The following is a 57671-nucleotide window of genomic DNA, read 5'->3' on the forward strand; positions in this document are numbered from 1 at the left end:
TGAACATACCGTTGTTCGGGTTGGGATATAAGCTGGCGTTTGAAATACCTGCATTCTCAGTTACACCCGCGCAAGGATCCACAAAGATGTTTTGTGAGGCGCTGTCCTGACACTGAGTGTTGGGGTCTGTGTAGGTATAGGTGAGTGTTACTGAGCCGTTAAGCGTTGACGGGTCAAACGTGTTACCTGTAACACCCTGGCCACTGAATGTACCGCCTGCGGGTGTGCCTGTGAGTGTAAGCGAAGCATCGTCGGCACAAATGGTGGCTTGCAGCGTTCCCATTGTAACTACCGGAGCAGCCGGATCGGAGAGAATGGCGGTTACTGAATCCACACAGCCATTGGTGTCTGTCACTACGCAGGTGTATGAACCCGAGGGAATAAAAGTGAGATCCTGTGTAGTGGCCGAATTACTCCACTGGTAAGTATAGCCCGGCGTACCGTCGGTTACGGTTACATCAATGCTTCCGTTAATACCTGCACACAGTGTGGGATTGGTACTTGAAGCGGAAATGGTAAGCGGGTTGGGCTGTGTAACTACTACGTTAAGCGTATCACTGCAACCGAGCGAATCAGTTACAATAACGCCATACGAACCTGCTCCAAGACCGGTTTCAGTAGCAGCAGTGCCGCCGGTTGACCAGATGTAGCTGTACGGTGCAGTGCCGCCGGTGCTTGTCACCGTGGCTGTTCCGTTTATATCGCCAAAGCACGAAGGTGTGGTTTGCGAAGCCACCGTGAGCATCAGTGTGTCGGGTTCAGTAATGGTTACTGAATCAATTACCGTACAGCCCAGCGAGTCAGTCACAGTTACTGCGTACACCCCGGCAGCAAGTCCGGTTTCAGTAGCCGCGTTTCCGCCGCTCGACCATGCGTAGGTGCTTGTGCCGCTTCCACCGCTGGCCGCCGCCGTTGCAGAACCGTTGGTGAGGCTGTTGCAGGTTACGTTAGCCGATGAGGTGATGTTTACAAACAATTGAGGAGGCGAAGTTAACGTGAAGCCCTGGAATACTGTACATCCGTTTGCATCCGTTACGTTAACCAGATAGAATCCGGCACCAAGCCCTGTCAGTGCGGCTGTTGTATCGCCGGTGTTCCAGAGGTAAGAAATAGGAGCCACGCCGCCCGAAACACTTACAGATACCGAACCTGTTGAGTCGCCAAAGCAGCTTTCATCCACCTGCGTATTGGCGGAAGCCGTTATCTGTGTGCCGGTTCCGTCGATGGCAAAGGTGTATGCGGCTTCGTTGCAATCGTTCGAGGCGATGTTCACCACAGCAGTGTGCAGGCCGTTGAACGAAGGATTAAACGTAATGCTGAACGTTGAGCTTCCTGATCCGGCAATTGAAGTAGCCGGCGAAGATGTTACGGTAAAGTCAGCTGCATTTGTTCCGGTAATGGTTACACCTGAAATGCTAAGCGGGCTATTGCCTGTATTTTGAATTGTAAATGTGCTTGAAATTACACCCGCGCAAACCGACTGTGTGCCAAAGCTGGTAGAATCGGCCGCTGATGTGGTGGTGCTGCCGTTTGCAATGTTTACACTGTTGCCCTGCACGTTTATTTCGCGCGGTGTGCCAAACTCATCGGCACCAATGTCGGGCGAACAGAGATCACGTGTATTGCAGTCAATATCGCTCGTTACCGAAGCAATTACCACACCCTGATCTTCAAGCAGCGGATTGCTTCCGGCTACAAGGTGTAAATCGGTAGTGGATACAAAGGTGGGCAGTACGCTGGCACTGTTCAGGTCGCGGCCGGTTTCTGTTTGCCAGTTGCTCAGTGCAGTGTGTGTGGTGCCAGCCGCAAGACCGTTTGTACGACCGATTACGGCGCTGGTGCCGCTCACGAAAATATCGTTGTTGCTGCTTACCAGGTTGGCGTAGTTGCCTGTGGTTGAAGTATAGGCCAGACCAATGCCGGTGTTGCCGTTGAAACCGTTGCTTCCGGCGCAAACTAAAATGTTGTTGCGGATATCAACCGGCGGTGTGCTGCCATTAATGCCAATGGCCATGTTGGGCTGCGATGCGCCGGTTAAGGTAGCGCCGCTCACCACTACTGTGTTGTTAAATACATTAAACTGACCGGTACCGCCACCGTAGTAAATACCGCAGGCAAAGTCGCCGGCAGTACCGTTGGCAAACACGCGGTTAATCATGTTGTTGGTTACAGTGGTTGTTCCGGTTGATGTGGCCGACACAAGAATCCCCACAGCCGAGAACGTATTGGTTTGTACCACACCATTAATATTGTTGCCCGAAATAATGGCATTAATGGTTTCGGCACCAACTGTTACTGAGTTGGCCGCTGCATTGTTGCCCACTGCAATGGCAATCTGGTCGGTAGAGGTAGCGTTGTTCAGGTTGCCGATGTTGTTGCCCTGAATCGACGGGCCATCTTCAAACAACGACATGATACCTATGCGGCCGATAATAAATGTACCGTTTGAATCGAGTTCGTTCAAATGGTAAATATTACTGCTGCTGCGTGTGGTGGCTGAAGAGCCGGCATTGAAAATACCAACCTGTGCGCGCAGCACCTCGTTGTTTACAATCTGGTTGTTGTTGTTGCCGTTTGCACCAGCGCCGCTGCCAATTGCCGGACCGCTGATGTTGATGGCTACACCCGTGGTAAGGCTTCCGTTGCCCTGAATAATGCTGTTCATTAAACGGTTGTTGGTAGCTGCATCGCCACCGGCGGAAGTGTTAAGCGACACAACTGCGCTTGCCGTTGAGGTGTTGGTGTTTTCAATAATCAGGTTGCGGCTGGCCTGTACGCGCGGACAAAGGCTGTTGATGGTAGTGCCGTTGGTTCCGTCAATAGTTACATTGTCAGCACCATTCAAAATAATCATTGCGGTGGCGCTTGAGCCGGAGAATGTTGACGTAACGCCTGTGGCCGGTTTAATGGTAAGTGTGTTTACCGCACTTGAAAACGCATTGGCGTTGATGGTTATCGGATACGTTTCTGTGGTGTAGGCAGCGTCGATGAGACTAAACAACACCGGGCCGCCGATACAACTGTTGTTGTACGCGTTTACCGCAGCGGTGAGTGTGGGATAGTTACCGGTAGTGCCAACAGTATAGGTACCGCTTAATGTGAACGAAATTGGATAAGATGAAGGTGTGGTGGGAGGTGTGGTAACCGTGTTTACGTTTGTGGCTACCAGGCCTGCTGATGGATTTGCTCCAATGTTGGGTGTAGGTGCAACCACATCCTGCGCAATAATGAAGTACGAAACCACATCGCCTTGTGTGAGACCACCCATCTGAAATGCATTGATCGGAAACGACCATGTGCCGTTTTGTGCTGTGCCGGTTACCAATGTGCCCGGATTTGATACATAAGCATTTGCGTTTTTGCGGAAGTAAATGCGCGGACGCAATGTTCCTGCTACGGGCACACCGCTGAGGTCGAGAATAGTGGCGGTAACTGTGCGCGCACTGCTGTCGCATATATAACCGAGCGGAGTGAAAGTAATTTGCGGACCGAGAATATCAAGCGGAACACCATCAAATTCATCGGCACCGATATCGGGCAGAAATGCACCACCGTTTACCGAAGCTACCGGACCCGGACGGGTTTGGTTGTCGAAGTCGGTGGTGAAACTGGCAATGGTTTGTCCGTTTGACTCGATGAGTGTGGGAGTGATGCCCATGTTGAGGTGAAGATCACCGCCCGGAGCATTAATGTAGTTTACGGTAATACCCGAAAAGCTGTTGACATCAGAAAGCGAAGCAGCCTGCCAGCCGGCAAAGGTTTGTGCGCCTGTCCACCAGCCAATGGTTGCCGCGTTTGCATTGAGCACGTTGTTGTTGGAGGCATTGGCCGGCCATCCGGTTGCCGATGATGCTGCTGCACCAAAGTTGTTGGCAATGGCAAAATGCTGGCCGGTGCCGCCTGTGCGGGTGTTGGTGATAAGGTTATTGCGAATGTCAACAGTTACCACGCGTGCAATTGTAGAGAAATCAGTACGCGCAATGCCAAAACTAGGTTGCGCACCTGCTGCTGCTGTGCCTTCGATGTTGACGGTGTTGAAATAGATGCGGTCAAGCGGATCGGGTGTGGAACCATGGTTACACATGATACCGATAATGGCCGAGTTGGTGGTTTGACCATTGCCCAGCGAAATCATGTTGTTTACGATATTCACCTGCGTAGTGCCCGAACGGATTACAATACCGGCAATAATGCTGGGTGCTGTAACCGTGGTGGATGTACCGGCATTTGAAAGGTTGAAAATGCGGTTGTTTGAAACGGTGGGGTTTGTGGCATTACCAATTGCTATACCTACCACAAAGCTTCCGTTTGTTCCCGTATTGATATTTGAGATGTTGGAAATAATGTTTCCGGAAATTACCGAGTTGGTAGTTACCCCCAACTGAATGCCCTGCGCACCGGTATTGCCGTTTGCGATTGATGTATTCGCCGCATTGCTAACCAGGTTGGAAATAGAGTTATTGGTGATGGTATATGTGGATCCGTTACCTGAAGCTGCAGCAGTAGTAATACCGCGAACAAAACCACCGGTTCCTGTACCGTAAGAAGCAAGGTTGCGGATGATGTTGTTGTTTAATGTAGCTGTAGCCGATGTGCTTGGCATGGCAATACCTGTAACCAGCGAGTTGCCTGTGGTTAATCCCAGCGTGCCGCCACGGATGTTATCGGCAGTGGTGTTGCCAATAATGTTGTTACTGATGTTGATTGAAGTAGCAATTGCCGAAACGTTGATGCCGGTTACACTACCCGCAACCGTAGCCGTAACACCCGAACAGGTAATAGCGCCGAATGTGTTGTTTTGAATAACAACCGTGCCTGATGTTTGTGAGTTTATGCCCACTACCAGGCCGCCGGTTGTGGTAGAAGTAGCAACAATTGAACCCGTGCCGGTTGGTGAACCGAATACGTTAGCAACAGCTGTGCCCACGTTGGCTGATGTAGTACCAAGCAGGTTAATCCCGCAAAGGATACCGTTTGTAGTGGTGGCACCACTCGATGTGTTAAGCGAAATGGCTGTAACTGTATTTCCCTGTACTGATGATGCAGGTGTACTGCCCGCATTAAGTTCAATAGCAATAAAGCGAGTGGCAATTGTACCGGCCATTGTATAAACACCTGTATTTGTAGGTGCTGCATAACCTATTGTATTGCCCGTAACAATATGATTTGATCCCGAACCAAGCGCAAGTGCTTTATGGGTGTTGGCTGTGGTATAGGTGCGCAATGCGGTTTGATAAAAACGGTTGTTGGTTACCGTCCAGTCTGTATTGCCTGCAACGGCAAGAATACCACCCGATGCCGCAGTAGCACTGAAGAAGTTGCTGATACGGCAGTTGTTTACCGTAATCTGGCTGTTCTCCTGTCCGCTCACTGCCGTACCTTGCGAATAAATGTGGTTTACCGGAAAGAAGCCCGCACTTTCCTCAAATGTTACCGCATCAAAAAGCAGCGAGTCATTACCAAGTGAAGTGCCGGTGAAAATAAGAACGGTGCCTGAGGTAATAGTAGAGTTGGCACCACGCAGCGTAAGGTTCTGCAGTGAAATTATACGCGCATCATTTACGTACTGCACCGTTGAAGCACTGGTAGCATTGCTGTTGTCTATGATCAGCGAGTTGCCTCCGGTGTTCAAGCCATTCACCACTACGCGGTCGGCTCCGTCGAAATTAATGAGCGGCCCGACAATATTACCCGCAATTGTGCGTGCTCCACCACCGGCTGGCAGCACGGTAAGGCTGTTCCACGCACCGCTGTTGAGCACTGCTGTAGCCGGCTCTGTGGTACTACCTACAATACTTACTAGAATGTTGGCTCCGGTTTGTGAGGCCGCATTAATGGCTGAAAATGCACCGCCCAGTGTAGGGTAGGTGCCGTTTCCGGTCACAGCACCCGTTACATTTACATTCTGCGCATACAATGAACCCGTAAAGAGAACAAATGCACTTGCAAGTTGCAGGGTAATTTTTTTCATGTGTATATGGTTAAATGAGTTTTGTAGTGTAAAAATCGACAAATTCCGGCAATACAGAAGCAGCCTAAACGGTTTTAATGTCCGAAAAGTTGTTTTTACAGAGATTTGCCGAACAAAACGGTGATAAAAAAACTGCTGCGTAAATTGATTACGCAGCAGTTTTTTTTAATTGATAATGAACCGCGACAGCTGTTCGCCGCTTGGGCTGCTGAGCCTTAGTACATACATTCCGGCTCCTTCGGTGGTAAGGTCAACCAAACGTACTGTAGTTCCGCTGAAACTGTTGAGCTGTTCATTCCATACCAGCTGCCCGTTAATATTATATACAGAAAGTGTATAGTTATCGCGCATTGACGCATGAAACTGAACTGAGAAAATTCCTTCCGACGGATTCGGTACAAGCAACAGCGATGTGGTTTCGGTAAGGTTATTTTGTGTTCCGGTTGTAATCGTCAAATCAGTAGCCACTAATGTATCATTGATTAGATTTACCGAAATCTGGTTTTCCTGATTGTCGATTACACGAACACGGCTCAGCGTAATTGGAACAAGCATCGTATTTCCTGTTGCCAGTAATGCTGAAGTTGTGCTGAACGGAATTGTACACAGCAGGCCGCTTCCGCTGATGTTGTTTTGTGTAATGCGAGTTACGGCCACATCAAGCTGGCCATATCCGCTCCGCAAAACTTTCACACCCATAATGTTGAAGTTAGGTGTGCCCAGCATTGATCCGGTGAGCGAAAGTGCCAGTGAATTTTCATCCACATAAGTGGGGTCAAAATTGATGGTGAATGCAATTCCATAAACATTGTTTGCCTGAATCGCTGATGTGCCAAGCCGTATCTGCATTGCGCCTGCTGTGCTGGGTTGCATGGTATCCTGCACAAGCTGAATGCGCAGATCGGGAACGTTCACTGAATAAACCGGTGCTGCAAGTCTGTTGTTGTGAACGTATCCGTAATTCAGAATTACAGCATTGGTATCGTTCAGTGTGATAAAGCTGTTGCCATCGCAGTCAACATGCTTGTGATTGACACCGCTGGGTGTTGATGTGGCCCAATTCGGCGAAGGTTGTCCGTACCAAAGCTGAGAAGCAGAAGGCCGCACGGTTCCGATACTGCCGTTGGCCACGCCAATGGTAAGAATATCAAAGTTGTCGGCAGTGCCGTCGTCATTGGCATCGCCCGGCCACACATAATCGCACGAATCATCAAGAATAATAATTTCAGTATCCGTACATCCTGTAGCATCGGTAAGCGTAACTGTAAACGGTCCCGACGGAAGGTTAATGAAAGGCGGATTATACGTTGTTGGTGGCGGTCCGCTGTTGGCCACCAGTGTATAAGGCGGAGTTCCGCCTGCGGAGTTTACATTGATTACTCCCGAGGCTCCGTTACAGGTTGACGGAATGGTACTTGTTACTGTAACTGTTGGTGTTGGCGCAACTGTAACTGTAACAACAGCAGTTGTTGTGTAATTCAATGTTGCATCCACACAGGTAAGTGTGTATGTGGTGGTAGCTGTTGGCGATGCAATAACATTTGGCCCTGTAGCCGACGAAAGGCTGGCTGCCGGTGCCCATGTATAGTTGATGGTTGATGCATTGCAGGTTCCGGTTGTTGTACCGATCAGGTTGATGCTTCCGCTGCCGCAGATCAATGCTGAACCGGGTGAAATGCTTGCCACAAATGCACTCGGCGGCGGCGGACTACCCGGAACAACAAAGGATATCGGTTGTGTCCACGGACCGGTACTGCCTCCGGGACCGGTAGAATGCTCGCGGGCACGGAGGTAGTAAGTACCACCGGGGCATAAATTGGCAAATGCAATTTCAACAGGGAAATAGGGTTCAACTAAACAATAATCAGGAACACTCAGCGAATCGCGGTAAAACGGATAGGTATTCCAGAGCGGACTGTTGTTTGCCGGGGTGATACTGGTAAAACCATTGCTTAATTGTGATACTTCAACCTCCATGTAGTAAGGTCCGCATCCGCACGTAGCCGGGTCGGATGAGCCGTTTACCAAAATTTGTGTAGTGTTGCTGGTTACCGTAACATTGAGTAACGGCAAGGCATGGCAAGCTTTTGCTTCACGCGCTCCAATAAAAAGGAACAGCAAAATTGCTAAGAGGAGGGGTAATTGTTTTTTCATGACGGGGTATTGTGTTTGCAATTGCAATTTACACCCATTATTAATCTGCACAAAAAAACTGCGGCCAAAAATCAACTGATTTCTGGCCGCAGTACTAATTTCAAAACATCAAAATCAGGTAGATGAAATAATGTAGTTTGCAATTTTTGTTAGCAGATGCACGCGGTCAATACCTGTTACATTATGCAAATGCCCGGGATACATAAAGTAATCGAGCTGCTTTTTCTTATCCACACAGGCTTTGGTAAACAGCAGGCTGTGCTGCCAAACCACCACATCATCACTGGTGCCGTGTATCATGAGGAGCTTGCCGGTGAGCTTGTCCGCATTTTCCACGAGGTTTGATTTTTTGTAGCCTTCGGGATTTTGTTGCGGCGTATCCATGTATCGCTCGGTGTACATGATTTCGTAGTAGCTCCAGTCAATTACCGGACCGCCGGCCACACCGGTTTTAAACAAACCCGCCTTGCGCGTCATAAGCGATGTGGTCATAAAGCCGCCGTAACTCCAGCCATATACAGCAAGGCGGTTGGCGTTTATATACGATTTCGTTTTGAGGTATTCCACCCCTTTTTCCTGATCGTCTATTTCGGCCGAGCCAAGATTTCGGAATGTAGCCTGCTCAAAGTCTTTCCCCCTGTTTTCAGAGCCGCGTCCGTCAACCGTAAATACCACAAAGCCCTGTTGCGCCATGTAGTAAAGAAACATGTCGGTGCCGCCCAGCCACGAGTTTGTGACCAGCTGTACGTTGGGGCCGTTATACACATACACCAGTGAAGGATATGATTTTGTAGAATCGAAGTTGGCGGGCATAATCATGCGGCACCAGAGCGGAGTTTTGTTGTCTGCTGCATTTATTGTAAACAGGCGGATCTGGCAGGCTGAATAGGCTGCAAGCGGATTGGCTGCTCGCAGCAATGTTTTTACAGCACCGCTTTTTACGTCATTCACCGACTGCACACGCGGCGTGTTTACCGATGAAAAATTGTCAATGTAATGTGTGCCGGCCTTGTTGAATACCGCATTGTGTACACCGTCTTCTTTGCTGAGCAGCGTTACTTTTCCGGTAGCCAGTTCGGTTTTATAAATGTGGCGTACAATGCTGCCAAACGGAGCTGCCTGAAAAAACAGGGTTGTGTTTTTGACATCAAAACCATACACATCAGTTACGATGTAAAGCGGTTCGGGTGTAATGCCTGTGGCCGGAGTAAGGTTGCGGATCATTTTGCCATCGGTGCCGTAGAGATAAATTGAGTTTGCACCGTCGCGTTCGCTTTGCCAGATGAACTGGTTGGGGTTACCCGGCACAAATTGCATGGCGTGCAGGGGCTGTACATATTTTGTATCCTTCTCTTCAAAAAGTGTGGTTTCAAAGGCGCCTGTTTCGGCATTGTAGCGATTCAGTTTCATGTGGTTCTGATCGCGGTTGAGCACGGCAATGTAGATGCTTTTGTTGTCGGGGCTCCAGGCAATGTTGGTGAGATATTGTTCTTTGGGTTCGCCGGTTTGGATGAAAATGGTTTTACCGGTACTCAAGTTATACACACCAAGTGTAACATGGTGGCTTGCTGCGCCGGCCATGGGGTATTTAATCATGGTTGCGGTGGCCGGCTGGTTGGCGATATTCATTATCGGGTAATCGGTAACCATGGTTTGATCCATGCGGTAAAACGCCAGCAGATTGCCTGAGGGCGACCAGAATATGCCTTTTTCAATGCCAAATTCCTCGCGGTGTACGGTGCTGCCGTTTACAATGTTTTTTTCGCTGTCGCTGGTTACGGCTGTGGCGCCGTCGCTGCCGCTTTTAATTACATACAAGTTGTTTGCAAGTGTGTAGGCAATATGTCCGCCGGCAGGTGATTCTTCGCTGTAGCCGGCATCTTCGGGGATAGCCGGAGTGAGTTGGGGTTTAGCCTTACCCGAGCCGAGATCATAGGTAACAAGATAACGTGTCACATGAAACGTAAATGTTTTGGGCGAGGTCCATGTGATCAACGGAAATCTTTTCATACCGCCAAGTGCTGTAACCTGCAGCGACTGTATTTTCTGGTTCAGTTCGCTGAGTGTGAGTACGGCTTTTGGTAAAGATTTGCCGGAGGCGGCATCAATAAAAAGCGTTTCTTCGCCGTTGTTAACTTTCACAAAAGCCACGCTGTTGTCGGCATTCCAGGCTAGTTGTTGCAGGCGCTCGGGTGCAAGCGTAGTGCGCTGGCGCAGCACGGCATCTTCCACAGTAAGCATTTGTTGCTGTGCCGAAATTGAAAGCGGAGCCAGCAGTAAAGCAAAAATCAGGTGTTTCATGGTGTTGTAAGGGTATGTTAGAGGGCAATAATTCCTTCTATGGCCGAAGCCTGCTGATAAACCATCAGTACATCGTCCACACTGAGCATCACCTCGCGGGCGGTAATGCTGGTGTATTTTCCGTTCGAAGAAGGCTGACGTTTAATCTCGGCATCGTCGCCGAAAAGACTTTCTACCTGCGCAATTTTTTGGTTGTCGGAAGGCACAATGAATTTATACATGTACAGCGAAGGCCATTGAAATTCGCTGAGTTGTTTGCGCAGTGCTTCGTAGTCGGGTTGTTTGTCCATCACAATAAATCATTCATTTTACGGCGGTCGCGTTTGGTGGGGCGGCCTTTGGCAGTGTGGAATACCGGCGGGCCAAGCTCCTTGAGATCGGTGAGTTTCTGGTATTCTTCTGCCGGTGTTAAGTCTTCCATGTATTGCTCCACCAGTTTTGCGCCCACTCTTGCCGGCGGAAATGCAAGCACTTTCACTGTTTTGGTAATTACACTGTATCGGAAGCTGATTACATCGCCGGGCTTTAGTTCTTTAGCCGGTTTCAGTATATCGCCGTTCAGCTTAACCTTGCCGCCTTTACATGCGTCGGCCGCGAGTGTCCGGGTTTTGTATAGCCGCACACTCCAAAGCCATTTGTCCGCACGTTTTGATTCGTTCATGGAAATTTTCAACGGTAAAGATAAGTTTCTCCCGCACATCTTGTAAATTCAGCCTCCCAAACAATACTGATGATTACCTATAACCCGAAAAACTGGATTCAGCTCATCTTCGCATTTCACCGGAGCGATACATTCCGCATACTCATTCCCTCCATGCTGGGAATTGGTCTTTACAGTGCCATTGTAGCGTATGTGGAAATCGAAATACTCGATATGCGTTTCAAAAGCTCGGTAACCATGCACTCGCTTATGGGTTTTGTGCTTTCGCTGCTGCTGGTGTTTCGTACCAATACAGCCTACGACCGCTGGTGGGAAGGCCGCAGGCTCTGGGGCACATTTGTCAATCACTCGCGCAGCATGAGTATCAAGATTCACTCCTTTCTGCCTGCACATGCACAGGATGAACGTGAGCGTTTCAGAGTGCTTCTCAGTAATTACTTTTTCGCCTGCCGCGACCATCTCCGCCAGCTTAAAACCAACGACGAGTGGGAAACTCATCCGGACATTGATAATGCGGCTTTTCTCTCAAAATCGCATGTACCCAATGCGCTGCTGCTCGAATTGACACGACTGGTAAACAGCTTCGAAGTAAACGGACTCATTGATAAAACCCGTTTGCTCATGCTTAACGAAGAACTTCGCTCACTTGCCGAAGCCATGGGGGCCTGCGAACGAATACGCAATACGCCGATACCGTATTCGTACAGCATGTTCCTCAAGAAAATAATTTTCTTTTACACGCTTACCATGCCTTTCGGTTTTGTAACCGACTTTAAATATGTAATGATTCCGATTATTGTATTCATTTTCTACGTATTCACCAGCATTGAGCTTCTGGCCGAAGAAATTGAAGACCCGTTCGGAACCGATGTAAATGATTTACCTACCGATGAACTGGCCGGTAAAATAAGCCAGGCTGTTTCTGAAATTCTGAAATCATGAACGAAATACAAATCGGCACAACAGTAGAACACGATAATTTCGGCCGCGGCAAAGTGGTTGATGTGACAGACCTGTTCTGGACAATCGACTTTGGCAAGCGAGGCACAATGGATATTTCAAAGCGCCAGTACGAATTGCTGCGCGTGGTTACTGAAGAAGAACAACAGGAAATGGCAAACACATTTACCATGCACGATCTTGAATATACCCTGCGCAGCCTGCTCGAAAACTGGGGCGATTCGCAGTCGGAGTTTGTTGAACTCGGCAACCGGTGGGAAGGCGGAAAACTCATCCTCCAGCCGGCCGACAACAGCCTTAAGCCCAAAGAAATTCCCATCGAAACATTCTTCCACAAAATTGTAATGCTCCGCGACCGCCTGCGTACCATGGAGCAGAAGATAAATGCCCACAGCAAACTCACCGACAGTGAAAAGGTGGAGATGCAGCAGTACATCACAAAAATTTACGGCAGCCTCACCACATTCAATGTGCTTTTCAAAAGCAGTCTCGATCAGTTTGTGGGCGAAAAGGGCGCCAAAGAATAATGCCTGCACGTAAGCCGAAAGATCTGTTGCATACTGCCATGCTCAATGATTTCCGCGTCATTCCGGGTGTGGGAAAAAGTATTGCGCAGGATTTTATTGACATGGGCTTTACTTCACGCAGCCAGCTTGCCGGAAAAAATCCGGAAAAGCTGTATGCCGATTTTTGCAGGATGCGCGGCATGCACATTGACCGTTGTATGCTTTACGTGTTTCGCTGCGCGTTATATTTTGTAAGTACGCCGCTGCATGAAACTGAAAAGCTGAACTGGTGGTACTGGAAAGACAAAGCATAAAATGAACACAACCGCAAACGACAAGTCACAGGAAGAATGTCTTTTTTGCTTTGCCGATAAAGTCTCGCAGGATGTGGTGTGCAGCGTATGTCTGTTTCCGTTGCAGGGTGGTGAGACGGAGCAAAAACGTTTCTTCGAGCAGCATGCTGCCCTGCGCAAAAGTATTTTGGTATCGGCATGGTGGATCAATCTGGCGCAGCAGTTTGTGCTGGGTGCGGCGCTTGGTTGTGTGGCCAATATTTCGTTAACACGTGGCTGGCACTCGCTCACTGCACTGTTGCTCTACGGTTTGGCCGGGAGCTTTAATCTGGTCATGTATTTTCTGCCCAATCGTTTCACACAAGTATCGGCTGCCGTGGCCGGTACGGTGGGCGTGTTGTTTATTGCTGCTGCCTTCTGGCTGCATAAACTCAACTTATGGTCACTGGCATTTTCGACTGCATACGTGGTGGTGATGGCCGTTACATTTTACCGCTACACAAGTACGGCTGTTTTACTGAGAATGCACTGGGTGAGGGGAGGAAACGCGGATTATTAACTAATTTATGTCGATGGCATCACGATCTGCACCAGCTGTATCCTCACGCGATACCCGAAAATATGGCACCTTAAAGGTTAAGGTAACTGATTTAAGTACGTGTTACATTTGCGGACTTCATCCTTTTTCCCAAACTGAGGTTTATTGTCCGATTTGTAAATTTCCTCAGCGTGGTTTGCCTTCCGAACAATATCAGTTTGTGGTAAATCGACGTAAATTAAGAAAGCGCGTAAAAGAGGCTGCAGATGAAATAATTTTAGCCCGCAGGCTTTTGTTATCAGCTTCTGGCGAATATTTTTTAGCTATTATTTTTGATATAAACGACGCTGAAGGTGAAAATGAGAGAATTTTGCGTTTAGCCATTTCCGGGATATTTTTAGGGATGTGGTTTTATTCTAAAACAAATTTGAAACAAGCTTTAACCTATTCAATAGCAGCTGTTGTGACTATAGAGTTGGGAGTGGCATTTATAGGAGCCGAAGTTAAAGCAGGAAATATTGTGTTGTTGATTATTGCTTTAATTCTCCTGATTGTTGCATATCGATCAGTACTCAAATCCATAACGCTTTTGAAAAACATAGATCCTGTTATGGCTATGTCAGTTCAAAATGATATTCATGAATAGCTGGATTGGGGTTGTTATAAAATTCCTGTCGGAACCAAGGCTGATCGCAACTGCAACTTATAATCAATTTCACCCCTTAAAAATCCGCTTGTCAAAAGGGAACTTCATCTGATCAATGATTTTCACCTTCGCATAGTCGGCGTGAAACGGATTGAGTAAAAGATTGAAATCGCCGGGCGTTACTGCTGAGGGAACCTGAAGTACACACGATTTACTTTTGCTTACAAACTGATCGCCGAATTTCTGTGTAGCTGAAATGTGAGGAAATGTGTTCCAGTTTTCAGGAAGCTCAGTTTCAGTAAGCTTAATCAACTTCAGGTTATCCGGTATGTAGATAGTAAGCATAAAGTAATCGTCGGGCAATGTGGCAAGACTGAAATGCACAGCTACTTCGGCCATAGCAAGCGAGCGGTTTGAAGCGGTGTACACCAGTTCCGTACCGGGAGAATTCCAACGCGCTCCTTTTGCCGCTGCGCCTTTACCCGAAAGCGAAAGTCCGTATTTCTCACGTGTAAGCCGATATACTTCCATACACGCTTACACAAATACACCGTGATCAATACGTACAAGCTCGCCAATAACCATTTCCTTGCCGTATGAATCTTTGAGAAGTTCCATCGGCTCAAGGCCTCCTAAGGCAAAACTGGGTGTATTTAACCAGCCTCTGAATTTTTCCAGATCACCAAATACATCAAGGCCCACTTTGGTTACCTCCGCCATTTCAATAATTTTTTCCGATTGAAGCGGCCCGAAACTTTTTGATGCCTGTTTGTACCGCTGAAGCGATTTGGTGGACAAATCAAGCAGTGATGCCCAGTCGTTTTCTGTAAATGGCGTATAGTGCTGTATAAGACTGAAAAGTGAATACGGAATACCCAAGCGGATAACCACCACGATGAGCATTTTATCTTCGAGGAAATCTTCGTAGGTGCGTGTTTTACGCAACTTAGCAGCTACAGGCACCGGTAAGTTTTCGGGCGAACTGTGCTGCAAGAGCAGGGCGATTTCTTTATCGAGCTTTTGCTCAATCGTAACTTTGGTGAGAGACATGTGTACCTCCTTCGACAACTGTCCCCAAATTTACGACATTTTTCCCGATAAGTTTCACATCCCCCCAAAATTACTTCACCAGCGCAAACTTTTCGGTAGCCATTTCCTCTACCGCTTTGCCTATGGCGAGACACGCTGTGGCGGCAGGAGAAGGGGCATTGAGCACGTGAATGGCGTTGCCTTTGTACTCAATTTTAAAATCATCAATCATATTGCCTTCGGGCGAAAGCGCCATGGCGCGTACGCCGCTGCGGCTTGCCACAATATCGTCTGATTCGAGTGTGGGAATTAATGTTTGCAGGCGTTTGAGGAAGTAGGCTTTTGAAAAAGCGCCCCGGTATTCATCCAGACCGAATTTCCAGTGTTTGGCGAAGAATTTCCAGGTGCCGCCAAAACCAAAGGCCTGAGCGGTATCGCGCATGCTGAAGGAAGTGCGTCCGTAGCCTTCGCGTTTAAACACAAATACGGCGTTAGGACCGCATTCCACGCCACCATGAATCATGCGGGTAAAATGTACGCCGAGGAAGGGGAACTGCGGATTGGGCACCGGGTACACGAGGTGACGTACTTTGCTCATGCCTTTCTCGGTAAGGTCGTAATAATCGCCACGGAAACCTACAATGGCGGCATCGCTTCGGGTGCCTTCTTTTTTGGCAATACGGTCGCTTTGCAAACCGGCGCAGCTTACCAGATAACGTGCGTTTATGGTACCCCGGTTGGTGATAATGTCGGTACTGTTGTTGTGATGGATGAAATCTTTTGCTTCGGTACTGAGGAATACTTTGCTGCCGGGAAATTTCTGTTCAAGCAGTTCGCCCAGTTTACGGGTTACGCCCGGAAAATCAATAATACCCGTGCAGCCCACCCGGATGCCGGCAATAGCTTTTACATAGGGCTCAATTTCGCGTACCTGATCGCCGGTAATGATTTCGATGTCTTCCACACCGTTTGCCTGTCCGTTGGCAAACACTTTGTGCATGTGGGCAAGCTCGCTTTCCTTTACGGCAGCAATTACTTTCCCGCAAATATCATGAGCGATATTATGTTCTTTGGCAAACGCCACAAGCTCACGGCGGCCGTCCACACAGTTTTTGGCTTTGTAGGAGCCCGGCTTGTAATAAATACCTGAGTGAATAACTCCCGAATTACGGCCGGTCTGGTGTGGAGCCAGACGATCTTCTTTTTCAAGAACGGCTACTTTCAGGTTCGGATGACGCACATTTATTTTATACGCCACGGCAAGGCCCACACAGCCTCCGCCAATAACTACCACATCAAACGATTGCTTTTCGGTGCTCACGGTTTCGCTATTTGTGCGCAAAGATACACGGGTTTTAGTATGGCCGTTCTTAAATTTTCCGGGCAAATTCCGGCCCTGACAAAACGCTGACAAGCACCGGCGCCAAACACTTACCTTTGCGGCCATGAATCTTCAGAACGATCTCTTACTGCGTGCGGCCCGTGGCGAAAAAACAGAACGCACACCCGTGTGGCTCATGCGTCAGGCCGGCCGCGTATTGCCCGAATACCGTGAAGTACGCGCCAAAATGGGCGGCTTTAAGGAATTGGTAAAATCGCCCGAGTTTGCCTGCGAGGTAACCGTGCAGCCGGTAGATATTCTCGGGGTGGATGCCGCAATTATCTTTTCTGATATTCTGGTCATTCCCGAGGCAATGGGTCTTGATTACGAAATGGTGGAAAGCCGTGGCCCGCTGTTCCCCAAAACAATACGCTCTGCTGCCGATGTGGAAGCGCTCCGCGTGGCAAACGGGGTTGATGATCTTTCCTACGTGTGCGATGCCATACGGCTTACTAAAGCCGCGCTCGGTAACCGCGTGCCGCTTATCGGTTTTGCGGGTGCGCCGTGGACCATTCTGGCTTACATGGTAGAAGGCAGCGGCTCAAAAACATTCTCAAAAGCCAAACGCTTCCTTTACACCGAGCCGCAAACGGCACATGCCCTGCTCGAAAAAATTACGCAAAGCACCATTCATTACCTCAAAGCTCAGGTAGCTGCCGGGGCCGATCTGGTTCAGATTTTTGATTCCTGGGCCGGTATTCTTTCACCGGTGCAGTACCGCGAGTTTGCGCTGCCCTACATAGCCCGCATTTGCGATGAACTGCATACGCTGGTGCCCGTAACCGTGTTTGCCAAAGATGCACACTTCATTCGCCGCGATCTCGGGCTGCTTGCTTCCTGCCGTACGGTAGGGCTCGACTGGACCATGGATGCTGCCGAATCGCGTGAACTCATCGGGCCAGACAAAACGCTGCAAGGCAACGCCGATCCGTGTTTGCTTTATTCCGATTTTGCCACCATCAAAGCCGAAGCACATAAAATGCTTCGTGCATTTGGTCCGCAACGCCACATTGCCAACCTCGGGCACGGACTTTATCCGGATCTGGAAAAAGACAAAGTGCGTTGCTTTGTGGATGCGGTAAAAGAGTTTCAGGGGTGATTAAATAACATTCACCTGTTTGCTTAACTTCGTGGCTTATGACACCCGACGAACTCAGGCAACTAATTCAAGGCATTGAAACAGACCGGATTGAAAAAACCGAGTCTGAAACCAATACCGATAAGTTCGGGGAAGCAATCTGTGCCTTTGCCAATGATTTTCCCGATCATCAGCAGCCGGGCTATCTTATTCTCGGTGTGACAGATAACAACGAAATTAAAGGGGTGACCAATGCCGAAAAGGTAATGCTCACCATCAGTAACCTGCGTTCGGGAGGGAATCTTTCCTCGCCGCCAGCACTCACTACTGAAAGCATAGATATAGACGGTAGGCAGGTAGTAGTAGTAAAAGTATTCCCGCACATTGCGCCTCCGCTCAAATTCAAAGGGCGGATTTACATTCGCGTAGGCCCGTCAAAAGCTATTGCCGCAGAAAATGAAGAAAGAATGTTGTCCGAAAAAAGGGCACGCGCAGGAAATCGTCCCTTCGATTCGCAGGCTGCACGGGGAAGTACACTTTCAGACCTGAATGTAAATCTATTCAGGGAAACCTATTTACCCACCGCCGTTCCGCCCGACGTAATTGAAGCCAATCACCGCGACATTAAAATACAGATGGCCTCGCTTGGCTTTTACGATACTAAATTCGATTGTCCTACACACGCCGGAATTCTGTTTTTTGGCATCAATCCGCTTTTCTTCCTGCCCGGAGCCTACATACAGTATGTACGCTACGAGAAAGAATTAATTACCAGCAATGTGGTGGAAGAAAAACGATTTTCCGGCGACCTCATTTCCATGCTCCGTGATCTCGACCGGTTTGTGCAACTTATAATCCGCCAAAAGCCAGTTCCCGTTTCAGGCCTGCGCGAAGAAATGAAAGCCGATTACCCCGCATGGGCACTCCGCGAGTTGCTTATGAATGCGGTTATGCACCGGAATTATGATTCCAATGCGCCGATACAGTTTTACCAGTCGGAAGACAGTATTCAGATTCGGAATGTGGGCGGATTGTACGGTGCTGCCCGCGATGCTTTTCCTGAAATTAATGATTACCGCAATCCCACCATTGCCGAAGCACTTAAAAATCTTGGCTATGTAAATAAATTCAGCCGTGGTGTGGCCACTGCACTTGATCTTTTGATCAAAAACGGCAACAAAGTTGAACTCACTATTGATCAGCCCGCTTACATCAACGTGCTTATCCAATCAGCTGCGTTATGAAAATCATTACCTTTTTCAATTGCAGAGGTAAAATCGGGAAAACCACCATGATTTACCACCTCGCACACAAGTTTGCCGAAAAAGGAGTAAGAGTTTTGGCGGTGGATTTAGATCCACAGGCGGGGTTGACGGAGATGTTTTTGCCATCAAGTGATCAAATATCTCATCTTACAAGAAATCTTTACTTTGGGAGTTTGTTAGGTAGTAAAAAGCTGACACTACATGAGAAGTCAGAATATCGGAGTATTCCTATTAGTAATAATATTTACTTAATTCCGAATGATCTTGAGTTTGTTTCTGCTGAAGAGTTTCTAAGTACAGCATGGTTTTCCTTTAATAGTGATCCGAATGATAAATATCCAGAACTTTCTTTATTTGAAGATGTCATAAAGTATGCATGTGAAAAAGATGATATTGATATAGTATTGGTTGATTTAGGGCCGAATTTATCAGCAATTAATAAGACCGTATTGTTTATGGCTGATTGTAATCTTCTTCCTGTATCTTATGATAATCTATCATTGCATTCTATTAGAAAAACTGGTAATAGTTTGAATCAGTGGGAAAGAGAATGGTGTAATAGTTCGAATTATTTGAAGAAAATGAAAGAAATGGATAGATTCCATTCTGGTTACATTATCCTTTTTCCAGGTAGTACAGATATAAATTTATATCCAAACTCAATATATGGTGCTGCTATTTCTAGGGAATATTGGCATGAAGTATTGCAATTGAACATAGATGTTGGAAATGATATTCATGTTGACAAAATGAGTCTTTCTTTACTCAAATTCAATCGCAGTCTCTACCCCATGGCTATAGAAGCGGGTAAACCCATGTTTCACCTCACTCCCGCCGATGGAGCCATAGGTAACCACCTCAACGCCGTTCGCCAGTGCAGCCTCGAATACGACATTCTCGCCGAGCGTATTAACCAAGCCTGCCAGTTAGGTTTGAAACTCTGATTACACCGGCTTCACCACCTCAATCCCGTACATCATCGGCATTTTATCGCCGAAACCTTTGATGCGCCAGAAACCGTCTTCGCTCTGCTCAATATTCTGAAAACAGGGGTAAGGCGAGTAGGTGTATTCCTCAAAGCGTTTCAGCTGAAGTCCTTGTGCCATCAAACTGCCCATAATTTTTGCAAGGCCATGGTTCCAGCCGTAGGTGGTATAGCTGATTTCCGCATTGCGGTCAGCGTAGCTGCCTTCTTCCAGTTCCACAATCGGCTCGTTTTCGGCACTGTTATAGGGATAGGCCAGGTGTGAAAAATCGTTCGAAAACATCCACAACACCGGATGAAAATCCACTATCAGAAACCGTCCGCCGGGCTTAAGCGATTGTGCAATTACTTCGGCCCATTTGTTCAGGTCGGGAAGCCAGCCGATGGTTCCGTACGAGGTAAACACAATATCAAAGGTGTTGTGTATGTGGTTGCGTGTGTCATATACGTTACAGCATACAAAACGCGCATCAGCCTTTTCGGATGCGGCCAGTTCACCGGCCAGCTTAACAGCTTCGTCGGAAAGATCAACGCCTGTGACTTTGGCCCCCAGTCTCGCCCAGGAAATCGTGTCCATTCCAAAATGACATTGCAGGTGAAGCAGCGTCTTCCCGTTTACATCGCCCAGCCAGTCACGCTCAAGCTGATTTAAACTGTTCTTACCGGCTTTAAACGAGTCGATATCATAAAACGCCGACTGCTTGTGTACAGCGGTCTTCAGGTTCCACGCATTCCGGTTCTGTTCTAAATAATCACTATTCATGGGGAAATGTACATATAAAAACAAAGCAGCCATGCTAAAGCATGGCTGCTTGTCAAACACGGTAATTACGCCCCAGTTACTACCGTGTAGATCATAATGTTATCAGTAGATTGAGTTTTCCTCAATATTTAAAATACAAATCTATTTTTCGCACGCATTGCTGATTTCTTTTTTCGGTCAGCCCGGCCCATTTCCCGGTAAACCCTGCTAAATCATAGCCGGTTTCACTTCACAACTTCCCGTAATTCATGTGTCCGTGTAATCAATGTAAAACATTAGGTGTAAAGCATGCCGGTATAACAACGTACGTGAATACGGGTGTGTATCAAAAGAAGAGGTTTGTTTTATAACAAATGAAGTCTGCGCATCAGAATCGGGCGGTATTGTTCGCCAATTGGAATGGAGGTGCTGCCAATTTTAGCTACATTTTCCTCCACACTGTCAATATGTTGCACCGCAGCAATCCACGACCGGTGTATGCGCAGAAACAGCGAAGAGGGCAGTTTTTCTTCCACACTTCGCAGAGTCATGTGTATGGTGTAGCGTTTATCGGCCGTATGAATGGTAATGTAATCGCCCAGAGCCTGCACATAGAGAATATCTTCGAGCCTGATTTTAACAAGTTGATTTTGTGCACGTACAAACACAAAATCACTTTGAATACCTGCAACTGATTTGCGTTGTATGTGCAGCGCCTGAGCTTTTTCAATGGCCTGAATAAACCGCTGCAGGTTTACCGGTTTTACCAGATAATCAACCACATTCAGCTCAAATGCCTCCACGGCATAGTCAGACTTTGCAGTAATCAGTATCACAAGTGGTTTTCGTTCGAGTGAACGTAAAAGGTCAAGCCCCGACATATCGGGCAATTCGATATCGAGAAGCAGCAGGTCGATATTTTCGTTTTTCAGCCTGTTGTAGGCTTGCGTTGCACTTTCGCAAGAGCCGGCAAAGGTGAGGTTATCCACCTGCGCAACCAACTGTTCAAGCGCCATAAGCGCAAGCCGGTTATCATCAACTATTAAACAATTCATGGGTTATGGTATATTTAAGGGATAACCAACTGCAAGTTTCCACATTTATACGGCCCAAACTTTATTTTTTTTGCAAATCAGGTAGAAATAACGGTATTCTGGAACTGTTAAAATTAATTATCGTAATATTGCGATATGGGAAAAACGAAAACAGGGGTTTTTAGTGAAACACAAAACCAGCTGGCCGTTCTGGCCAAAGCCCTTGGGCATCCTGCCCGTATTGCTATTCTGGAAGTACTGATTACCAAAAACACATGTATATGCGGCGATCTTGTGGAAGAGCTGCCGCTGTCGCAATCAACCGTTTCGCAGCATCTAAAGGCGCTAAAAGAAGCCGGTCTCATTCAGGGTGAAATAGAAGGGCCGCGCACGTGTTATTGTATTCATTCCGAAAACTGGCAAAACGCACAGCGTCTGCTCGCCGATTTTTTCCAAATGAGGGAAAATGCAACCGTAAAATGCTGCTGAAATGATTGATTATTCCCCCAAACAACGTCTGCTGGCCGAATGGCTGGGCACTTTTTTTCTGGTTTTTTGCGGCACAGGCGCTATAGTGATTAATGATATTTCGGGCGGAGCCATTACGCACAGCGGTATTGCCATCACCTTCGGGCTGGTGGTGATGGTGCTTATTTATGCGTTCGGAGAAATTTCGGGTGCGCATTTTAATCCGGCAGTTACGGTTGGTTTTGCGCTGGCCGGTCGTTTTGCCTGGAGCCGGGTGCCGCTGTATGTGCTGTGTCAGTTTGGCGGAGCACTTGCGGCCAGCTTTACGCTCAAATGGCTTTTTCCGCAACACGAACTGCTGGGCGTAACGCTGCCGTCGGGCACGGCCGGACAATCGCTGGTGCTGGAGTTATTGCTTACGTTTTTGCTTATGCTGGTTATTCTTCGCGTATCGCAAGGTGCGCGTGAGAAGGGAATCACGGCTGCGCTGGCTGTGGGCGGACTGGTGGCACTTGAAGCCCTTTTTGCCGGGCCGGTTTGCGGCGCGTCTATGAATCCGTTTCGTTCGCTGGCGCCTGCGCTGGCTTCGGGGCATACCGAGCACAGCTGGGTCTATCAGATAGGGCCGTTTGCCGGTGCCGCTGCGGCCACGGGTGTTTCGGCATTTTTTCAATCAAAAAAATCTCAACCTGAGTTATGATACACGTTCTCTTTGTGTGCATCCACAATTCGGCCCGCAGCCAGATGGCCGAAACCTATCTCAATCATTTCGGTGCCGGTAAATACAGGGCGCAGAGCGCAGGCATCGAGCCGGGTAAACTGAATCAGGTAGTGGTAAAGGCCATGCACGACGATGGCTTTGATATTTCGGGCAACGGCACCAAAAGTGTGGAGGAGATGCTGCAAAGCCGTCAGCTTTTTGATTTTGTGGTAACCGTGTGCGACGAAGCCAGCGCCGAACGCTGCCCGGTTTTCCCCGGCCCCGGGAAACGCCTGCACTGGGGCTTTCCCGATCCTTCGTCGTTTGGCGGCGATGAGGCCGAAAAGCTCAAACAAACCATTATTGTGCGCAATGCCATCAGGCAAAAAGTACAGGAGTTTGTGAATCAAAACGCCGCCGTGTAAAACTCGTGCAGCCGGTGTCTGAATGACGGCCGGTTAATTTGGTAACTTCGGCAGGTATGCCTGACTTTCTTGATCAGTACGACCGGCTGGTGTTTTTTGCCATTCACAACTGGCGCAACGGCCTGCTTGATTTCATTATGCCCTGGGCCACCAACCGCTGGGTATGGATTCCGCTGTATGCCCTGCTGGCGTTTTTGCTGTGGAAGCATTACCGCTGGCAAACCATTTCCATTGTACTCATGGCCGGTGCACTCATTGCGCTGAGCGATCAGGGCGCCAATTTTGTGAAACGCACCACCGAACGCCCGCGCCCCTGCCACAACAGCGAGATTGCCGCAAAAATTACCACACCCGCCGGCTGCGGCGGCCCCTACGGCTTTTTCTCCGGCCATGCCGCAAACAGCATGGCGCTGGCCGTGTTTCTCTGGTTCTTTTACAAAGCCACACCGCTCAAAAAATGGATGTGGCTGCTGTTTGTATGGTCGCTCATTGTGATGTGGAGCCGCATATACGTAGGTGTGCATTATCCGCTCGATGTGCTTTGCGGGGCTGTGTTTGGCGGCCTGTGCGCATGGGGCTGCTACCGGCTTTATTTTGTGCTAAGCGAGTGGGTGAAGAAAATTTTGCCGTGATGGCCTCTGAGTAATATTACTGAGAGGTTGCCAATACACAAATTAGTTTTTTGTAGTTTAGTAACAAACGATTACCCCTTCACACATGTCAACAAAAAATCAACAAAAATCACAGCACCTGCTTGCTGTATTTGTATCGTTCACAGGCCTTATTTCGCTGCTGTTTGTTTATGTCTATGACCTTATTCATAAGGTAAATTATGGACATTCAGTTTGGTATTACATTTTTTCTTCGCTACAGAGTATTTACTTCTGGGCGCCGGAAGGATATTCTTACTTATCATTTATACTCGCTCTGATTTTTCAGCTACTAATGATTTTTGGGGCCTTGAAAACACTGAAAACAGGTAAGTATAGCCGTTTGCTGATTTTTTCTGCCTTGCTGGTTTTCTTTGTGAATGCACTATTCCTGCTTCCGTATCTGATTAATGAAATGATGAATATTAGAGGTATTACGGCGCTTTCATTATTAAATATTCTTGTGTTGTTTAGCTATGTGTTATGGAGTTATTATTTATTAAAAGCTGGATTACGCGGAGTGCAATTTAAAATAGTAAGTTATGAGGAAGACGGGCAGCTAAAGACAAAGCCCGAAAAAGCTGATATGGCAATACGTTTGTTTCATCGGATATTGGATATACTGCTTATGTATATTGCGTCGAGAGGTATTGTTACGATGTGCAAACGATTATTAGGTATGTATTACATGGGGGATGTTTTTTCGTACGATCTTTTAGAATTATCGCCAATAGAATTGGCTTTAATCGATATATTTATCGTAATTGCTTTTTATATACTTACCGAAGTGGTTTTTGGTATTACTCCTGCAAAGGCACTCTCCGGCACACTTGTAATTAGCACAAACGGCAACGCACCTTCAAAGGCTCAGCTAATAGGTAAAACATTTGCTCGTTTTATTCCTTTTAACGGACTGTCTTTCTTATTCGGAAAAGATTTTCAGGATAAACTCAGCAATACACTTGTGGTGAAACAGCAAGCGCAGGATGAGTCGCATACATAGTAGTCAACAGCAAACATTAACTTAAAGCTGCTGTAATCAGTGGTAAAGAAAGATTGAGTAATTTCAGCAAAGAAATTATTCCGAATTACGCTTTCACGATGCAAACCCTCCTGCTCATTTTCCTCGGCGGCGGCTTAGGTAGTTTGGCCCGCTACGGCGTATCGGTGCTGGTGCGGCAGTTTTCGGCGGCAGCGTTTCCGCTTGCAACCCTGCTGGCCAATGTGCTGGCCTGTGTGGTAATGGGCGCTGTGCTCTGGTACTTTGCGCAACGTGAGGCCGACGCGCCGGTGAAGTTGTTTTTGCTTACCGGTTTCTGCGGCGGATTCAGCACATTTTCCACCTTCAGCCTCGAAACGCTTGAGCTGTTCAGGCGCGGAAGTACGGCTATGGGTGTGCTCAACATCAGTTTAAGTATTGCACTTTGCATGGCCGTGCTTGCGGTGCAGGTGCGCAAAACATAAGTGTATGAAAAAGCTTTTTCTGGGTGCGGCACTTGCCACCGCAGCCTTTGTGTTCATGGCGCAAAAACCTGCGCAGCAACCCGATTCGTCGTCGTTGCCGCGCGCGCCTAAATTGGTTGTGGGCATTGTAATTGACCAGATGCGTTATGATTATATTTATCGCTACTGGGACAAATTCGGCAACGGCGGTTTTAAGCGGCTGGTGAATGAAGGTTATTTCAACCGCAATACACATTACAATTACATGCCCACCGAAACCGGCCCCGGCCATGCGTCTATTTACACCGGTACATTTCCGGCCGTGCATGGCATTGTGGCCAACCGCATGAACGATCTCAGCACCGGCAATCCTTCCATTTACTGCGTATCCGATTCATCGGTTACGGGTGCCGGCACTTCCTCGACCGAAGGCAAATGCTCGCCGCGCAAAATGCTCACCACCACCATCGGCGATCAGTTGCGCATGAACACCATTGGCAAAAGCAAAGTAATTGGCATTGCACTCAAAGACCGCGCGGCCATTCTGCCCGCAGGCCATTCGGCCGATACGGCCAACGGACTTGCTGCATACTGGTATGAAATGGGTACTGGCAAATTCATCAGCAGTTCGTATTACATGAAAAATCTGCCCGCATGGGTTGATGCATTCAATAAATACGACCTGGCCGCGCAGTACATGAGCAAGCCCTGGACCACACTGCTTGCCGCCAATCAGTACACCGAAAGCCTGCCCGACGATAACCGCTACGAAACCGTGTTTGGTCCGCTGGAAACACGCCCCGTATTTCCGCATCCGGTGGATAAGCTCAAGGGAATGGATGCGTACAAGGCGCTCGGACGCACACCTTACGGCTGCAACCTCACAAAAGATTTTGCGCTGGCCGCCATTAAAGGCGAAAACCTGGGCAAACGAGGCGTTACCGACATGCTGGCCGTAAGCTTTTCATCGCCCGATATTATCGGTCATTATTACGGTCCGCAAAGCATGGAGGTTGAAGACACTTACCTGCGCCTTGATAAAGACCTTGCTGATCTGCTCAACTTCATCGACAACTGGGTGGGCAAAAACAACGCCCTCGTGTTCCTCAGTGCCGATCATGGCGCGGTGGAAGTGCCGCAATACCTTACCGATAATCACATCCCCGGCGGCTATTTCAACGATGAAGTAATTGCCGATTCGCTCAAACGTTTTTACCAGCGCCTGTACGGCGATTCGTCGCTGCTGCTTACTGTAGATAATTACCAGGTGTTTTTAAACCGTAAACAGCTTGCCAAACACAAGCTCGATGCAGCCGAAGTACAGCGCGCCACTGCCGCACGCATCACACAAATGAACGGTATTGTGGGCGCAGTTACAGCCAGCGATCTGCTTTCCACACAGTTCACCAGCGGGGCACGCATGCTGATACAAAATGGCTGGCACCCCAAGCGTTCAGGCGATGTGTGCTACATTCCGGCGCCGGGCTGGCTGGCAGGCTGGGGCAAAACAGGTACTTCGCACGGTTCGCCGTGGAGCTATGATACGCATGTGCCGCTGCTTTGGTGGGGCTGGAAAATTAAGCCCGGCCAGAGCGATGCGCATGTAAACATTGTGGACATTGCGCCCACTGTGTGCCAGCTCATTGGCATACAAATGCCCAACGGCACGGCCGGAAAACCGCTCGAAGGATTGTTGCGATAGTACTTTGGGAATTCTGTTTTCGTAAATGCAAAGTGCAAGACACTAACGCTAACAGTTAGACAGATGAACCTAAATTGATTAATAATTAAATATTGATCTGTTAGCCGGTGTTTTTTTGATTATTTATAACCTGATTTTGATAATTATGGTTATTTATTTGTGTGTTAATGCATGATGGGTTAGGTTTGAATTGCTCATCAATTACACACACCATGACCAACTTCATTCTTTCTATCTGGTTTTTTGTGGGGATGGTATTTGCCTGAACCACTGTACCGGCTATAAGCCTCAGTATGGCCGGTACAACCCTTTTATCTGCATATTCCGGCAGGAACAGATACGTTTACGAATGCTATCTTTGCCACATGAAATCGCAGCCTGCCGAGCGGCACCGCCTCACAACACTTCAACGTCAGATTATGCAATGGCTTTTTCTGGCCGGAGGAGGTTCACTGCCGCTTGATGAGTTGTTTTCCACACTGGCCACACATTCCAACACACCGTACACCAGCCCCGAAGTTACCGCCGACAGGCTTTGCGAAGCGGTAGAGCAGCTCCTGCTTATGGATTACGCCGAAGTGCGCGACGACAGCCGCCCCAAGCTGCGCACCAAACTTTCACTCTACGATTTTGCGCCCATTTTGCAATACATGACAGAGCAGGAGGGTAGCTGGAAATGGCGGCGCGGCGTTTGTCCGGTGGTGGCCCTTTCGGATGCAGGCTACCGCTATGCGGCGGCGAAGTAATTTTTGCCAGCTTCGCGGCGGAAACGTATTTTAGTAACCCTTTTGCCCCAAACGGCATCAGCAGCACGAAAATACTATGAGCACCGATCAGCCCATCCAACCCTCCCGTTTCTATAAATTCCGCGACCTCCGTTCATTCTCGTCCGACGAGTGGATGGTAAATTCGAGCAAGAAATACCGCAAGGTATTCGACCGTGCAGAAACCTCTTACCTGCGTGTGGAATTTTCCTTCTTTAATAAATTGTTTGATGAAGAAGCCTGGTCGTGTACGGTGTGGATCAAATGCTTTGAAATGATGCCTGATGGCACACGCCGCGAAATATGCAACCTCGATACAAAGCGCGAAGTGAAACCCGATGAAAACATTGTGTATGTGCGCGATGGCTGGGGAAATGCTACCGAAGGGAATTACTGGAAAAAAGGCGAATACCTTTGGGAAGCGTGGATTGATGATGTGAAACTTGGCGAAACCACGGTGCATATTAATGATGTGGGACGTGTGACACCGGCTTTCAATCCGTATTTCAATACTGCCGAACTTAAACTCTATCCCGGCGATTTTAACGGCTGGGAAAAACAGGAACGCACTTATCTCAAAACATTCCGCCGCGATACCACGCAGTATGTGTGGGTGGAATACAAACTGCAAAATAAAACCAACCTGCCCTGGCATTACGAACTCATTTTTAATTTCTACGACGATGCCGGCCAGCACAAAGGACAGGTAACCCGCAACGGTTTTGTGCCCGAAAACAAACTCGATACCAGCTATATTTTTGATGTAGGCTGGGGCAATGATGTGGCCGGATCATGGAAAGATGAGAAGTACAGTGTGGAAGTGCTGTTTATGGATACACTGGTGGCTACCGCTATTTTTAACGTGGGAGCAACCGAAGAAGCGGGTTTGCCCGAACTCATTCTCGGTTCCGACAAGCTGGTGAAAGCCGGTGGCGAATCGTCGGCAACGCCCGCCGGAACGACTACTGCACCCGGTGAGAAACCGCTCGACGAATTGCTCAAGGAACTTGACGGTCTCATTGGTCTTACCAATGTGAAGAAGAATATTCACGATCATATCAGTTACCTCAACTTCCTCAAGATCCGTAAGGAGAAAGGCTTTGTGGAGAACACCGGTATTTCGCTGCACAGTGTGTTTACCGGAAATCCAGGCACCGGAAAAACCACCGTGGTAAATATGCTTGGCGCTATTTACAAGCAAATGGGTTTGCTTTCGAAAGGGCATGTGCGCGAAGTGGATCGTGCGGATCTTGTGGGTGAATACATCGGGCAAACGGCCCCGCGTACACGCAAAATGATTGATGAAGCACGCGGTGGTATTCTGTTTATTGATGAAGCCTATTCGCTGGCGCGCGCGGGCGACGATTCGAAAGATTTCGGGAAAGAAGTAATTGAACTTCTGCTCAAGGAAATGAGCGACGGGCCGGGCGATATTGCCATTATGGTGGCCGGTTACCCGAAAGAAATGGATGTGTTTATTGAGTCGAATCCCGGCCTGAAATCGCGCTTTAAGCATTATTATCATTTCGATGATTATTTGCCCGAAGAGCTTACCGAAATTGCCCTTTCGGCGGCCGACAAGCGTGGAATCAAACTCACGCCCGATGCACTCCGCTATCTCGAAGAGCAGTTCATTGAACTTTACCGCAACCGCGACGCAGCGTTCGGCAACGCCCGCACAGCAATTGGAATTATCGACGGGGCGAAAATGAACATGGCCCTGCGTCTGATGAAAGCGCACGATGTAAACGCGCTCAACGATGAGGAGCTTTCTACCATCACACATCCTGATTTACAGCCGCTCTTTGCGGGCAAAACAAGCCGCAATCCTGATCTGGGCATCAACGAAAAACTGCTGCGCGAAAGCCTCGACGAACTCAACCTGCTCACCGGCATGAACAACATCAAGGCCGAGGTAAACGAGCTGGTGAAGCTCACGCGTTTTTACCGCGAGTCGGGCAAAGATGTGCTCAACCGTTTCTCGCTGCACGGCGTGTTTACCGGCAATCCGGGCACCGGAAAAACCACGGTGGCCCGCATTCTTGCCAAAATATACAAAGCACTCGGCCTGCTCGAAAAAGGCCATCTGGTAGAAGTGGACCGGCAGGGCCTTGTGGCCAGCTATGTGGGCCAGACAGCCAACAAAACCCGCGAGCGTGTGGACGAAGCCATTGGCGGTTTGCTGTTTATTGATGAAGCCTACTCGCTTGGTGAAGGTGGTGCGGGCGATTTCGGCAAAGAGGCCATTGAAGTGGTGCTCAAACAAATGGAAGACCGCCGCGGCCAGTTTGCCGTAATTGTGGCCGGTTATCCTGATAATATGCACCGCTTCCTCGAAACAAACCCCGGCCTCAAATCGCGCTTCGACCGCCAGTACATCTTCCACGATTACTCGCCCGAAGAACTCTGGAGTATCGCCCAGATCATGCTCAACCGCGAAAATCTTGCACCTACCGACGAAGCGGCACAACACCTCAATGCCTATCTGCAGGAACTGCACAGCGGCCGCGATAAATATTTCGGCAACGCCCGCACCGTGCGTCAGGTAATTGAAGAAGCCGTGAAAAACCAGCATCTCCGCATGGCTTCACTCACCGCCACCGAGCGCACACCGGATGTGCTGCGCACACTGAATATAGAAGACGTGGCCGAGTTTAAACTGGGCGAAGCCGCTTCGCGGCAGCGTTCGTCGCTCGGCTTCAGGTACGGGAGCTGAGCTGATAATGCGTTTTGAGTGAACGTATTTTCGATTTGTAATGCGTTGAATTATATCAGCTAATTTCTTTTTGAAACTATTCAATAAATAGTGTGAACAATGAAAAAGTCTGATGTTTACGAAATAGCAGTTAAAATTTTCGGGATCTATTTCTTAGTCCGCTTTGTAGAACTGCTGAATGAGTTGATAGGCGTTCTGGTTATTTACAGCAATATCAATGAAGCTAATGAATTATTAGGAGGAAGCAATTCTGGATTGATGGAAGTGGGGACAATATTTATTACGAGTTTTTGTCATTTGTTTATCGGAATATTATTCGCGTGGCTGTTCATTGTCAGAACAAAGTTTGTAGTGAAACTGCTTTGCAGGGTATCTGATTATGAAGAAACAGTAACGTTTTCTTTTGAAAAGCGGATGCTTTTCGAAATTTCACTCGTCATTACAGGATTGCTGCTTATCGTATGGACATTGCCTGATCTTGTGTTTCAGATAGTGAACTATTTTGAAGCAAAAAAAGACAATATTATTCCCCAAAATGGTGAAAGCAGCTTCATTTACGCTTCGCTGATCAAGCTTTTATTTGGATTTGTAGCTGTGGTTTATGCGGGGACTGTTTCAAATGTCATTGCAAATAAAAATACTAAAACTGATTCCGAATAAATTTTGGACTGTTCGGGGATTTAACTAAGAAATCATGCAAGTTGTAGCCTGAAGAAGTATGCCCGGTTTTTGGCATGAAATGAAAGATGAACCAGTAAACCGATAGATTCACACCGGCTAATTCAGGTATCTGAAATTACTTTTTCCCCTTCGTTGTTTTCTCATTCTTCCCTTCCAGACTCGACTGCTTCTGCTTCCGTCCGAACAACACCTTAAACGGATGAAAAAACTGTCCCATAAACGAATCAGGCACATCATTGTCGGGAATACCCAGTACAGGTTTCAGCTTTTTATCTTTCGGTAAATAATACGACCCGAAAAGCTGATCCCAGATGGAAAGCGAAGAAGCATAATTTACACCGTATCGACCGGGAATGTTTTTGGCGTGATGCCAGTAATGGGTTTGAGGCGTTATGAAAATACGGTTGATGAAACCGAAGTCGATATCCACATTACAATGCGAGAAGAAGGTGAGGAAAAGGCCAATCCACATATAATACGCCACATACGATTGCCATTCTAAGCCAAGAAGCGAAAAAGGAATATAGAGTAACGGACTTAACACAAATTTTTCGCCCCAGTGAAAATGACGTGTGGACGCAAAGCCAAGCGTTTCCTGTGCGTGATGGATTTTGTGAAACTTCCACAAAAATTCAACCCGGTGAAGCAGCCAGTGACCAAAGAACTGGGCAAAATCAACCAGAATAAAGAACACAATAAACTCAAGCCATCTGGGTAAAGTAATGTCAACAAACGGGATGCTGCCACCAGCCGATTTTACAAGCGACTCAAAGCCCCAGCTAACCGCCGCAGTGAGTGCATAAAACCCGATACTGTAAAAGATTACATCAATAAACAGCACATAAAACAAATCCAGCAGAAAGTTCTTTCGCCCCACCGGACTGTATGGCTGTTTCTTGGGCAGTAGCAGTTCCAGCGTAAACGTAATGAGGCAGATCATGAGAATAATCCAGAACGGATTCATCAGATCGAATTGCTTCATCGACTGCAGAAAGTAATTCCAGAATACGCTGAAATTATCGACGAACACATCAACAATTGAAGGTGTAGTGTGGGCAGCTTCAGGCATGGAAATAGGATTAATTGCTTAAAGTTAACAAGTGTCCGATAATTTTTGCATTCTGTTTAACGAAATGGTGTGTGGGTGGCTGAGTTCATCGCAGCCACCGCAAACAATGCTTCCCCGGTGGCTGCGATGAACTCAGCCACCGCAAACAATGCTTCCTCCGGTGGCTGAGTTCATCGCAGCCACCGCAAACAAAGCTTCCCCCGGTGGCTGAGTTTATCGCAGCCACCGCAAACAAAGCTTCCCCCGGTGGCTGAGTTTATCGAAGTCACCGCAAACAATGCTTCCCCCGGTGGCTGAGTTCATCGCAGCCACCGCAAACAATGCGTCCCCCGGTGGCTGAGTTCATCGCGGCCACCGCAAACAATGCGTCCCCCGGTGGCTGAGTTTATCGAAGTCACCGGTTTACTTATTCACTCAGTCGTTTCAACAACTCAGCTTCCACGGCTTCCGGCAGCTGTGGCCCGCCTTTGGCGCTGATGAGCTGATAATCGGGGTTTGGACGATAGTGTGTTACATCCGTCTTGCGCTCTTTCACCAGAAAAATGCCGATGATGTCTTCCTTAGGAATTTCACTTCCCTCCGGCGCACGACGATCCACAATAAACACAAACCCGTTGGGTTGGGTTCCGGCTTCGGCAATTACATCGGTATCATTCACCATTACGTCGCGTACGGTTTCGTGCATGGCCAGCAGAAACTCCGGATTTACCGCCACATTTTCCTTCAGCGGCCCTTGCAGCGGGTCAATAAGTTTTCCGGCAAATGCTTTTTGCGAAAGCTGTGCAGGCATGTGTTCGCGGGCAAACGGCGTAAGCAGATACACCGAGGCATTGTTCTGTTCGAGCGTGAAAATGTGCAGTTGCATAGTGCCGCGATATTACAAAAAAGCGGCGGTCTGCATCATGCAAACCGCCGCCGAAATATCAGGGATAAATATTACTTCGTAATTACCACACGTACCGAAGCACTGCTTTCATTGCTGCTCAGCTGCATGGAGTAAATACCGGCACTGAGTTCGCCTGCATTTACAGCTACCGGCGTGCCGGCGGCTACATTATTGAGCTGAGTACTGAACACTTCGCGGCCGTTGATATCGAACAAACGCACCACAAGCACCGCAGCATCGCTGGCAGATACTACATTGAATGTGCCTGCCGACGGGTTGGGGAATACATTGAAGCTGTGTTCAATTACTTCATTCACACCCGAGCAGGGATCAACCGTGATGCTTGAGCTTGCCGAGTTTGAACAGCCTGTATTCGGATCAATGTAGGTGTAGGTAACGCTGTGAGTGCCGTTTCCGGCTGTGGCAGGAGTAAACAGGCTGCCCGAAATGCCGGGGCCAGAGTAAGTGCCACCCACCGGTATTCCGGGAGGACATTGAATTGCGGCATCATCAAAACAAATGGTGGTGGTGGTGAATGCAAACGTTACAGTGGGAATTGCATTAACAGTGAGGTTGATTGTGATGACGCTGTCGCAACCGTTGGCGTTGGGAATCGTATCGGTGTAGGTGCCCGATTGTGTGTACTGGTTACCACCCGGCGAAAGGAAGCTGCCACAGGCCGAAGCCGTGATGGTTGATGTGGTGGTGTTGCCAATGGTGAGGTTGAGTGTAATCACACTGTCGCAACCGGCTGCATTCGGAATGGTATCCATATACATACCTGAGCTTGTATAGATTGCTCCGCTGGGCGCTGTGTAAGAACCGGTGCAGGTTGAAGCCGTTACAGTTGCCGCTGAAGGCTGATTTACGGTAAGGTTGATCGTAATTACACTATCGCAGCCTGCTGCATTCGGAATGGTATCCATATACATGCCTGAAGCTGTGTAACTCATTCCGCCGGGCGAAGTGTAACTGCCGCAAACAACAGGAGAAACAGTTGCTGCCGATGGTTGATTTATTGTAAGGTTAATGGTTATCACACTGTCGCAACCTGCTGCATTCGGAATCGTGTCCATATACATGCCTGAGCTTGTATAAACAGCTCCGCTCGGTGCGGTGTAAGACGCGGCACATACACTGGGCGAAATTGCAGATGTACTGGGCGAATTAACCGTAAGGTTAATCGTGATGATGCTGTCGCAACCGGTTGAGTTTGCAATTGTATCTGTGTAAACGCCGGAAGTGGTGTATGTGTTTCCGTCGGGCGAAAGATAGCTGCCGCAGCTGGCAGGGCTGATAGAACTGGTGGTTACGTTACCTGCAATTACGTTTACAGTATCAGCACCAGACGCACAGGCACCGCTTGCAGTAAGTATATACTGCCCTGAAGTGGTGGTGGAAATAGAAGATGTGGTAGCACCGGTTGACCAAAGCAGGCTGGTGAAGGGCACGTTGAGAGAAAATGTGGCGGGCAGTGAACTGCAGGCCGTTTGATCAGGACCAAGTATGCCCGGTGTCATCGGGTTGTAAAGCTGGGCCACTTCGGCGGCAGTAAGTGCACGACTGTATAAACGAAACTCATCCATCAAACCTCCGGCAGGAGCGCCTATGTTGGCACTATAGCCCATTACTTTGAAAGGACCGGTGCCATTTAAAGTAAATGCACCTTGTGCTACTGTATTCACAAGCACACCGTTAACGTAAGCTTTTATGTTTGCCAAAGCCGGGTCATACACGAAGGTGGTCATGGTTGGTGTGGTAATAGCTGCTCCGTTTGCTAATACATCTGTCAAACCTGTTCCGCGTAATATCCAGTTATTAGGACCTGCAACGCCATTGGTAAAACAACGGAAGGAACTTGCCGACGCATCACCGAAAATATAAAAAAGTGTACTGGATGAACCGAAGTTTGCTGTACGAAAAGAAATAGTCCAGGCCGATGATGAAGTAATGCTGGTTACCCAGCCGGTATTCAGGTAATCTGTGGTTGATGATATACCTGAACCGATCAGTGCACCTTCACAAAGTGTGCCCGAACCACCTTGTGTTACAGTACCTTGAATTGTTGCCGTAGTGGTGCCCACGGGCGGTGCCGAAGCCAGGTTCGGAACATTTGTGCCGGAGCCGTTGAAGTTGTAGTACAGCACTTCGGGAGTAAGTTGTGCCGAAAGCGAAGCCGAAAGCAGGAGTGCAGCTCCGGCCAAGAGTTTGGTAAAGGTTTTTTTCATGGAGTGTGAGTTAAGGCGGGGGCCAATTTCGGTGTAAAGATAGAAAAGTACAGATAGCGTCAGATAAGCATTTATACGCAATAAATAAAAAGGTTGCCCGCTGAGGCAACCTTTTCTGAATGAGCTAATTGGAAACAATTAGTAGCCGAGTTTTTTCTTCAGGTTTTCATCCAGTACCGAAAGGAATTCTTCGGTGTACAGATAGTGCTCACCATGATTCACTTTGTTGCCGTGGATGCACACCGCAAGGTCTTTGGTCATTTTGCCGCTTTCTACGGTTTCCACGCACACTTCTTCGAGTGCTTTTGCAAAACGCATAAGCTCATCATTGCCATCGAGTTTGCCACGGAATTCCAGACCGCGTGTCCATGCATAAATAGATGCAATCGGGTTGGTTGAAGTGGGCTTGCCTGCCTGATGATCGCGGAAGTGACGGGTAACAGTGCCGTGAGCGGCTTCGGCTTCCATAATTTTGCCATCGGGGGTAACAAGTACGGAGGTCATCAGACCAAGTGAGCCAAAGCCCTGCGCCACGCTGTCGGACTGCACGTCGCCATCGTAGTTTTTGCAGGCCCAGACAAATTCGCCATGCCACTTGAGTGCTGAAGCCACCATGTCGTCGATCAGGCGGTGTTCGTACACAATGCCGGCAGCGGCAAATTTATCTTTGTATTCAGCTTCAAAAATTTCGGCGAAGATGTCTTTGAAACGTCCGTCGTATTTTTTGAGGATGGTGTTTTTTGTAGAGAGGTACACCGGCCATTTTTTCATCAGGCCCATGTTCAGACAAGAACGTGCAAAGCCGCGTATTGATTCTTCGGTGTTGTACATGGCCAGCGCCACACCATCGCCTTTAAAGTTGAATACCTCAAAGGTTTGCGGCTCGCCGCCGTCTTCGGGTGTAAAGGTGAGGGTGAGTTTGCCTTTGCCTTTAATTACAGTATCCGTAGCACGGTACTGATCGCCAAATGCGTGACGGCCAACAATGATCGGGGCAGTCCAGTTGGTCACAAGACGGGGTACGTTTGCGCATACAATGGGCTCGCGGAATACGGTGCCGTCGAGAATATTGCGGATAGTGCCGTTGGGCGATTTCCACATTTGTTTGAGACCAAACTCCTTTACACGGGCTTCGTCGGGCGTAATGGTGGCGCACTTGATACCCACGCTGTATTTCTTGATCGCCTCAGCCGCATCAATGGTTACCTGATCGTTGGTCGCATCACGGTGCTCCATACCGAGGTCGTAGTACTTAATGTCAATATCGAGGTAGGGCAGGATGAGTTTATCTTTGATAAACTTCCATATTACACGAGTCATTTCGTCGCCATCGAGTTCCACAACGGGATTGGCTACTTTGATCTTATTCATTGTATTGGTTTAGTGTTGAATGTGAGACGATTCAGGACGCGCAAAAATAATCATTCAGCTTGGCCTGCAAGCAGGAATGTGAAAGAAAGATGTGAATTGGTTGTAGTTTGCGTATTTACCCGAACCGGTGATTACATTTCAAGGTCAAGATCAAATTGCTGACGCAGTTTCTGCAGATCGGGATTGAGTTCGGCCAGGCGGCGGAATTTGTCTTGCGGGGTGTAAAGGCGTTGCTGGCCTTCTTCCTTGCTCAGTACAATATCAAGCGTAAAGTGATAATTATTGAGCTTCTGACGCAGGAAGGTCATCAGTTCGGTTTTGTCGGCTTCGAGATTTTCGAGGGCCGAGGCGTTGAACACGGTGTAGCGTACGCTCATTTCGCCCGTTTTTTCGGGGCGGTTCATGGTTACGGCGGCGTGGTCGTTGAATTTTCTGGCGGCTTTGAGCTGTTCGGCAAAGGCATTCCACGCGGCTTCCAGCTGTTCCTGATTAAACGGAGTAGCCGGTCGTTCCACAACGGGTGCGGTTTCGGTGCTCTGCGTGGTATTGTTTTGCTGTGGATTTGTAAAGCTGCTCAGGCTTCCGCCCGAAGGTTTGAGCGTGGTATTGCGACGAAGCTGGCCGGTAGAAACGGTTGCGGCGGGTGTTTGCTGGGGCGTGGCCGGCTGTTGCTGATTTTGTGGCTGCTGCTGTGTTACCGGCTGCTGCTGTTGCGTTTGCGCGGTATTTTGCGTTTGCGGGCCGGGTTGAGGCGTAACAGACGGCGTGGTATTTTGTGTAGCTGCCGGTAACGAAGCAGTGGCTTCGGCAGCGTCTGTTTCGATCAGCTGGTCATTTTTTTTTTCGGCGGCTCCGTTGAGCGCGCAAAGCTGCATGAGTGTAAACTCGACCAGCAGCCTGGGGTTTCGGGCACTTTTATAGCCCACATCGCAGCCGTTTACCAGCTTAAGTGCGCGCAGCAAAAACATGGTCTGGCAACGCGCGGCCTGATCGCGGTAACGTTCGCGTATGTTCTGGCCGGCTTCAAGCAGTTGCAATGTTTGCGGATCTTTGCACACCAGCAGGTTGCGCAGGTGTTCGGCCAGACCGGCAATAAAATTATGCCCGTCGAAACCGTTGGTAAGAATATCGTTAAAGATCAGCAGCGAGCCGGGAATATTATCGGCAAGCACGAAATCAGTTACGCGGAAGTAATAGTCGTAATCGAGCACATTGAGGTTTTCGATTACGGCCTTGTAGGTAAGGTTGTTGCCTGCAAAACTCACCACCTGGTCGAAAATCGAACAGGCATCGCGCAACGCACCGTCGGCCTTTTGGGCGATAATGTGCAGGGCATCGGGTTCGGCCTGTACGTTTTCGCTGCGCGCGATATAATCCAGATGCCCGGCAATATCATCAACCTGAATGCGGTTGAAGTTGAAAATCTGGCAGCGGGAAAGAATTGTAGGCAGAATTTTGTGCCGCTCGGTGGTAGCCAGAATAAAAATGGCATAACGTGGCGGCTCCTCAAGCGTTTTCAGAAATGCGTTAAACGCCGCTGCCGAGAGCATGTGCACCTCGTCGATGATATATACCTTATACTGCCCCATTTGCGGTGGCACCCGCACCTGATCTACCAGGTTGCGGATATCATCTACTGAGTTGTTGGAAGCAGCATCAAGCTCATATACGTTAAACGATTGCCCGGTATTGAACGAAGTGCATGATTCACACTGGTTGCAGGCTTCCGTTTCGGCGGTAAGGTTGGTGCAGTTGATGGTTTTAGCCAGAATACGGGCACAGGTAGTTTTACCCACACCGCGCGGACCACAAAACAAAAAAGCCTGTGCAAGATGGTTGTTGCGGATGGCGTTTTTGAGTGTGGTGGTTATGGAACTTTGCCCCACCACACTGTTAAACAGTGCAGGACGATATTTCCGGGCGGAGACAACAAAGTTTTCCATCAGGTACAAAGATAATCGCCCGGCAACGATTTCAGTACAACTCCTCCAAACTGCAGCCGGATTTCATTAACAATTGGCCGGTATGTTGTGAATAACCTAAAGAAATGGTACGCGAATTTTACCTGAATTGGTGGACAAAACAGGTTTTTTGTTTTTTCTGATCAATATTATACTATTTTTTGTCTAATTTAGAACTTTCCAAATTATCATCATCACACCAATAATTCACATGAAAAAAACTCTTACTCTGATCGGGGCTGTGGCTGTGTCACTTTCCCTGAGTGCACAGGTGTCGTTTAGCGATAACTTTGATGCACTCACAGCAGGCACTTACATCGGGCCCACTTCTTCTTACTGGACAACCTGGAGCGGCACTGAAGGTGGTGCTGAAGATGCACAGGCAAACAACACACAGGCGTTCAGCGCACCCAACTCAATTTATTTCTCTTCTACCAGCAACAACGGTGGCCCGCAGGATGTAATCCTCGATTTCGGCGGTCAGCACAATACCGGTCAGTTCAACATGAGCATGATGATGTATCTGGTGGCCAACAAAGGCGGTTATTTTAACTTTCAGGCCAACACCACGCCCGGTCAGCTCTGGGCGCTGGAGTGCTACATCAACGAGTCGGGTGCTTTTACCATGCAGAATACCGACGGACAGCTGCTCACCGGTACTTTCCCCACAGCAAGCTGGTTTGAGGTAGAATTCAACATCAACCTCAATACCAATACCTGGGAAGTACTCGTAAACAATACCAGTGCAGGCTCGTTTGCCAATACCGTAAACCAGATTGCCTCGATGGATATTTTTCCGGTAAACTCTACCACTTCCGGTGGTAACGGTCAGGCCGGCTTCTACATCGACGATGTGTCGTTTAGTCATACGCCTTACACCCTGCCTGCCCTCAACGGCGCTGCAATCAGCCTGAGCGGCTACACCGGTTTGGCTACCCAGCAGAAACAAGTTACGGCCACCATCCGCAACCTCGGCACCACTGCCATTACTTCGTTTGACCTTGCGCTCAACTATAACTCGGCTACCGTTAACCAAAGCGTTAGTTCGGTAAACATTGCTTCACTCGCTACCACTACCGTTACTTTCACCACACCCATTACACTTGCGGCCGGTAACCTGCCCCTGAGCGTAACCATTTCAAACGTAAACGGTCTGGGTGCTGATGGTGATCCCAGCGACGATGTAAAAACCGTACAGGTGAACCCGGTTATTCCGGCGGGCAACAGAATTGTAGTGGCCGAAGAAGGTACAGGCACATGGTGCCAGTGGTGCCCCCGTGGTGCCGTATTTATGGATTACATGGCTGAAAATTACCACGGTTTCTACGCAGGTATCGCCGTACACAATGGAGATCCGATGGTTAATACAGTTTATGATGCCGGTATCGGCGCGTTGATTGCCGGTTACCCGAGCGCATTGGTTGACCGTGGTACATCTATCGACCCTTCACAACTTGAAGCCAATTTCATTCAGCGTGTGGTAGTACCCGGCAATGCTGTACTTGTTAACGGTGCCACCTGGAATGCTACCAGCCGCCAGCTCGATGTTTCTGTAACTTACACCTTCACCGCAGCTGCTACCACAGCATGGAAAGTAGGTCTTGTACTTACCGAAGACAGCGTAACCGGCACCGGTTCGCAGTGGGCACAGTCAAACGCTTATGCCGGTGGCAACAACGGTGTAATGGGTGGTTTTGAATTGCTTCCCAACCCGGTTCCGGCCAGCCAGATGAACTACAATCACGTAGCCCGCGAAATCACGCCCGGCTTTGGTGGTCTTACCAATTCATTCAGCGCGGCTCCCGCTCCCGGCGATGTACGCACCTTCAACTTCTCGTATATCCTGCCCGCCGGCTGGGATACCAGCCAGATTCACCTTGTAGGTCTGCTTATCGACAACACAGGCCGCATCAATAACGGTTCTTATACCTCTATTGCAGAAGCCGTAGCCAACGGTTTTGTAGCAGGAACGCCTGTGAGCGGTGTGAGTGTAGAAGAACCCGGCGCACCTGATGCAGTGGTAAATCTTTACCCCAACCCCACAAACGGAAATACTTTCCTTACCCTTAACCTGATTCAGACTCAGGAAGTACAGGTAATTATTACCGACGTAACCGGCCGCACCGTGGCTGCCCGCAACTACGGCGAGCTTAACGGCGCATGGACACTGCCCGTAACTACCGAAGGCTTTGCCGCTGGTATCTACAACGTGCAGGTAATTACCGGCAACAACGTGGAAACAAAACGCCTTGTGGTAGAATAATCATCACTCAAGAATTAAAACGCGGATTCCGTACTTTCGGAGTCCGCGTTTTTTTATCGCGCAAAAAATGAACGCAGCAGTATTTCTCTTCCTCTTTTTAATGGCCGGTTTTACTGCACGCGCTACGGAGTGTGTGGACAAACAATTTGTGCATCCGCATATAGATTTTACACTTTGTCAGAACTACAGCAACTACAATGAAATACGCACCATGCATTACCAGATGCGGGCGGAGTTGCTGGAAAAATGGTGGGTGGAAGCGGTGCCGGCCACAAAGCGCGGGAAAGTGAAATTTACAATTAATGTGCTCGACTACGTGCTCACTTTCAACCATGTACAGATTGAGCGTTTCGGCGATAGTTGTTTGATAAGTGTTTCCGGCTTTGTATCGCTCGCGCAACTCGCATCATACATGAACTATTGCATATCACCCGGATTTAAACCGATGCCTTTCAACGGGTATCAGCCGCATCCGAACACCGACAGTTTGCGGAATGTGCGTGATAAGTTGTTGCGCAATTATTTCCCCGCATCCATCCAGAAATACATCAACGAAAAAAACAGACTTTGGATTGGCGGGCCGTATGCGCTTGTGTGTGGAGGTGACTCACTTTGGTACACTTGCAATAATGAGGTAATACGCGTAAAGGCAATATCAAATCTGCCGTTGCAGGTACAAGACCGCTGGCTGTTTTTTCAATCCGACCGTTTTTTTGTACTGGAGGGATGTAAGGTGTTGGTGGAAGAAAAGGTGAATGAAAATTTTGTACGGTATGAGGATTACCGCATTGAGGAATGGAATGGAGATATACGAATCGGGTATGGAAGTGATTTACATTACATCCTCTACAACTACGCCGAAAATTCATTTACCGAAGTAAGAAAAAATCCGGAACAGCGTTAGTTACTGCTTTCCTTCCAGCGCATCCCAAAACTCCACGGCTCGGCGTGTGTGCGGAATTACGATGGTGCCGCCCACGATATTGGCTACCGAGAAAATCTCAAACACTTCATCGCGCGTTACACCCATTTCGTAGCATTTGCCGAGGTGGTACTTCACGCAATCGTCGCAACGCAACACCATTGAAGCCACAAGGCCAAGCATTTCTTTGGTTTTCGACGAGAGTGCGCCATCCTGATAGGTGTTGGTATCAAGGTTAAACAGGCGTTTCAGTACCAGATTATCGGCACCGAGAATGCGCTCGTTCATGCGGGCGCGGTAGTCGTTGAAGTCGTTTACCAGATCCATTAGCAGCAGTATTTATTGGATGTAAAAGGTAATTCGGTACAGAAGAATTACGCATTCTTCATTTTCTTTTCCTGCCGTTTTACCACCAGAATACTGGCTTCAAACAGCACCCAGAGCGGTACGGCCACCAGCATTTGTGTAAACACATCGGTAGTGGGCGTAATTACGGCCGATACGATGAGCACCACAATAGCGGCAATGCGTCGGTTTTTGCTGAGAAAGCCGGAAGTGAGAATGCCGAAACGCGCAAGAAAATAGGCGGCAATGGGTAATTCGAAAACAATTCCCATTAACAAAACCAGCGTAGAGACAACAGACACGTAGGAGTCAAGGGTAAACTGAATTTTAATGGAAGGGTCAACCTTATAGCCACCAAGAAAATATACAGCCATTGGCGATACGATGAAGTAACTGAATGCCACACCGCAGAGGAAAAGTAACGAAGCATAGCCGATAAATCCCTTTGCGCCGCGTATTTCCTTCTCGCCTAGAGCTGGTTTAACAAAACGCCATAGTTCCCAAAGCAGATAGGGGAACCCAATTACAAGACCGGCTACAAAAGCCACCCACATGTGGCTTGTAAACTGATCGGTGAGGCCGGTACTCTGGAAAATAAAATCAAATTGTGTAAAGCAGAGCGAATCACCCATGTTGAAGCTTTGCGAAATTTTGCAGAGCAGCTGAAAGGTAATGAACTCCGGCTTGCTGGGTCCCATTACAATTTTGCCAAAAAGAATTTCGGGGAACGCAAAGGCCACGCCGGCAAAAGTAAATATGACTAATGCCGCGCGCACCAGATGCCAGCGCAGTGCACTGAGGTGGCCCATAAACGACATTTCTGCCGCGCCTGATTCTTTCTTTTTGCCAAATAATGCAGCCATCGGATCGGGCGCAAAGATAGCGGTTTTGACGTGTTCCGCTAACTGCCGCCCATGTTAATGTACAACGCGCTGCACCAGTGTTTGTCCGCTTGCGGAGGAGATGTGCAGCAGATATATGCCCTGCGGCAGGGCAGCCTGCACCGGCAGCCGGTTACGTCCGGGCAGCAGTGTGCCCCGCAGCTGTTCGCGCCCTGCTATGTCGGTAAGTGTAAATGTGGCGGGCGCGGGGCTTTGCAAATCGGCCTCAAGCACATCGGTAAACGGATTGGGGAATACATTTACCGCAAAGCCGCTTGTTGCTGCAGCCGGCATACCTACTGATACATTGCCGGTATCGCACACCGGAAATGTGCTTACGTAGCCGGCAAAGAAGGTAGCCAGGTTGGTTTCGCGCAGCAGGGCATTGTCGTAGGCATGGCAGGGATTGTTTACCTGATCGAGGCAGCTGCCGGGGCCTATCCAGTAGTTGAACGGAAAATTGGTGGTGGTGAAATTGTTCTGAATGGTGTAGCCGTAATTGTTTGCGGTGTTGAGGTTGCTGATTGCGCGGCTGCCCCTTACCACCGGGGTGTTGCTGATGCCGAAGCAGCCGTAGCCGTTGGTAAAGCACCAGTTCAGATACTGATACACGCGGCCTTGGTCTATGGGTACAATCGGGTCGCAGGGCTGGTGGAAGGAGAAAATGGCCGGAGCCGGGTTGCTTGCACTTCGATATTGCAAAAGATCAGTAAGCATGCCGCCGAAAATATTGCCCACACCTTTTATCGTGTATTGCACCGTAGTGGGTTCAATACTCCCGTCGGGCGGCCCCAGATCAGGCCGGGCTACCGAGGGCAGGCTGAATGTTTGCGTGGCATTGTACGAGCAGGTGAGCGTGGACGCGTGCGGATTAGGCGCTGCCGCTATGGCACCCGTGGGCGATGGTTTTTCGATGAGTGTGTCCATTAGTGCCACACCAAGTGCAATAAAAGCGCCGGCGCTTTCGCCCATAACAAATACATTGGCAGTATCAATACGATAAAACTGATTGCGGTTAATCATATAACGCAGCGCACCTTTGGCATCCTGTATGCCGCGGTAATAGGCCCTGTACCATTCGGCCGTGTCGGTGGCAAACACGCAACTGTAATTCGGGTAGTTGCAGGTGCGGGCAGTATCGTCGCTCACAAAACCAAGCCGGTAATTGATGTTGGCCGTGACATAGCCGCGTTTGGCAAATTCCTTACTCAGGTATGTGACAGAAGGATCGTTTTTGCTTCCTTCAATAAATGCACCACCGTGAATAATCAGCAACAGCGGCCGCCTCGAAATCTGCTGCGGATCGTTGCAACGCGGTGTATAAATATCCATCCGCAACGAATCTGTACCTCCGTTGAAATTAGTAGCCGTGCCGTAAAATACATTGTATGTACTATCGTACGTATATTTTTTGTCGATCCACTGCTGCGCGTGAACCGACAAGTTAATCAGCAGCAAAGCAATGCAGGTAATTATGTATTTCATGAGATTTATTGGTTTTGCAGATGTAAGGGCATATCTAATTTAAAAAAATATTCATCAGAATAACTAGCGTTTTTTTAGTAATTCATTGCAAAATAGGGGAATAAGCGGATGTACAATAGTCCATTAAATTTTTATCTTCACAGCATTATGACACCCTCCAGTCTCCCCAAATCAAGAACGCTGCTTCAGCCTTTGTTTATGGCTGCTGCCACAGTGGTTTTGCTGCTTACTTTTTTTGCATACTCGCAGCATTTCAATAATCCCTTTCAGTTCGACGATTCGCACACCATTGAATACAACATGTCGATCCGCGACATGAGTAATCTTCCTTCCTTTTTTACCGATGCGGCCACATTCAGCACCAATCCGGCCAACCGTGCGTGGCGGCCGGGTGTAACCACGCTTAATGCCCTGAATACAGCCATGAGCGGTGGTGTGCCCAAACCGTTCTGGTTTCATGTAACCATTTTCAGCGGATTTATTTTGCTGGGCGTGCTTATTTTTTTCATGGTGCATCATTTGCTTCGGGAGTCGTTTCCTGCATTCAATGGCTTGCATTGGGCTGCGCTTGGAGCCACCGGTTTGTTCTGGCTGCACACAGCCAATGCCGAAACCATCAACTACATTATCTCGCGCTCCGATGCCGGTTCTACACTTATGATTGTGGCTGGTCTTTTCCTGTTTATGCGTTGGGAAAAAGCACGTAACAATTATTTGTTTGTAGTGCCGTTTATGCTGGGTTTTCTGATTAAAGAACCCGCTGTAATGGCTGTGCCGCTGCTGGTAGTGTATCTCTGGCTTTACGGCGCAGGCGAAAATACCTTGCGCAAACAATGGGTGAAACTGGCAGTGGCAATGGCTGTGCTGGTGGTGATGTTTCTGATTTCGCGGGTGTTTACACCACCTTCATGGACATCGGGCGGAGGGAGCTGGTATGCGTATTTGTTTACGCAGTTTTTTGTAATTGTACATTACTTCAATACGTTTTTCCTGCCGGTCAATCTCAGCGCCGATACCGACTGGGGACTAGTGCCGGGTGCGGGCGATGACCGGGTGCTGGCTGGTTTGTTTATTATCGGGGTATTGCTGTTTGTGGCCTGGCGTTGTTCAAAACAAAAGGAAACGCGCGGCATTACGTTCGGGCTGCTCTGGTTTTTTCTGGCACTTGCGCCCACATCAAGTGTAATGCCGTTTGCCGAAGTGCTGAACGATCACCGCACTTATTTTCCGTATATCGGGTTAATTATTGCGCTTGTTTCGGCGGTGGTAGCTTTGCTGAATAAGTATGAGACCAGTGCCAAAATTGCCACGCTGCGCTACGGTGCGGTGGGCATGTTTGCCGTGCTTCTGCTGGCACACACGTTCGGTACATATCATCGTTGTCACGTATGGGGCAGTGCTGAAACGCTCTGGAAAGATGCAACGGAGAAAAGTCCGGGCAACGGTCGCGCATGGATGAATTATGGTTTGGCGCTAATGAGTAAAGGTGATATTGCGGGTGCCGAAATACAGTTTGCCGAAGCCTTGCGTCTTTCGCCGTATTACTCGTATGCCAACATCAATATGGCTATAGTGAAACAGCGGCAGGGCAATACGGTAATGGCCGATACGCTTTACGAACGCGCATTGCGTTATGCGCCAAACGATGCCGAATCGTACAACAACTATGCCTGGCATTTGTACAACACCGGCCGCAATGAACGTGCCGCAAAACTTGCCGAAGCGGGCCTGAAACTCAGTGCCAATCACGAAAGCCTCAACAACCTCTACGCCATTCTGGGCAAAGGAAGTAACACGGTGCTTTCGCCCGAAGCCTTGCTTACCAAAAGTCTCGGCCTTTACAACAGCGGTAATTACCGTGGCTGCATTTCTGCCGCACAGGAAGCCATAAAGCAACGCCCCGATTACTCGCTGGCCTGGAACAATGTGAGTGCAGGCTACATCAAGCTTGGCCTTTTCGACAGCGCCATTGTGGCCGGGAAGCGGGCTGTGGAGCTTGATGCCACAAATGCACAGGCTAAAGGCAATATGGATTTTGCGTTGCAGCAGAAAAAACTTTTTGCCGATAAAGAGGCCGCGTTAAAACAAAAGCCCACACACGACGGCTGGATTCAGCTTAGCCTCGACTGGTTTAATGCGGGTAATTTTACAAACTCGGTTTATGCTGCCGAACAGGCCATTGCCCTCGATCCGAAAAGTTATATTGCATACAACAATGTGTGCGCTGCCCACAACCGCCTCGGAAACTGGAACGCCGCCATTGAAGCCGGAGATAAGGCGCTGCAGCTAAAGCCCGACTGGGAACTGGCAAAAAACAACCTTGCTGAAGCGAAACGCGGTTTGGCAAAGGCCAAATAATTTAGAACTCCCAAGCACTCACAACCTCTTATGAACATACTCGGTTTCAACTGCTACGGTCACGATTCTGCTGCTGCACTTATTGTGGATGATAAGGTAGTTTTTGCAGTGGAAGAAGAACGCCTGAACCGGAAAAAACATTTTGGCGGCGTACCCGAACATGCCATTCGCGCCTGTCTTGATCATGCCGGCCTGCAGCTTGCCGATATTGACCATGTGGCGTTTTTCTGGAAACCTTCCATTTCGTACGCCAAGATTCCGGTTTACCTGTTTAAGTTCTGGAACAAAGTGCCGGCGCTGATGCGCGAGCAACGTTCGTTTTCGGTGGAAGAAAATCTGGGCATGCTCAATTACCTGCGCGATATGCGACGCTTGCCGGAAAAGCTCAAGGAACTGTTTCCCGAATCGCGTCCGGCAAAGTTTAAGTTTCATACGTTGGAACACCATCTCTGCCACGCCGCCAGTGCTTACTACTGCACACCTTACGAAGATGCGGCCATACTTACACTTGATGGTGCCGGCGAGTGGAGCACCGTGCTACGCGCACATGCCAAAGGAAATACAATTCAGAAATTAGGCACGGTGGATACGCCGTATTCGTTAGGTGCTTTTTATCAGGCCGTGTCGCGCCACCTCGGTTTTAAACTTATTGAAGGGCCCGGAAAACTGATGGGCCTTGCTTCTTACGGTAAGCACGATAGTGAAGTGTATGAGCAAATGCGCAAAATCGTTACACTTACCGACGATGGCGGCTTTACATTCGATATGTCGTGGCTGAGTTATCACTACACACGCAAAACCGGTGTTACCAAAAAATTTACCGATGCATTCGGCCCTTCAAAAACCGAAGGCCGGGACTGGAGCGAGCATGAGCTGAATGTAGCCGCAGCAGCGCAGCATATTGTGGAAGACGTAATTCTGCACATGGCCCGCGTACTTAAAAAGCAAACAGGTTCAGATACACTGTGCATGGCCGGTGGAGTGGCGCTGAACAGTGTAACCAACGGACTCATTGCCAAAGAAGGTTTGTTTAAAAACATCTTTGTGCAACCGGCCGCCGGCGATTCGGGTACGGCTTTGGGTGCGGCGCTTTACCTTAATCACGGTGTATTTAAGCGGCCGCGCAAATGGGTTATGGATACTGCTTTTCTCGGTCCATCGTATGATGATGCACGCTATGAAAAAGCGGTAAAAGCCTGCGGATTGCCCTACGAAAAAATGGACGACCCCTACACCTTTGCGGCAAAGAAACTGGCAGAAGGTAATATTCTGGCCTGGTTTCAGGGCCGCATGGAATTCGGGCCGCGCGCATTGGGCAACCGGAGCATCCTCGCCAGTCCGCTGGTGGCCGATATGAAAGCCATTCTCAACGCACGCGTAAAATTCCGCGAAGGATTCCGCCCCTTTGCCGCCATTGTGCTTGAAGAAAGCTGCGGCACCTATTTCGACAGTGATTTCCCGAATCCGTATATGCTTTTCGTTTACAATGTGCGGCCTGAGTATCTCAATAAACTTCCGGCCATTACACACGTCGATAACAGCGTGCGCATACAAACCGTAAACCAAACCGAAAACCCCGAAATGCGTCGCCTGCTCGAAGCCTTTCAGAAGGAAACCGGCTACTCCGTACTCGTAAATACGTCATTCAATATCAAAGGTGAGCCCATTGTAGCTACGCCCGAAGATGCTGTGCGCAGTTTCGCCGAGGCTGATATGGATTATCTGGTAATCGGAAATTACGTGGTGCGGAAGAAATAAGCAGGCCGCAGATTGCGTTTTTATGCAAAAACATACATGCGAAAAATAATGCTTAAAGCGGCATGGCTGTTTACTGATTTGCTTGCCTTGCCGCTGGCTTATTTCTGTTATGCGTTTATCGCATCAGCTATTCCTGTTAATGCTTCGCACGTTCAGCCCGAAACAGGTATAACCATTTACATTCACAGCAACGGCTTTCATACCGATCTTATTCTGCCGGTTGAAGAAACCACCACGCAAACCAATTGGCTCGAACTGTTTGACGATTCGCTGCTGCAACGCAAACACCGCAATGCAAAATGGATGGCTGCAGGCTGGGGCGATGAAGGCTTTTACCTTGATTCGTATAACAATACATTTCCCGGTTTTGGTACTTGCTGCAATGCGTTGCTCGTGCCCTCGCCTTCGTTGCTGCACGTAGCGTTTTATGAGCATGGTTTTTCACGAACCGCGCGCTGCCGGCCGGTAAAACTTCGCACAAATGAATACGCGCTGTTTTGTAAATTTATCCGGCAAACCTTCGTGTGCAATGCGCAGGGGCGTGCTCATCCCATTTCATCGCCCGGTTATTGGGAATATGATTATTTCTTTCGGGCCAATGGAAGCTATCATCTTTTTCAAACCTGCAACGACTGGACAAACGATTGTTTGAAAAGCAGTGGTTTGAAAGCTCCGCTCAAAGCACCTTTTGACAGGTTTGTTCTTCAGTACTATTAATTTTGATTAGGTGCTTTACGCTCAGCTTATTGAAACAAAACGATTAGGTGATTACACGTTTCAAACTGAAAATCATCGTTAATAATCGTTGATAAAAAGTATGTATGGTGAGGAAACAACCTACGTTTGATCCGTTCACCAAATTAGAGCCTGTTTAAAATTTGTTTTTGAGCTTTGTGTTGAGCGGATTTTTCCTCAGACAAGGCGTGTTTTGCAGGCGATCCTTGGAGAGGATCGACAAAAAACAGAACGCAGGATGAGGAAAAATGCGCCGAAACAAAGCCAAAGGATGAATTTTAAACAGGCTCTTATATTCACGCTATTATGAAATACATATTTCGGTTCATTCCGGTACTTGCACTTTTTCTGCTTTCATTTTCTCCCGATCAGACAAAGAGCGACGAAGAACAAATTAAACAGGTTGTAAACTCATTTATGCATTGTTTTGAAGTAAAAGACAGCGCCGCATTTTATTCTCTTTTTCACGAAGATCCGGTAGTATGGGTTGGAATTACAAAGGAGAATACACTGATGAAATACAGAAAGAAAAATCCGAAAGAACCTGATTTCTTTTCTGACAGTTATCAAACCTTCTATAGTTCAATCACACCTCAGGAAAAAGAAGCTGAGAAATTTTACAATCTGGTTATTCATCATGATGAATGTATTGCCTCGGTTACGTTTGATTACAGTTTCTGGAAGAACGGTAAGCCGTTAAATTGGGGGAAAGAAAGCTGGGCATTAATTAAAGTAAATGGTCAGTGGAAAATTACAAGTGTTGTATTTTCATACGAGGAGGAAAATGTGAGAAAGGAGAAGAAGGGGATGGCGCTGAAAGGGGATGAAGAAGCAGAACTCCGTAAAGTGATTGATGAGTTTGCTGATTGTATGGTAAAGAAAGACAGTGCGCGTTTTTGCAAACTTTTTCACGAAGATCCTGTTACCTGGGTGGGTGTATATAAAGCGAAATCATACGCTAAAAAATTAGAGAAGGACAGCGCCCTGAGTCAATGGTACAGTAATGGTTATCGTTCCTTTGCACATTCATTAACCAAAAAAAATCCCGTTGAAGAGAAATTTGAAAACATCAATATTACATACGATGAAAATCTTGCAGCCATCACCTTCGATTACAGTTACTGGGCTGCCGGCACAAAACGTAACTGGGGAAAAGAAAGCTGGATACTGATTAAAACCAACGGCCAATGGAAAATTACCAGCGTAATTTACTCAGTAGAATATGAATCCGTTACACCTGAACCCCGGCGATAATTACAAAAGAGATCATCTTGAATACTAATGCCGATAATATTCACCCGAGCAATTCATCCGTAACCTGTCCTCCCGAGCGGAGTAGAGGGAAGACAGGTTACAAACTCATCATTTCCTTCAGTTTCACGGCCTGACGGCGCGAAATTTCAACCTGCTCACCACCTTTCAGTTTTACGAGGAGCCCGCCGTTGAACCAGTTTTCAATACCTTCCACCCAGTGCAGGTTGATGATGTGCTTTCGGCTGGCACGGAAGAAAACCTTTGTACTCAACCGTTCATCGAGGTAGTTGAGTGAGCGGAGGATGAGTGGCTTATAGTTGTTGAAATAGATGCGCACATAGTTTCCTTCCGACTCAAACAAGCGTACATCGCCGAGTTTTACAAACCAGCATTTCTCACCGTCTTTTACAAATACCTGATCGGTTTCGTTAAGCACATTGTTTCTTTCGGGCGCGTTGCTGTTTTCGTGCAGACGCGAGGTGAGTTTGCGGATTGTGTCTGACAAACGTGCGGGTTGCACGGGTTTGAGCAGGTAATCGAGTGCGCTTACTTCAAAAGCGCGTATGGCATACTCATCATGTGCGGTAACGAAAACGACTTCGGGCACAAATGAAATTTCTTCGAGCAGTTCAAAACCGTTTTTGCCGGGCATTTGTATGTCGAGGAAAACCACATCGGGTTTAAGCTGCTGAATGGTTTCTATTGCGGACACCGCATCGCCGCATTCGCCGGCAATTTCAATTCCGGGATAAGAACTGAGCAGGCTTTTCAGTTCCTGACGCGCGAGGCGTTCATCGTCAACAATTAATACTTTCATGCGCTTAGTTGTTTGGGCAGATACAATGTTGTAATTACAGTTTCATCGGAGCCGCTGCCAATTTCGAAGCGGGCGCGGCCGTTGTAAAGCAGTTGCAGGCGTTCGTAGGTATTGCGCAAACCGAATCCGGATTCGGGTGTGGCATCAGGTTTCCAGGTGCCGGAGTTCACAATGCGAATGTGCAGGCCATTTTCATCGCTGCGGGCATTCACTTCTATCCGGCCGCCTTTGGCTAATTTGGCAATACCGTGTTTAATGCCGTTTTCTACCAGTGTTTGAACCATCATTGGAGGCACAAAAATATTTTCGCAGCCAGCTTCAATGTGCAGCGAGTATTGTAAACGCTCTTCAAAACGTGCCGTTTCAAGTGCAAGGTAATTGCGTATGGCCTCCACTTCCTGTTCAAACGGAATTACCTTTTGCTTTCCCATTTGGAGCGTGGTGCGCAGCAAGCCCGAAAGCTGTGTCACGGCATCGCGTGCCCGCTGCGGATCTTCGTCAACCAATGCGCGTATGGAATTGAGCGCATTGAACATGAAATGCGGATTAAGCTGTGCCTTGAGGCGGTTGAGCTCGGTTTCGCGCATGGCTGCTTCCCAGCGCAGGTTGCGTATTTCGGTTTGCCGCGCATGTTCGAGATAATGCACGGTGAAGTAAATGAGCGACCAAAGCAAGAAGAAAAATGAAAAGTTGAGCAGCCCGGTAAAAAGCCCGGTCAAGTTTTCGGGTATGCCCGAATTGCCCACCAGCAAAATGCGAAACAGCAAATGCAGCAGCTGCATGGGTACCGCCATGAGCAGAATGACGCCCAGCATGCGCGGAATAACTTGTACAAGTGGCAGGCGCAGCCAGTTGCGGCGAATAATTACTGTGCGCAGCGATTGGGTAAGCGAAATACCCAGCAGCCAGAGCAGCAAAAGCTCAACCGCAATGGCGGGCCGGAACCTGTCGGCAAGCACCAGATACACGGCATTGAGAACGGCATACACCGACCAGCCGCCCAACTGAAAAACCCAGTAGAGCTGCTTACGGTTTATGCGTATGCCGGCTGCTTCCATACACGGTTAGCGGTTAATCCACGATTTGCGCAGCTTGAGCTGGGCCGGAGTGGCATCGTTGGAAGGCGTGAGCACATGGCGGCGGTTTACCTCTACCGGATGCATACGTCCTTTGAGTTTCACTGTATAGGAGCTGCCGTCTTCGCGCTCACGACGAACCTTCATCTTTATTTTGTAGCCAGGCTTGGTCATCGCCTTTTCTACAAAACTGCCAAGCACAGCAGCCGCATTATTGAGCGTTACTTTTTTTCCATTTACCGATAAGATCTCATCGCCGCGCTGATAACCCATTTCACGCGCAAATGCGTTGGGCTCTTCCGGAAACAACACCAGCCGTCCGCGGTCGTCAACCATCAACCCGTAACCACCAAACGGTGTGAGTGCCTGCGCCTTTACTTTCTTCTCATACCCGATTCCTACCGCCGCAAACACTTCTTCAAACGGCAGCGGTTCGTTTCCGGCCACATATCGCTTAAAGAAATCGCCGATTTCAGGATAGGTCATTGCCGTGATAATCTGAAAAAGCGAATCATCAGGAAACGATTTATCCTTGCCGAACCGTTTCGACAAATCGCGCATGAGTTCCTGCGTACCATAGGTGCCGCCCGAAAGTTGCAGCAGTTTAATATCAAGACACATAGCAATGAGTGCGCCTTTCTGATACACGTTGCCGTATTGTTCTTCGTGTTTATCAAGCACCCCTTTGCTCATGGTGGTAAAGGGTAATTCATCGTCGTAGCGCGCGGTAGAGGTAACCATTTTCTGACGCATCACGGCCAGAAAATCATCCATGCTCATAGAGCCATATTTCACCTGCACATGTTGCGCCGAATACTCGGTGAGTCCTTCGTACAGCCATAGGTGCTGCGACATCTGCGGCTTATTGAAATCAAAATCGCCGATTTGCTCAGAATGGATGTTGAGCGGAGTAACGATGTGAAAAAACTCATGCGCCGCTACATCTTTTATCATTTGCGCTATGTCTTGCGGCTTTTCTTCATGCAGCGCATAGAACGATGAGTATGAATGTTCGAGCGCCCCCATTGACCCCGATTTAAATCCTACCTGCGGATCAGTAAGGTAAATGATAAAGGCGTAGTTGTTTACCGGAAGTGTGCCGCCGAGGTACTGCCGCTGCTGATCGAGCAGAATGCGCAAACTATCGGCCACAAATTGTGCACTCACTAGTTTTTTTGGCGAATACACCGAGATAAGTACATCGGTATTGCCCACCAGTAGGTGTGTGGTGTCGGGGCGACAATACATCATCGGGCCATCAGCCAGATCCATGTAGTTCGCTACGTGGTAGGTGTCGGTGAGTTCGGTGCGGGTGACATCGTTAAGACCGGTAGCGCCGTAAAATCCGGGCGGGTGCGTAATGCTTACTTCGTAGCGCGAGCGCGTCAGGCCTTTGAAGTAGCCAAAGAAACCATGTGTGTTGATTACAAAATTTGTGTCGGCCTGAATGTTGGTGCCACCGGGTTCAAATACAAATGCCTTTTTCTGTGGCGTATCCCACGTGTCTTCTACATTGTAAGTGATTTTGTACAGCTTTTTCGCGTCGGTAATTGTCCACGAATTTTCGTTGCTGCGTTTCACCGGAAGTTTATTTTCCTGCGCATCATAAGCTTCAAAATCCCATACAAACCGCCCGAAATCATATACCGAGTATGTACCCGGCACCATTGCGGGCATCATGTAAACGGCTGTGTCGGATGCAATTTTGGGAGTAATCAGTTCAACCTTCAACTGATCGCGTTTTACATTACGCAAATCAACCGAAAACTGATAGCGGTCGGTTTGTATTTGTGCGGCTGCCTGAAGCACGAAGCAGAGCGAGAAAAATAATACAGCTTTTTTCATATATCGTGTATTGAGCGATCGGATTAATGCCAGCGGAAAAGTTTATCGGTTTTCCATTTGTAGCGCCACCAGAGAAATGCAATTACCACAGTCATTACAATCAGGTAACTGATGTTTTCTGCGGCCATATTCATTTCGCCCACACTGCGCCAGATAGTACTCGATTGGATGGCACTGTCTGACGAAGTAATTACCACTGCGCCAAACAGGTTGTTGATGAAGTGCATGCCCATTGCCAGTTCAAGCCCTTCATCGAGCACGGTAATTACACCAAACAAAATGGCAGGCAGCAAATATTGCGGCAGCACGGCAAGCCGCCCGTATTTAGCCGCTTCGGGATTAAACATGTGCATGCCGGCAAAAATGAGTGAGGTAATTATGATGCCCCACACCGGGCTTTTGGTGGCCTGAGCAAAACCCTGAAGCAAGTTTCCGCGCATGAAAAATTCTTCGAACCAGGTTTGAACCGGGAGCAGCAATATGGCTACCACAAAGGAAGGAATGAAGTCTTTTACACTGAATGAATAAACCACTTCATCGGGCTTGCTTGCCATATTCACCGCCAGCATTACAGCCATTAAACCACCCCAAAGCGTGAGACCGGTAATGAAGCGTTCGCGGCGGAATTTCGGGTGGCCTGTAACAATACTCAGAAATTTTTTACGCTGCACTTTGGTTACGCCCAGCCAAAGCCCGGCCATGGCCACCACAAAAATGAACAGTGTGAGCGCAAGCACTAACCACGGTGGCTGATGAATTATTTCCGGGTTGAGCAGCTTTGAATTGATGTCGGGATCGGTGAGGTTTACGTATTTGTTTTTTATTGCGATAACGGCAATAAACAAAAACGGGATTTGTCCAAGCAAATATCCGCCCATGGCCAATGCACCGGTGGCGAGGTAAAAGCCAAACTTATTTCGGCCCTGAAGGCCGGCCTGCATGAATTTGTTGTATAGCACGGGCGCGGGTTCGGGCGCAGGTGCCTGCGAAGGCCAGTAAGGTGTTGCCGGCCCGTTTGGGGGGATGTGGTTTTCGTGTTCCATAACTCAGTACTGCAATACTAACGCAAAAAACCGGGCTTATGACCCGGTTTTCATACGAATTAAGTTACTGGTTAGATGACCGGTAATCAGGCATTACCGGCGGCATCGTCGTGAATGGTCACTTTTTCAATGCTGTCGCCTTCGCGAATCGAGTCGAGAATTTCGAGGCCGCTGGTTACTTTGCCAAAGCAGGTGTGTTTGCGGTCGAGGTGAGCGGTTTGCTGGCGGCTGAGTACCACAAAAAATTGTGAGCCGCCTGTGTTGGGGCCACGGTGCGCCATAGAGAGCACGCCACGATCGTGGTACTGGTTGCCGCCGGTAAGTTCGCAGGGAATGGTCCAGCCGGGGCCGCCTGTGCCGGGCATGCCGGTTGCGCCTTCGCGGGTGTTGGGGCATCCGCCCTGAATTACAAAGCCCGGAATTACGCGGTGCCATTTCAGGCCGTCGTAAAAGCCGCTTTTTGCCAGTTTCACAAAGTTGGCCACGTGTCCCGGAGCATCCTGCTCGTAGAAAGACACGGTGAGCGTGCCTTTGTTGGTTACAATATCTGCTGTCATATGTATAGTATGCGTGTTCGTATCTGGCGCGAAGATCGGTATTTTTTGCGGAGTAAAAGCAGGCGGGTTTTGCCTGTAAACGGCGGGAAATCAGAAATGCCTGCCGGGCATGTTACCCGGGCCTGCGCATATTTAATTATCTCTGCTGCGTATTTCTGATTGCTCAACTAAAATACGCACGTGTACTGGTTTCATTTGCAATTACAGTGCAAAATTGCGCACCGCCTCATAAAATGCATCAGGCTGGTTGGCGTGTACCCAATGGCCGGCATCGGCTATTGTAATAAGTTGCGAATGAGTGAAAAGCTGCGGAAGCTGCGCCGCATCCTCGTCGGTGACGTAATTTGATTTTGCGCCGCGTATAAAAAGCGTTTCAATTTCGCACGGAGCCGGTGTTTCGGTGGGCTCGGCCACAATGTGCATGTTTTGACTGATAACCGGGAGGTTGAAACGCCAGTCGAGCTGTTTACCGCCGCCGGGTAAATCGCGCCAGTAAAGATTTTTGAGCAGGAATTGTATGGTGCCTTCGTCGTGCAGGTGTGTGCGCAACACGGCTTCTGCATCCTTTCGCGATTCGAGCGCGGGCAGATTCACATCGAGCAGCGCAGCTACCACATCCTGCTGCCCCACCGGATAACGGCGCGGCGCAATATCAGCCACAATGAGTTTTGAAATGGCCATCGGATAATCAAGAGCGAGGCGCATGGCCGTTTTTCCGCCCATCGAATGCCCGAGCAACACCACATCATGCAGGCGCTCAGTACCGAAAAACTCAACCACATCATCGGCCATAGCTGTGTAGCTCCATTCATCGCTGTGCGGCGACTGCCCGTGATTGCGAAGGTCAAGTGTGTAAACGGTAAACTCGTCGGCCCAGCGTTTGGCCAGCGCTGCCCAGTTGTCGGAAATACCAAACAGTCCGTGCAAAACTACTAATGGCCGCCCGCTGCCTTGTTTGCGGTAGAAAAGTTGCATAGCGGGTGTAAAGGTCGTAAAGAATTAACTTCTATGCACTACACCGCCACAACCGCCTTAATATGCGGATGCGGATCATAGCCCTCCAGCACAAAATCCTCAAACTTAAACCCAAAAATATCGTTCACCTCCGGATTGATTTTCATCACCGGCAGTTTGCGGCATTCGCGGCTGAGCTGGAGTTTGGCTTGCTCAATGTGATTGCTGTAGAGGTGTGCATCGCCGAGGGTATGTACAAACTCGCCGGGCCGGAGGTTGCATACCTGCGCCACCATCATGGTGAGCAGGGCGTAGGAGGCTATGTTAAACGGCACGCCGAGGAAAATATCGGCGCTGCGCTGATAGAGCTGGCAGCTGAGTTTGCCATCGGCCACATAGAACTGGAAAAAGGCGTGGCAGGGTGGCAGTTTCATGTGTTCAATTTCGCCTACATTCCACGCACTCACAATCAGGCGGCGCGAATCAGGGTTACGGCGGATCTGGTCAATCACCTGCGTAATCTGGTCGATATGGCGGCCATCAGCCGTGGGCCACGAGCGCCACTGTGAGCCGTAAACCGGACCGAGATTACCGTTTTCGTCGGCCCATTCGTCCCAAATGCTTACGCCGTTTTCCTTGAGGTAGGCAATATTGGTATCGCCGCGCAGGAACCAGAGCAGCTCGTGTATGATGGAGCGCAGGTGCAGCTTTTTGGTAGTGACCACCGGAAAACCGTCCTGCAGGTTAAAACGCATCTGGTAGCCAAACAC

At 48.7% G+C, this 57671-nt stretch carries 49 protein-coding genes (2 of these 49 running past the window's edge); 24 read left to right on the forward strand and 25 right to left on the reverse strand.

The features are described 5' to 3' along the window. The 5 genes from IM638_16630 to IM638_16650 all read right to left on the reverse strand — a co-directional run. A protein-coding gene (locus IM638_16630) for a choice-of-anchor D domain-containing protein (protein MCA6364662.1) crosses the window boundary here: on the reverse strand, window positions 1–5971 show its 5' portion. The gene continues 197 nt to the left of window position 1, outside the view; 5971 of the gene's 6168 nt are visible here — the first part of the coding sequence; it begins with the start codon at window positions 5969–5971; its stop codon lies off the left edge, out of view. A 165-nt stretch (window positions 5972–6136) separates the two neighbouring features. Continuing rightward, on the reverse strand, window positions 6137–8044 hold the full coding sequence (locus IM638_16635) for a T9SS type A sorting domain-containing protein (protein MCA6364663.1): 1908 nt from the start codon (window positions 8042–8044) through the stop codon (window positions 6137–6139). Window positions 8045–8239: 195 nt separating this feature from the next. Next, window positions 8240–10426 (reverse strand): S9 family peptidase, encoded by a 2187-nt coding sequence (locus IM638_16640; GenBank protein ID MCA6364664.1) that lies wholly within the window; start codon window positions 10424–10426, stop codon window positions 8240–8242. Window positions 10427–10443: 17 nt separating this feature from the next. Then, a complete protein-coding gene (locus IM638_16645; GenBank protein MCA6364665.1) occupies window positions 10444–10716 on the reverse strand; it encodes a DUF493 family protein in 273 nt (90 codons plus the stop codon). Beyond that, the gene (locus IM638_16650; protein MCA6364666.1) at window positions 10716–11087 is read right to left on the reverse strand and encodes an RNA-binding S4 domain-containing protein; all 372 of its coding nucleotides are present in this window, start codon (window positions 11085–11087) and stop codon (window positions 10716–10718) included. The genes IM638_16645 and IM638_16650 overlap by 1 nt, the downstream gene beginning before the upstream one ends. Before the next feature lie 69 nt (window positions 11088–11156). Between IM638_16650 and IM638_16655 the strand changes: the two genes are divergently transcribed. Genes IM638_16655 through IM638_16675 form a run of 5 tightly spaced genes read left to right on the forward strand, consistent with a single transcriptional unit; the run spans window position 11157 to window position 14030 of the window. Next, window positions 11157–12029 carry a hypothetical protein gene (locus tag IM638_16655; protein ID MCA6364667.1) on the forward strand — a complete coding sequence of 291 codons (873 nt, stop codon included), beginning with the start codon at window positions 11157–11159 and terminating at the stop codon, window positions 12027–12029. Continuing rightward, a complete protein-coding gene (locus IM638_16660; protein MCA6364668.1) occupies window positions 12026–12574 on the forward strand; it encodes a hypothetical protein in 549 nt (182 codons plus the stop codon). Before IM638_16655 ends, IM638_16660 begins: the two co-directional genes overlap by 4 nt. Window positions 12575–12612: 38 nt before the next feature. Continuing rightward, window positions 12613–12867: a pathogenicity locus gene (locus IM638_16665; protein MCA6364669.1), complete on the forward strand. Its 255-nt coding sequence runs from the start codon at window positions 12613–12615 to the stop codon at window positions 12865–12867. Window position 12868: 1 nt separating this feature from the next. Then, window positions 12869–13405: a hypothetical protein gene (locus IM638_16670; GenBank protein MCA6364670.1), complete on the forward strand. Its 537-nt coding sequence runs from the start codon at window positions 12869–12871 to the stop codon at window positions 13403–13405. 13 nt (window positions 13406–13418) lie between these two features. Continuing rightward, on the forward strand, window positions 13419–14030 hold the full coding sequence (locus IM638_16675) for a hypothetical protein (GenBank protein ID MCA6364671.1): 612 nt from the start codon (window positions 13419–13421) through the stop codon (window positions 14028–14030). Between the two features lie 69 nt (window positions 14031–14099). Here the strand turns inward: IM638_16675 and IM638_16680 are convergent, their stop codons facing one another. The 3 genes from IM638_16680 to lhgO all read right to left on the reverse strand — a co-directional run bounded on the left by IM638_16680 (window position 14100) and on the right by lhgO (window position 16506). Next, window positions 14100–14561 carry an RES family NAD+ phosphorylase gene (locus IM638_16680; GenBank protein MCA6364672.1) on the reverse strand — a complete coding sequence of 154 codons (462 nt, stop codon included), beginning with the start codon at window positions 14559–14561 and terminating at the stop codon, window positions 14100–14102. Window positions 14562–14567: 6 nt separating this feature from the next. Then, window positions 14568–15080: a DUF2384 domain-containing protein gene (locus IM638_16685; protein ID MCA6364673.1), complete on the reverse strand. Its 513-nt coding sequence runs from the start codon at window positions 15078–15080 to the stop codon at window positions 14568–14570. A gap of 70 nt (window positions 15081–15150) precedes the next feature. Beyond that, entirely contained in the window at window positions 15151–16506 is a 1356-nt protein-coding gene (gene lhgO, locus IM638_16690; protein ID MCA6364674.1) for an L-2-hydroxyglutarate oxidase, read from the reverse strand. Between lhgO and hemE the strand changes: the two genes are divergently transcribed. Genes hemE through IM638_16705 form a run of 3 tightly spaced genes read left to right on the forward strand, consistent with a single transcriptional unit; the run spans window position 16505 to window position 19727 of the window. Then, entirely contained in the window at window positions 16505–17539 is a 1035-nt protein-coding gene (gene hemE / locus IM638_16695) for a uroporphyrinogen decarboxylase (GenBank protein MCA6364675.1), read from the forward strand. The two genes, lhgO and hemE, sit on opposite strands and share 2 nt — an antisense overlap. Before the next feature lie 38 nt (window positions 17540–17577). Further along, on the forward strand, window positions 17578–18762 hold the full coding sequence (locus IM638_16700; protein MCA6364676.1) for a putative DNA binding domain-containing protein: 1185 nt from the start codon (window positions 17578–17580) through the stop codon (window positions 18760–18762). Continuing rightward, a complete protein-coding gene (locus IM638_16705) occupies window positions 18759–19727 on the forward strand; it encodes a ParA family protein (protein MCA6364677.1) in 969 nt (322 codons plus the stop codon). Before IM638_16700 ends, IM638_16705 begins: the two co-directional genes overlap by 4 nt. Here IM638_16705 and IM638_16710 read toward each other — a convergent pair whose 3' ends face one another. Both IM638_16710 and IM638_16715 read right to left on the reverse strand, forming a co-directional pair. After that, a complete protein-coding gene (locus IM638_16710) occupies window positions 19728–20531 on the reverse strand; it encodes a class I SAM-dependent methyltransferase (GenBank protein ID MCA6364678.1) in 804 nt (267 codons plus the stop codon). A gap of 344 nt (window positions 20532–20875) precedes the next feature. Next, a complete protein-coding gene (locus tag IM638_16715) occupies window positions 20876–21565 on the reverse strand; it encodes a response regulator transcription factor (protein ID MCA6364679.1) in 690 nt (229 codons plus the stop codon). Between the two features lie 135 nt (window positions 21566–21700). Here IM638_16715 and IM638_16720 point away from each other — a divergent pair, with 135 nt between their 5' ends. The 10 genes from IM638_16720 to IM638_16765 all read left to right on the forward strand — a co-directional run bounded on the left by IM638_16720 (window position 21701) and on the right by IM638_16765 (window position 31072). Further along, window positions 21701–22033, forward strand: coding sequence for a winged helix-turn-helix transcriptional regulator (locus IM638_16720; protein MCA6364680.1), 333 nt, complete (start codon window positions 21701–21703; stop codon window positions 22031–22033). Between the two features lies 1 nt (window position 22034). Then, entirely contained in the window at window positions 22035–22712 is a 678-nt protein-coding gene (locus tag IM638_16725) for an aquaporin (protein MCA6364681.1), read from the forward strand. Continuing rightward, on the forward strand, window positions 22709–23137 hold the full coding sequence (locus IM638_16730; GenBank protein ID MCA6364682.1) for an arsenate reductase ArsC: 429 nt from the start codon (window positions 22709–22711) through the stop codon (window positions 23135–23137). Before IM638_16725 ends, IM638_16730 begins: the two co-directional genes overlap by 4 nt. 56 nt (window positions 23138–23193) lie before the next feature. Next, the gene (locus IM638_16735; protein ID MCA6364683.1) at window positions 23194–23769 is read left to right on the forward strand and encodes a phosphatase PAP2 family protein; all 576 of its coding nucleotides are present in this window, start codon (window positions 23194–23196) and stop codon (window positions 23767–23769) included. An 85-nt stretch (window positions 23770–23854) separates the two neighbouring features. Beyond that, on the forward strand, window positions 23855–24790 hold the full coding sequence (locus IM638_16740) for a hypothetical protein (protein MCA6364684.1): 936 nt from the start codon (window positions 23855–23857) through the stop codon (window positions 24788–24790). A gap of 98 nt (window positions 24791–24888) precedes the next feature. Beyond that, window positions 24889–25251, forward strand: a complete 363-nt coding sequence (gene crcB / locus IM638_16745; GenBank protein ID MCA6364685.1) for a fluoride efflux transporter CrcB — start codon at window positions 24889–24891, stop codon at window positions 25249–25251. Between the two features lie 4 nt (window positions 25252–25255). Next, the gene (locus IM638_16750; protein ID MCA6364686.1) at window positions 25256–26932 is read left to right on the forward strand and encodes an alkaline phosphatase family protein; all 1677 of its coding nucleotides are present in this window, start codon (window positions 25256–25258) and stop codon (window positions 26930–26932) included. Between the two features lie 365 nt (window positions 26933–27297). Next, complete coding sequence (locus tag IM638_16755; GenBank protein MCA6364687.1) at window positions 27298–27678, forward strand: hypothetical protein; 381 nt, start codon at window positions 27298–27300, stop codon at window positions 27676–27678. Window positions 27679–27754: 76 nt separating this feature from the next. Then, a complete protein-coding gene (locus IM638_16760; protein MCA6364688.1) occupies window positions 27755–30412 on the forward strand; it encodes an AAA family ATPase in 2658 nt (885 codons plus the stop codon). A 99-nt stretch (window positions 30413–30511) separates the two neighbouring features. Then, window positions 30512–31072 carry a hypothetical protein gene (locus tag IM638_16765; protein MCA6364689.1) on the forward strand — a complete coding sequence of 187 codons (561 nt, stop codon included), beginning with the start codon at window positions 30512–30514 and terminating at the stop codon, window positions 31070–31072. Window positions 31073–31208: 136 nt separating this feature from the next. Here the strand turns inward: IM638_16765 and IM638_16770 are convergent, their stop codons facing one another. The 5 genes from IM638_16770 to IM638_16790 all read right to left on the reverse strand — a co-directional run bounded on the left by IM638_16770 (window position 31209) and on the right by IM638_16790 (window position 38590). Next, entirely contained in the window at window positions 31209–32162 is a 954-nt protein-coding gene (locus IM638_16770) for a sterol desaturase family protein (protein ID MCA6364690.1), read from the reverse strand. A 406-nt stretch (window positions 32163–32568) separates the two neighbouring features. After that, on the reverse strand, window positions 32569–33027 hold the full coding sequence (locus tag IM638_16775; GenBank protein ID MCA6364691.1) for a hypothetical protein: 459 nt from the start codon (window positions 33025–33027) through the stop codon (window positions 32569–32571). Window positions 33028–33098: 71 nt separating this feature from the next. Continuing rightward, window positions 33099–35276 carry a T9SS type A sorting domain-containing protein gene (locus IM638_16780; GenBank protein ID MCA6364692.1) on the reverse strand — a complete coding sequence of 726 codons (2178 nt, stop codon included), beginning with the start codon at window positions 35274–35276 and terminating at the stop codon, window positions 33099–33101. A 138-nt stretch (window positions 35277–35414) separates the two neighbouring features. Next, on the reverse strand, window positions 35415–36647 hold the full coding sequence (locus IM638_16785; protein MCA6364693.1) for an NADP-dependent isocitrate dehydrogenase: 1233 nt from the start codon (window positions 36645–36647) through the stop codon (window positions 35415–35417). A 131-nt stretch (window positions 36648–36778) separates the two neighbouring features. Beyond that, entirely contained in the window at window positions 36779–38590 is a 1812-nt protein-coding gene (locus IM638_16790; GenBank protein ID MCA6364694.1) for a DNA polymerase III subunit gamma/tau, read from the reverse strand. Between the two features lie 229 nt (window positions 38591–38819). On the opposite strand from IM638_16790, the gene IM638_16795 reads away from it, so the two are divergent. Continuing rightward, window positions 38820–40871, forward strand: a complete 2052-nt coding sequence (locus IM638_16795; protein MCA6364695.1) for a T9SS type A sorting domain-containing protein — start codon at window positions 38820–38822, stop codon at window positions 40869–40871. 67 nt (window positions 40872–40938) lie between these two features. After that, window positions 40939–41775, forward strand: coding sequence for a hypothetical protein (locus tag IM638_16800; protein MCA6364696.1), 837 nt, complete (start codon window positions 40939–40941; stop codon window positions 41773–41775). Here IM638_16800 and IM638_16805 read toward each other — a convergent pair whose 3' ends face one another. From IM638_16805 to IM638_16815, 3 genes are read right to left on the reverse strand one after another with little or no spacing between them, the layout of a single operon-like run. Then, entirely contained in the window at window positions 41776–42120 is a 345-nt protein-coding gene (locus tag IM638_16805; GenBank protein MCA6364697.1) for a carboxymuconolactone decarboxylase family protein, read from the reverse strand. It abuts the gene before it with no gap. A 47-nt stretch (window positions 42121–42167) separates the two neighbouring features. Further along, window positions 42168–43001, reverse strand: a complete 834-nt coding sequence (gene tatC / locus IM638_16810) for a twin-arginine translocase subunit TatC (GenBank protein ID MCA6364698.1) — start codon at window positions 42999–43001, stop codon at window positions 42168–42170. 54 nt (window positions 43002–43055) lie between these two features. Continuing rightward, window positions 43056–44504: a carboxylesterase family protein gene (locus tag IM638_16815; GenBank protein ID MCA6364699.1), complete on the reverse strand. Its 1449-nt coding sequence runs from the start codon at window positions 44502–44504 to the stop codon at window positions 43056–43058. Between the two features lie 147 nt (window positions 44505–44651). Here IM638_16815 and IM638_16820 point away from each other — a divergent pair, with 147 nt between their 5' ends. From IM638_16820 to IM638_16835, 4 genes are all read left to right on the forward strand, one after another. Further along, a complete protein-coding gene (locus tag IM638_16820; protein ID MCA6364700.1) occupies window positions 44652–46862 on the forward strand; it encodes a tetratricopeptide repeat protein in 2211 nt (736 codons plus the stop codon). Window positions 46863–46892: 30 nt separating this feature from the next. After that, window positions 46893–48620, forward strand: a complete 1728-nt coding sequence (locus IM638_16825) for a carbamoyl transferase (GenBank protein MCA6364701.1) — start codon at window positions 46893–46895, stop codon at window positions 48618–48620. A gap of 36 nt (window positions 48621–48656) precedes the next feature. Beyond that, complete coding sequence (locus IM638_16830; GenBank protein ID MCA6364702.1) at window positions 48657–49337, forward strand: DUF2459 domain-containing protein; 681 nt, start codon at window positions 48657–48659, stop codon at window positions 49335–49337. 324 nt (window positions 49338–49661) lie between these two features. Beyond that, a complete protein-coding gene (locus tag IM638_16835; GenBank protein ID MCA6364703.1) occupies window positions 49662–50609 on the forward strand; it encodes a nuclear transport factor 2 family protein in 948 nt (315 codons plus the stop codon). Between the two features lie 97 nt (window positions 50610–50706). Here IM638_16835 and IM638_16840 read toward each other — a convergent pair whose 3' ends face one another. From IM638_16840 to IM638_16870, 7 genes are all read right to left on the reverse strand, one after another. Further along, entirely contained in the window at window positions 50707–51426 is a 720-nt protein-coding gene (locus IM638_16840; GenBank protein ID MCA6364704.1) for a response regulator transcription factor, read from the reverse strand. Continuing rightward, a complete protein-coding gene (locus IM638_16845; protein MCA6364705.1) occupies window positions 51423–52484 on the reverse strand; it encodes a histidine kinase in 1062 nt (353 codons plus the stop codon). Before IM638_16845 ends, IM638_16840 begins: the two co-directional genes overlap by 4 nt. A gap of 6 nt (window positions 52485–52490) precedes the next feature. Continuing rightward, the gene (locus IM638_16850) at window positions 52491–54347 is read right to left on the reverse strand and encodes a peptidase M61 (protein ID MCA6364706.1); all 1857 of its coding nucleotides are present in this window, start codon (window positions 54345–54347) and stop codon (window positions 52491–52493) included. A 23-nt stretch (window positions 54348–54370) separates the two neighbouring features. After that, a complete protein-coding gene (locus tag IM638_16855) occupies window positions 54371–55390 on the reverse strand; it encodes a CPBP family intramembrane metalloprotease (protein ID MCA6364707.1) in 1020 nt (339 codons plus the stop codon). Between the two features lie 86 nt (window positions 55391–55476). Next, window positions 55477–55947: a peptidylprolyl isomerase gene (locus tag IM638_16860; GenBank protein ID MCA6364708.1), complete on the reverse strand. Its 471-nt coding sequence runs from the start codon at window positions 55945–55947 to the stop codon at window positions 55477–55479. Between the two features lie 201 nt (window positions 55948–56148). After that, window positions 56149–56922 (reverse strand): alpha/beta fold hydrolase, encoded by a 774-nt coding sequence (locus IM638_16865; GenBank protein MCA6364709.1) that lies wholly within the window; start codon window positions 56920–56922, stop codon window positions 56149–56151. A gap of 38 nt (window positions 56923–56960) precedes the next feature. Next, window positions 56961–57671 carry the 3' portion of a thymidylate synthase gene (locus IM638_16870; GenBank protein MCA6364710.1) on the reverse strand. The gene runs 84 nt beyond the window's last position, so the window shows 711 of its 795 coding nt (coding positions 85–795); its start codon lies off the right edge, out of view — the gene reads right to left on this strand; the stop codon is at window positions 56961–56963.

Source organism: Bacteroidota bacterium, assembly GCA_020402865.1.
Taxonomy (GTDB): Bacteria; Bacteroidota; Bacteroidia; order Palsa-965; family Palsa-965.

Excerpts from the sequence above, each read along its gene's own strand:
- IM638_16685 (MCA6364673.1), bottom strand. The coding sequence starts at position 15,080 with ATGTCTCTCACCAAAGTTACGATTGAGCAAAAGCTCGATAAAGAAATC.
- IM638_16850 (MCA6364706.1), bottom strand. The coding sequence starts at position 54,347 with ATGAAAAAAGCTGTATTATTTTTCTCGCTCTGCTTCGTGCTTCAGGCA.
- IM638_16855 (MCA6364707.1), bottom strand. The coding sequence starts at position 55,390 with ATGGAACACGAAAACCACATCCCCCCAAACGGGCCGGCAACACCTTAC.
- IM638_16785 (MCA6364693.1), bottom strand. The coding sequence starts at position 36,647 with ATGAATAAGATCAAAGTAGCCAATCCCGTTGTGGAACTCGATGGCGAC.
- IM638_16715 (MCA6364679.1), bottom strand. The coding sequence starts at position 21,565 with ATGAATTGTTTAATAGTTGATGATAACCGGCTTGCGCTTATGGCGCTT.
- IM638_16700 (MCA6364676.1), top strand. The coding sequence starts at position 17,578 with ATGACACCCGACGAACTCAGGCAACTAATTCAAGGCATTGAAACAGAC.
- IM638_16860 (MCA6364708.1), bottom strand. The coding sequence starts at position 55,947 with ATGACAGCAGATATTGTAACCAACAAAGGCACGCTCACCGTGTCTTTC.
- IM638_16760 (MCA6364688.1), top strand. The coding sequence starts at position 27,755 with ATGAGCACCGATCAGCCCATCCAACCCTCCCGTTTCTATAAATTCCGC.
- IM638_16645 (MCA6364665.1), bottom strand. The coding sequence starts at position 10,716 with ATGGACAAACAACCCGACTACGAAGCACTGCGCAAACAACTCAGCGAA.
- IM638_16750 (MCA6364686.1), top strand. The coding sequence starts at position 25,256 with ATGAAAAAGCTTTTTCTGGGTGCGGCACTTGCCACCGCAGCCTTTGTG.
- hemE (MCA6364675.1), top strand. The coding sequence starts at position 16,505 with ATGAATCTTCAGAACGATCTCTTACTGCGTGCGGCCCGTGGCGAAAAA.
- IM638_16735 (MCA6364683.1), top strand. The coding sequence starts at position 23,194 with ATGCCTGACTTTCTTGATCAGTACGACCGGCTGGTGTTTTTTGCCATT.
- IM638_16770 (MCA6364690.1), bottom strand. The coding sequence starts at position 32,162 with ATGCCTGAAGCTGCCCACACTACACCTTCAATTGTTGATGTGTTCGTC.
- IM638_16725 (MCA6364681.1), top strand. The coding sequence starts at position 22,035 with ATGATTGATTATTCCCCCAAACAACGTCTGCTGGCCGAATGGCTGGGC.
- IM638_16820 (MCA6364700.1), top strand. The coding sequence starts at position 44,652 with ATGACACCCTCCAGTCTCCCCAAATCAAGAACGCTGCTTCAGCCTTTG.
- IM638_16800 (MCA6364696.1), top strand. The coding sequence starts at position 40,939 with ATGAACGCAGCAGTATTTCTCTTCCTCTTTTTAATGGCCGGTTTTACT.
- IM638_16640 (MCA6364664.1), bottom strand. The coding sequence starts at position 10,426 with ATGAAACACCTGATTTTTGCTTTACTGCTGGCTCCGCTTTCAATTTCG.
- IM638_16830 (MCA6364702.1), top strand. The coding sequence starts at position 48,657 with ATGCGAAAAATAATGCTTAAAGCGGCATGGCTGTTTACTGATTTGCTT.
- IM638_16660 (MCA6364668.1), top strand. The coding sequence starts at position 12,026 with ATGAACGAAATACAAATCGGCACAACAGTAGAACACGATAATTTCGGC.
- IM638_16755 (MCA6364687.1), top strand. The coding sequence starts at position 27,298 with ATGAAATCGCAGCCTGCCGAGCGGCACCGCCTCACAACACTTCAACGT.
- crcB (MCA6364685.1), top strand. The coding sequence starts at position 24,889 with ATGCAAACCCTCCTGCTCATTTTCCTCGGCGGCGGCTTAGGTAGTTTG.
- IM638_16675 (MCA6364671.1), top strand. The coding sequence starts at position 13,419 with ATGGCATCACGATCTGCACCAGCTGTATCCTCACGCGATACCCGAAAA.
- IM638_16710 (MCA6364678.1), bottom strand. The coding sequence starts at position 20,531 with ATGAATAGTGATTATTTAGAACAGAACCGGAATGCGTGGAACCTGAAG.
- IM638_16805 (MCA6364697.1), bottom strand. The coding sequence starts at position 42,120 with ATGGATCTGGTAAACGACTTCAACGACTACCGCGCCCGCATGAACGAG.
- IM638_16790 (MCA6364694.1), bottom strand. The coding sequence starts at position 38,590 with ATGGAAAACTTTGTTGTCTCCGCCCGGAAATATCGTCCTGCACTGTTT.
- IM638_16815 (MCA6364699.1), bottom strand. The coding sequence starts at position 44,504 with ATGAAATACATAATTACCTGCATTGCTTTGCTGCTGATTAACTTGTCG.
- IM638_16775 (MCA6364691.1), bottom strand. The coding sequence starts at position 33,027 with ATGCAACTGCACATTTTCACGCTCGAACAGAACAATGCCTCGGTGTAT.
- IM638_16825 (MCA6364701.1), top strand. The coding sequence starts at position 46,893 with ATGAACATACTCGGTTTCAACTGCTACGGTCACGATTCTGCTGCTGCA.
- IM638_16670 (MCA6364670.1), top strand. The coding sequence starts at position 12,869 with ATGAACACAACCGCAAACGACAAGTCACAGGAAGAATGTCTTTTTTGC.
- IM638_16765 (MCA6364689.1), top strand. The coding sequence starts at position 30,512 with ATGAAAAAGTCTGATGTTTACGAAATAGCAGTTAAAATTTTCGGGATC.
- IM638_16740 (MCA6364684.1), top strand. The coding sequence starts at position 23,855 with ATGTCAACAAAAAATCAACAAAAATCACAGCACCTGCTTGCTGTATTT.
- IM638_16720 (MCA6364680.1), top strand. The coding sequence starts at position 21,701 with ATGGGAAAAACGAAAACAGGGGTTTTTAGTGAAACACAAAACCAGCTG.
- lhgO (MCA6364674.1), bottom strand. The coding sequence starts at position 16,506 with ATGGCCGCAAAGGTAAGTGTTTGGCGCCGGTGCTTGTCAGCGTTTTGT.
- IM638_16865 (MCA6364709.1), bottom strand. The coding sequence starts at position 56,922 with ATGCAACTTTTCTACCGCAAACAAGGCAGCGGGCGGCCATTAGTAGTT.
- IM638_16665 (MCA6364669.1), top strand. The coding sequence starts at position 12,613 with ATGCTCAATGATTTCCGCGTCATTCCGGGTGTGGGAAAAAGTATTGCG.
- IM638_16845 (MCA6364705.1), bottom strand. The coding sequence starts at position 52,484 with ATGGAAGCAGCCGGCATACGCATAAACCGTAAGCAGCTCTACTGGGTT.
- tatC (MCA6364698.1), bottom strand. The coding sequence starts at position 43,001 with ATGGCTGCATTATTTGGCAAAAAGAAAGAATCAGGCGCGGCAGAAATG.
- IM638_16705 (MCA6364677.1), top strand. The coding sequence starts at position 18,759 with ATGAAAATCATTACCTTTTTCAATTGCAGAGGTAAAATCGGGAAAACC.
- IM638_16680 (MCA6364672.1), bottom strand. The coding sequence starts at position 14,561 with ATGGAAGTATATCGGCTTACACGTGAGAAATACGGACTTTCGCTTTCG.
- IM638_16795 (MCA6364695.1), top strand. The coding sequence starts at position 38,820 with ATGAAAAAAACTCTTACTCTGATCGGGGCTGTGGCTGTGTCACTTTCC.
- IM638_16655 (MCA6364667.1), top strand. The coding sequence starts at position 11,157 with ATGATTACCTATAACCCGAAAAACTGGATTCAGCTCATCTTCGCATTT.
- IM638_16835 (MCA6364703.1), top strand. The coding sequence starts at position 49,662 with ATGAAATACATATTTCGGTTCATTCCGGTACTTGCACTTTTTCTGCTT.
- IM638_16780 (MCA6364692.1), bottom strand. The coding sequence starts at position 35,276 with ATGAAAAAAACCTTTACCAAACTCTTGGCCGGAGCTGCACTCCTGCTT.
- IM638_16730 (MCA6364682.1), top strand. The coding sequence starts at position 22,709 with ATGATACACGTTCTCTTTGTGTGCATCCACAATTCGGCCCGCAGCCAG.
- IM638_16650 (MCA6364666.1), bottom strand. The coding sequence starts at position 11,087 with ATGAACGAATCAAAACGTGCGGACAAATGGCTTTGGAGTGTGCGGCTA.
- IM638_16840 (MCA6364704.1), bottom strand. The coding sequence starts at position 51,426 with ATGAAAGTATTAATTGTTGACGATGAACGCCTCGCGCGTCAGGAACTG.